Source organism: Myroides sp. C4067, assembly GCF_038039665.1.
Classification (GTDB): Bacteria; Bacteroidota; Bacteroidia; order Flavobacteriales; family Flavobacteriaceae; genus Flavobacterium; species Flavobacterium odoratimimum.
Genome location: NZ_JBBPHJ010000011.1, coordinates 57,672 through 115,342 on the forward strand (window position 1 = coordinate 57,672; position 57,671 = coordinate 115,342).

The following is a 57,671-nucleotide window of genomic DNA, read 5'->3' on the forward strand; positions in this document are numbered from 1 at the left end:
AGGGCTATACTATGATGCTACTTCTAAGTCATTCTGGGCACTACAGGACAGTGGCAATAAGAATGAATTATATCAAATCAAATCTGATGGTAAAATAAGCCATACTCTAAAAATAAAAGACCAAAAGAATATAGACTGGGAAGAATTAACTGCAGATAAAGAAGGCAATCTTTATATCGGAGACTTTGGAAATAATAAGAATACTAGAAAGGATCTACGTATCTTAAAGATAAATAAAGACGATTTGCAAAAAGATAAGACAGAGGTTGCTGCAGTAATTTCATTTGAATACCCTGAACAAAAAGCCTTCCCTCCTAAAGAGACTGAATTATTATATGACGCAGAAGCTTTTATCTTATACAATAATAACTTCTACATCTTCACTAAAAATAGAAGTAAAGGCTTCGATGGTACCTCTTTAGTATATAAAGTACCTAATCAAGCAGGGCATCACAAAGCTGAACACGTTCAAACATTCAATGGATGTAATATATACAAACACTGCGCTATCACAGGTGCTGCTATCAGTCCAGACGAGAAGACTTTTGTACTGCTATCTCATTCTAAACTTTGGATAATAGACGGTTTTAATCCCAACGCTATTATGGATGGAAAGATTAGTGAGCACAAACTACACCACGTCTCTCAAAAAGAGTCTGTGACTTTTGGAGATAACAACACTATCTATTTAGCTGACGAGGTAAAAGATAAAAAAGGTGGTAAAATTTATAAAGTGGATTTGGGTACATTAAAACCCAAACCCTAATCCAAATACAAAGCGACCTCCATCTACACTGTTAAAGAAAGAACAGTGTAGAGTCGCTTGTTCTACAGCACTTATCCACAGTCCTGCTCCATAAGAGTTATGCCATTTAGTAGAAGACTCACCTGGTTGCCATACTCTACCGTAATCGAAGCCTCCATAGAAACCATAACTCATAGGAAGAAACCCTGCTGTAAACTGACCTGCATTAAATCTTAAATCTGTTGTTTGCACAAAAGATGTCTTTCCTGTAAAGCGCTCTGGTCTAAAACCTCTTAAGTTAGCATTACCCCCTATAGTGGCTGCGTGATAAAAGTCATAGTTCTCATTAAACCTTGTTTGGTATGTAAAATTAGTCGCAAGTACTAATCTTTCACCTCTATCAATATAGTGTAAGAAACTCGCTTTAAGGTCTAAATACGCAAAGTTCTGCTTAGTCTCCTCTAAGTTCATTTTCCACCCAAGTTTTGAATTAAAACCAAAACCAACTGTTGGATTAGCAGGATAATTATACTGCTCATAGTTATACTCTACCTTAAGACTTCCATACTGTTGAAAATCAAAAACCTTAGCATCTACACCATTTACATCATCGGTGATATATCTATCCGTTTGATGTTTTACCTTTAAGGCATCATATTCTAAGTTTGCTTCAAAACTAGCTCCCTGTTTTCCTTCATATCTATACCCAGGAGAAACAGAATAGCTCTCAATGCGTACTCTCTTATAATCTTTGCCTTTTTCTTTATCAAAATAATACGTTTCATTCCCCAGTCCGTAGTAATTAACTGCAAAGTTAGGACTAGTCGCTCTACCGCCTATCGTAAACATCCAGTCATTAGTCGCATTAGGGAAATACCCTTTATACTCTGCCTCTAACCCCTTTGTATTAAAAGAGTAGAAACCTTTCAACACATGCTTTGCTGTATAAGGATCTTGAATAAACTTAGAACGTGTAGAACTGTATAAAAAGCCAAGCTTAACACCATCTTCCGGATTAAAACCAATATTTGGCAATAACATATTCAAGTTAAGAGGTACTCGCTCATAATTAAAGTTATTAATGTCATACTTATTAGTCAGTATTGTTCTTCCATTAGAACCTTCCATCTTTACTTCATTCTTCTTATCCGCATAATCATACACGATTACTTTAGAAGCATTATCTACTAAGAAAGTGTCTTGATTCTTACCACCTATTAATCTAATCTTAATCTTCGCTTTCTCATCTCCACTTACTTTAAAAGTATCCTCATCGTTCAGTCCATATACCCAAATCTCTTTAGTCTCAGTAGCATTATATACCTTATCGAATACTAGTTCTTCTCCAGTCTTTTTAGCTCTATATTGTTTTACACGAACATTCCCTTCAGCCAATCTCTCAATATCAAACATCTCTTTCTTATCAGTTCCTGATAAGATGACATACTCGCGTAACTGTTTATAATATTTCGGCAAGAAAGCATCTATCTTACTACGTCTTGCTTTGAATATTCTTTTGATTTCTTCTACCTCTTTTGTTAGTACTTCTTGAGGCAATTTACTAAACGCCTCGTCTAAAGCCTCATCGTCTAACTTCTCTACAACATCCTTAGCCTCTCTCAACCAATCTTCTAAAGAATTACCTTTTAACAAGTATTGATCTAATGGAAAAGCTGTTTTATTAATCCATCTAGGATTAGCGAAGTCTTCTGTATAATTCTGCATATGTCTAAGTGGTGGTAGCTTCTTTATCAATGATAACAAAGCACCATCTATCTTAGCAAAAGCCTGATCTCTATCTCTAGGTACTGGTCTATAGATAACTTTATCTCCTTCTGTAAACTCTGACCATCTCCACTGGTCACCATGTCTATCCCAATCCCCGATAAGCATATCAAAGATTCTAGCACGCATATAAGCCGTCTGATCTACCTCATACTTCTCATCTTTTCTCAACTTCGCAATAACATCAGTTGTACTAATAATATTACTAACATTCCCAAAACTTACTTCATCCTCATATCCTGACGAAGGTCTCTCCTCAATCATATACAATTCGTCCCCATAGTTATCATTAAACCTACCTAAGACAGACTGCTTAGGTACATAATACAACTCTGGATTAGTGTGATACATCCCTATCTTATCAGCTAATCCATCAAGTATAAATGGTGTATATGGATGTGAAGTCGTATAGAAGTCATATATAAATCGCTCTGTCCAAGTATTGTCAAAAGCATTCATCACATAGTGATCCTTAAACACAGCAGTCTGTGCAAAACGAGATACACTCTTACGCACACCACGCATCACATACTCTTTACCCTCTTTATCTACTAGTCTTAAAGACATAGACTGATTACCTCCTCCAGATATAGTAGGTGTAAGTCCTCCTTTTAGAGTAGTCAAATCTGCTACAGACGCCGTTATCGGTGTACCGTATACATTGCGATAATGCTCCCCCCATAAGAATCGATAGAACTTACTCTTTTCTGTCCATTGTTTAGGATATACACTAGCTTGTGCTGTTTGTTGTTCAAGCTCTTTATTATCTACATCTCGGTTTTCTTTTCCACCTCCAAAGTTATCTAACATCACAGTGCTATATAAAGCTGTATATCCCCCATCTTTATAACCATAGAAAGAAAGCTTAGCACTCTTATCTTCTCTAATCTCTAACTTAGAATACCCAAACACACCAGCAGAGAAATCTCCTTCTACAACCGCTCTAGCAGGTGTAAGATTACTCATCGCTCCACTTATTATCTGCTTTACACCACCTCTGTCTATATACTGTAGATTGTGCTCATGTCCTGATGCTATCACTACATTTGTATACATTTGCGCGATTGTTCTTATGCGCTTATTTAGTTCATTGTATTTTTTGCTTTGAAGATCTTGAGGATTGATTCCAGACATCTGTCTAGTATAGTTATATATACTGCCTATAACTGGTAGAGGCACACTCCCTCCTAAAGGAAACAAATGATCATTTACAGAAAACTTCCCTCCGTGATTACCATTGCTATATACAGGGTGATACATCGCTAATACCACTACCTTATTCTGATTCTTATTAATTTCTCCTCTTACTTCTTCGAAGAAATCTTCTCTCGTCTTTATATCACAGTCTTCATTGATATTCGGATGGTTATCCCAATTCTCAATGTACCACTGACTATCAATCACGATTAGCACAGTCTCATCATTTACCTTAAGCCTTTCTAGCCCACATACTTTACGAGGAAGTAGAGCTTTCTTATTCCCTGTTCTTTCGACTAAATATTTATCTAGATTCTTAATTCCTTCATAACTACCTTGCCAATCTGATTCACCGTTAATGAATACTGTCGTTCCCTTATTACTCTCCAATAACCCCAAGTGACTCGCTAAGCCATCTTCTGCTTTCTTTCTTTTTTTAGAAGAAGTACCTGGCATTCCTTTCTTGGTATTATTCCCTAATAATACTAATGTTGAGTTCTTATCACTCTCTTGACTCAACATCTGCTTAAAAGCTTCTAAATGCTCTTGTTCCTCCGTATTATTTGCTTGGCTTAAGTTTCCAACCAAATAATAAGTATGCACAATTTTTTGATTGCTATTGCGTTCTTGAGAAAACGCCCCGCTTTTAGTACCGTACTGAGGCTCTAATGTTGCACAAGATACTAGACCTACTAAAGAGGTTAAAGAAAGTACAACAGCGATTTTTGAAAGCTTTAACGGTGTTTCAGAAAATATTTTCATATTTTAGGGGTTATAAAGGTTATGACTATGACGATTCTACAAAAGATTGAAGAACACATCTTTCAGATACACAAAGATACACTATCACATCAATATACGTACCACAATTTTAACCATACAGTACGTGTTGTTAATGGTTTAGAAGAAATTTTAAATCATTTAACAGTAGATAGTCATAATGCTAATTTATTGAGATATGCAGCGTGGTTTCACGATATAGGTTATATTAATTCTTGGGAAGGACATGAAGAACGAGGTGCACAGATGGCACAAACTTACCTATTAGAGAACGGAGTACCTCATGATGACGTATTAACCGTTATGCAATTAATACGTGCTACTAAGCTAGACTATGTTCCAGATAATGACTTAGAGTGTATTATTAAAGATGCAGACTTCGCACACTTCTCAGACGAGAATTATGTAGAGACTAGTAATCTGCTAAAGAAAGAAATAGAAAACTTATGTTCTAAAACATTTACTAAACTTGAATGGTTAGAGCAGAATAGAGATGTGATGCTGTATAGACATCGCTATTACACCAACTATGCTCAACAAAATTGGCAACCTACTAAACAAAAGAACCTCCTAGATGTACTGTCTAAAATAGATAAAATAAACTCTAACAAAAAGAAAAAAGAGAAGATAGAATCGAATAGAACGATTGATACCCTATTCAGAACTACTCTGCGCAACCATACTCAACTTAGTGCCATAGCAGATAGAAAGGCGAATATCTTATTATCTGTCAATGCGATTATTATCTCTATCTGTCTATCGACATTAATACCTAAACTAGACAGTCCGAGCAATGCTCATTTGATTGTGCCTACATTTGTATTATTAATATTTAGTGTGGCGACTATCATCTTTGCAATACAATCTACTAGACCCAAATTAACGTCAGGTAAATTCACTAAAGAACAAGTAGAAAACAGAGAAGTAAACCTATTATTCTTTGGTACTTTCCATCAGATGCCTTTTGAAGAATATGAAGAATCTCTAAGTGAAATCATGAAAGACAAACAATACCTACACCACGCCCTAACAAAGGACCTATATAGTTTAGGTATTGTCTTAAACAAGAAGTATAAGTTCTTGCGTATCACTTATGCTATTTTTACATTAGGTATTATTCTATCTGTTATCACCTTTACATTAGCATTTAGAGGTATTGGTTTTTAAGGTAATTATGCATCAGTGTATCATAATCTAATGATTCTATATCAAAGTCTAGATTCACACCTACGCGCAGTCCTATAAGACCAGACACACTCTGCATATCTTCGATTAGAAACTGCTCTAGATTGTGATCTAGAAGGCCTACCTTTTGTCCAAACTCAATGTATCCTAGATATTCTTCTAAGTCATAAGTAGAAGCAAAGGCGATTGTAATCTTTTTGGGTTGTACGATGCGTTCAGTCGAGTCTTTTATATTCGCTTTATCTAATCTCTTTTTGATAATCTCATATCGGGTATTATATGCCCCATCGATATCGAAGCGCTTCTCATCCATTCTGAACTGAATACCAAGAGAAGAATCATATACTAAGATTAGTACAGTCACATCCATCTTTAATGGTTCATGTACATTATTGCGATAGTGTATACACATCTGTTCACACATCACCTGTAATTGCCACAAACGGAGATTGTGTAGATAAGTAAAGTCAAAAGACTTCATCGGGCTGATAGAACTACCTATATAAATATTGTGTTCTACCCCATCTGTCTTAAATCGTTCATAATAATGAGGAAAAACTTTCTGTACAGACTCTTGTCTCTGATCTAATAGATCAGTGAAAGTCTTATTCATCTTACCCACCTGAGTATCATATATCTTTCTATATCTATAATAGATACCTAGCTCTTCATCTATATAAGAAAAGTACTCGTCTAATCGAGGTCTATAGAATAAGTGTTCATCCTTTAATAAATAAGGGTGTACCTCATTGGTCACATAGTTCTGAATGCGCTGTTCTAACCCTGTCACGAAGTCCTCTTCTAAGTGTCTTAAATAGGCTTTTAACTTTAGAATATGTCTTTCTAAGATTAACGCATTCTCGCTAAAAGTACAATTGCGAAACACAGCGATTAACTTCTCTAGCTGCTCTCTTAGGTCACCTAGAATAGCCTCGTTGCGGAGTGCTCCAGATCCTTTTATATCTATCTCTCCATATAAAGGATATACATTCTGAAATGCAATAGGATTAATAAAGTAATCTTTATCTGCTACACTATCGATATAGTTGCGTCGAGCTTCTTCTAAGAACTTCCAATAAACACTAGGGTGTATCGTTGTAAACTCTCGTTGGATAATAGCCTCTACCTGATTAAGCATATCTGACTTCACTCGCTGAAAAGTCTCTGAGATAATCGGCATCAAGGCATTTAGCTTCTGTGCATTCACACTATTCAGTACTCTAGGTTCTTCTGAGACTATCTCGAAGACACCTTCTACACCACTAGACAGCACTACAGGGCTAAACAGTCCACTGAGTACCCCATGCCTTTTAAGGTGTAAGCACATCACGCACTCCTTATCATTAGCTAATACTACATCCACATCAGAGATACTATAATATCCTTTTTGATCAACCACAGTCGCATACGCCTTCTCTGATAAGAGAATAGAAGAGTTCTCCTCATCTAGTAAAAAACTAGGCATAGCCATCATCTCATTAGTCTCCTTCTGTATCAATGTATCTACTACTAAGGGCGTGTACCCTATACGCAGATTAGGCACTCTGAATATAGAGCTGAATAGTTGCCCTAAGATAGTTCCTATTGGTTCGCGTTGTAACTCTGCTTTTAAGAAATTCTCTTTTAATAAAGACATCGCATTCTCTATTGTGGCATCTACTAGACTGATAATACCAAACCCTTTCAGCACCCAACTCTTCTGAGGAAATTTTTCTTTCCACAACTCTAGATTATCAAAGTTATCTTCTAGTAGCTCGATATCTTCCTTAGTCAGCATCACCGCATCTTCTGTAGGCACTACCTCTACGAAGTCTGCATTATACAGTACTCTATAGTGATGGATAATCCCCTTAGCGTCTGGCAAGTCTACAAACAAAGGACGAGTTAAGTCAAATGTCGCCTTAAAATAATGGTTCATGATAATACAACAGCACGCTATATAATACTGCTGTTGATTAAAATCTCTAATCTCGATATTATAGTTTCCACCACTCTCCTCGATAATCTTTCTAAACCTTCTACTGTGATTAAACATTAGCTTCTGAAGAGGCATCCCCACTGCCTTAATCTCATTATCCGTCAAGGCTATCGGAAATAATATCTCTAGTAGTTCCCCTATCAATGCCTCATGTTCTACTAATAGATTATAATCTTCTATGATCTCAAGCAAACATGGCACTTCATTGATGCGACCTAATAAGTCTCTAAAATACGTCTTCTTCATTTCATTCTTCTCAGGGTCATCGATAAAAGCTTGCATAGCTTCCACCAGACGGTGAAAAGAAAATTTGATATCAAACGGGGTATAATCAAAAGTGGCGAGTCTCATAATATGTTAGGTGCTTTAGGAGATAAAGATACGAAATTCTCACTTTTACATTACACTTATCGCATCCTCTAATTTTCCTATTTCACAACAAAATCAAAACTAAAAACCTAAAATCTAAAAAAATTGTACTTTTGCCTCAAATTTCTAGAACGAATATGATTAAAATAGGCAATATAGAACTACCAGATCATCCATTGTTATTAGCTCCAATGGAGGATGTTAGTGACCCACCTTTTCGCCGTCTGTGTAAGAAGCACGGTGCAGATCTAATGTACTCAGAGTTTATCTCTTCTGAAGGACTGATTAGAGATGCGATGAAAAGTAAAATGAAATTAGACATCTTCGACTATGAACGCCCTGTAGGGATACAGATATTCGGTGGTGATGAAGAAGCGATGGCAGAATCTGCTCGAATCGTAGAGACTGTACAGCCAGATTTAGTTGATATTAACTTTGGTTGTCCTGTAAAGAAAGTGGTATCTAAAGGAGCAGGTGCGGGTGTACTAAAAGATATTGACTTGATGATTCGCCTGACCAAGGCAGTAGTACAGAGTACTCACTTACCTGTGACAGTGAAGACACGTCTAGGATGGGATGAAGAATCTATCAATATTGACGAAGTAGCAGAACGCTTACAAGATGTAGGGGTTCAGGCATTGACTATACATGCACGTACTAGAGCGCAGATGTATAAAGGTCATTCTGACTGGACACATATAGAGCGCATTAAGAACAACCCACGCATCCAGATTCCTATCTTCGGGAATGGAGATATAGACAGCCCACAAAAAGCCTTAGAGTACAAAGAGACTTTTGGGTTAGATGGTATGATGATCGGTCGTGCTGCTATTGGTTATCCGTGGATATTCGATGAGATCAAGCACTTTTTTAACACAGGAGAGATATTACCTCCTCCTACTATCAAGGATAGATTAGAAGCTGCTAAAAATCATTTGATCTGGTCTATGGAATGGAAAGGAGAGCGATTAGGTATCGTAGAGATGAGACGTCACTACACTAATTACTTTAAAGGAATACACGGTTTTAAACCACATCGTTTAAAATTAGTGACTACTGATGACCCTATCGAGTTATTATCCCTATTCGATAGAATAGCAGAAGAATATAAAGACTACGTAATAGAGTAAATCTTATACATAAAAAAATCCACCGTATAGGTGGATTTTCTTTTTCAAAGCACTTATATTGATATAATCAATATTAGTATTCTAACTCTTACTAACTAAATCATTGTTCCAATAATCTTAGACCAAAGATTTACCATAAAACGCATAAAACAATAGAATAGTATATTGACTCCTTTATAATTATTATAATATCCAAACATCTCCCTATAATTCAATCACTTAATGACACCTATTTTTATCTAGGTATATCCTATATCATTTAGAATAGAGAACTATAATCTATTCCTATCTACTTTAAGCAGCTGGAAAGATACCATGTTTAAACAGCTGAAACCATCTATCTATATATTCACTATTAAAGCCAAGTTCTTTCATAACCTCCTTCGTAAATTCTAACGGAGCTATTCCTGAAGCTGTAATTATATTCGCATCTGATATGGCTAGTTCGTTACTATAATTAGGCTCTCCAGCATAAGTAGAAACCAATCCTTTTAAATAAAATAATGCGTTACTAGTATGTTTTATCTGATCTAGCATTCCTCTTTGTGCTAGATACACTGTCGCTCCACAGATAGCAGCTATTGGTAATTTCTGTGTATATGCACCATAGACTACTCTATCTAGGTGGTTCAAATCACTCTTATTATCCTCCCACATCTGCCCTCCAGGAATAATGAACAATCTAAGTCTATCTAATAGCACTTCTTCTAGGCTAGTATCTACACATACTCTCAAGCCTCCTTTAGAAACAACATCAGCACCTGTATCTGACACTGTTATTATAGTATATCTACTGTCCTCTTTTAACTCTGGTAAAAGATAACCTAGTTCCCAATCTGAATATCCATCAAATAAGTAAATATAAATATGATTTGCTTCCATCTTCTTCTTTTTCTCAAAGATATAGCAATATTGTATCAACTTAAATAAAACAGTCGCTACAAATCATAGCAAAAAAACTCCTTTCGATTTGAAAGGAGTTTTCTACTACTCTTATTTATTTTATTTCTTTATCTGAGATAACATGTATATCTCTCTGTGGAAATGGAATCTCGATATTAGCATCATCTAAAGCATTCTTCACTATCTGCTGAATCACGAATACTGTATCCCAGTAATTAGCTTTATCCATCCATACACGTACATTTAAGTTTACAGAGCTATCTGCTAAACTATTCACAAAAATGATTGGCTTCGGATCTTGCTTCACCTCTTTGTGCTTCGCTAATGCTTCTTGGATAACATTCTGTGCTGTCTTAATATTAGTATCATATGAGATACCTACTACGAAGTCATATCTACGTGCTGTAATATCACTATAATTAGTTATCACAGAATTGGCTAAAGGTCCGTTAGGACAATAGATTTTTAATCCTGTAGCTCCTGTTATTGTAGTATACAGTAAGTCTATTTTATCTACTGTACCTTCTACTCCTCCAGTATTAGAGATATACTCCCCTACCTTAAACGGCTTAAACAACAAGATCAATACCCCTCCTGCGAAGTTAGATAAACTCCCCTGAAGTGCTAAACCAATAGCTAAACCTGCAGAAGCAAACATTGCCAAGAAAGACGATGTCTGAATTCCCATAGTAGAGGCTGCAGTTAATATTAAAAGAATATATAAAATAACTTTAATAATACTTAGCAAGAAACCTCTAAGAGACTTCTCCATATCGCGCTTTTCAAATCGGCGACGCAAACCACCTAAAATAGCTCTAACTATAAATCCTCCGATGACTAATATTAAAACACCTACTCCAATCTTAGGTAGAGCTCCTATAATATTAGTTATCATATTTTCTATTCCTCCAGCAAATTTTTCCATAACATTTTTTTTATTTTTATTTACAATTTCATTTTCTTAGCGATTCCCTTTGGGATACCATCTTTATGGATCATGATATCCGTTGTTTTATACTTCACGAACTCTTTACTCATATACATATATCCTTTATAGTCATTCGTAGTTCCCCAAGAGTTCTTGATGATATAGTACTCTCTACCTTTTTGATCTTTAGCGATACCTACGATGTGCATCCCGTGATCATCTGTAGTCGTATAGTTATCGAATGCCTCTTGACGCATCTCAGGAGTTACTTTTCTCTCTGGTTTTGGTCCGTTAAACATTTCTTCTTTCTCTTCAGCAGACATATCCTCCCAATCCTTCTCAGGAACGAAAGCTACACCATTTTTCCAGCTAAAGTATTTCTCACTCACATCACCAGCCCATGCTACAGTAAATCCGTTATTTACAGCGTGATCGATGATCTCAGTTAGCTCCTGCATTGGTACATTATACACTTGATTAAAAGCCCAGTTATCAGGTACTAATAATACAAACTTCTCGTACATAGGGTAGTTTAGGTCTGATCCTATCTCTACATAATCATCAGCGTTAATCCCTACTACTTCTTTTGCGAAGCTCTGTGGAGTATATTTTTTACCTTCCCATGTAAACTCCTTAGGAGCCTCTCCTAAATAAGCATCGATAGCCGCTGTATACGCTTTCTCCCAGTTTGGAGTCAGTTTTTTATTAGGGTTAGACACTACCGCCTTTAAGATACCTTCTTGTACCGCAGCCATCTCTCCAAATTTATTAGTAGCCGTACCATAGTTCAGTCCATCATATACAGACTGAGGCACTGCCCCATACATTCTATACATATTCATCACATCGTGGAACGCACCTCCATCACCTAGCGTTACCGCACCATGCATTCTTACATACATTTTCCCTTTTTCGATATATGCATTACGAGCAGAGAATATCTGAGATATCTCTACAGGACGTTTTCCCATTCTCATCATTTCTGACTCGATAAATGAGTTCGCTGAGTAAGACCAACATGTTCCAGAAGAACCTTGATTTTTCACAGAAGTGTTTTCAATATTCACTACATCTGTAAACGTGTAAAGCTCTTTACTCTTTGCACTTGCATTTAATTTTAATGAGTTTACTAAGTTATCTTGCGCTACTGTAGTAACAGAATATCCAGCCGACAACATAAGGGCTAAAACCCATGCTTTTAATTGATTTTTATACATATCGTTAGGTTTGTTAGAATCGTAAAGATAAAAAAAGTGATTTAAACAGCCTTACCTTCTACCACAAAACTACATTTCTTTAGCATATTCATACAAAATCGTCTGAATAACTACTTCATTAACACTCTTTCACTCCATCTCACTCCCCATTAACTCATTTTCGTTACATCCTACTATTACACTCCTCTAGATTTAGCTATAGTTACTATGATTACAATATGCTCACCATATGTTCGGGTAGTGATAGGCTATTTTTGGTACTTTTAAGCCGACCAAATGCCCATCACAAGCCGACCACAAGCCGACCACCCCTCAAAAAGTGGTAAAAAACACCCTATAATCATTCTTTGATTAACCTATATAAGAAAGGTAAATATCACTTTTATAAACGAAAAGTCGTATAATAAAAAAACAGTGTATCTATATTCTAGAATACACTGTCTTAACATACTAACTGAATAGTATAAAGTCTCTTTTCAATTAATAGAAAGAGTACATATATTTTATTTTGAATAACTATAAGTAGTTACAACTTCTATGTCATTAGACAACCAATCCGGAACATATTTACCATCAACATAATCACCAAAATCCATTTGTCTAGTTCCTTTTAAAACTGTTTTAGTAGGATAATTATTCTCGTCATAAGAGTAAGTTATTTTTAAGTCATCCAGTACAATTCCATCTTTATTCGTATAAGTATAAGCAATAGGATTATTATTAGGCAACAATTCTTTAGCCATTTTTAACTCTGCTGGTACGCTTGGACTAGCAAGATTTAATTCAACACCATCTAATAAATCAATAACTCCTGCAGCTCTTAATGTGTGGAATCCAAAGAAAGGTTTGTCGTCATACGTAATTTTAATTACATACTCTTCCATCTCCTTATTATAAGCAAGGATTTCAGATGGATTCTTTTTGTTGTCATACTTAAGTACTTTACCATATTTATAAGCCGAGTTTTGGTATACCAATAAATCTTTTATCAATATCACCTCTTTAGGAGTAGTGATTTTCTCTACTTTCTTATTACTTCCGTATGCTATATCTCCTTTACTATTTTCAAAGATACTACCACCCTTCTTACGTTTAATATATTCAATAGAAGTAAGTTTACCATCTGCTGCATAACTCAGGTTAAACGTTTTGTCTTCTTCCTTATCTCCATCTTCATAAACAACTACATCTATCTTCTCAATGTTCTTAATGACTTTATTAGGTTCTGTTGTCGTAGGTGTACTATTATCATCTGAACTACATGATGATACTCCAACAAATGCAAGTGCTGCTAAAGCACTAAAAATAATCTTTTTCATAGCTAATTTATTTTTATGCAAATTTAAGTTAACAAGCATATACTTTGTACAGATGAATTAATTATTCCATTTTTACTATCGAAATAACCACACTTTTATACTAATCACATATTTAAAAGTGGTTTTTAACATAAATCAAATAATTATACCGAAACGATAAAATAAAAATATTGACATAAAAAAACAGTGTACCTCTGATATCAGAGATACACTGTTCTTAACTATTAATATACTATATATTACAACGTTTCTTTCAACCAACGGAAGAATTCACCTTGCCATACTTGTGCGTTTTGTGGTCTTACTACCCAGTGATTTTCATCTGGTAAATATAAGAATCTACTTTTCACACCTCTTAATTGAGCAGCTTGGAATGCTTCTTGTCCTTGTCCAATAGGCACACGGTAGTCTTTACCACCTTGGATAATTAGGATAGGCGTATTCCACTTATCTACATTATTAATAGGGTTAAAGTTAGTGTATGCATTCTGAGCATCCTTATTATCTTTTTCCCAGTATGCTCCACCTGTATCAAAGTTAGGGAAGAATACCTCTTCTGTAGTACCATACATACTTACTAAATCAAATACTCCACAGTGTGAAATAAACGATTTGAAACGGTTCTCATGGATACCTGCTAAGTAGAATACTGAATATCCTCCATAACTAGCTCCTACAGCTCCTAATCTATCTCTATCTACATACTTCTCTTTCGCTACGTCATCAATAGCTGCTAAGTAGTCTTGCATTGGTTTTCCAGCCCAGTCTTTAGAGATTGCTTCATTCCACTCTACTCCATGTCCTGGCATTCCTCTACGGTTAGGAGCTACTATAATGTATCCCTCTGCTGCCATTAATTGGAAGTTCCAACGGAAAGAATAGAACTGAGACAATGCTGACTGTGGTCCTCCTTGTGCATATAACAATGTTGGATATTTTTTGTTTGGATCAAAGTTAGGTGGATATACTACCCAAGTAACCATATCTTTACCGTCTACAGTCTTCACGATTCTCTTCTCACTCTTGCTCAATGCAATCTTAGAATAAGCGTCATTATTCACTTTAGTCACTTGATTCCAAGTCTTCTTAGCCATATTATAAGCATATACCTCAGAAGCATGGTTAAAGTCTGTACGAGTAACTAGTGCTACATCTCCTGTCACATCTACGATACTCGTCACGTCAAAGTTACCATCAGTGATTTGTCTTACGTTGATAGCGATACGTGTTCTACCAGGGAAGTTCACTTCGAACAACTGCACAGTACCTCCTACAGCTGCGATAAAGTAAATCTTCTTACCATCTTTACTCCATCTGTAACTATCTACAGTACCATCCCATCCTGCAGTAAGGTTCATTTTGATTCCATTGTAGTCTACAATGATATCATTCTTATCAGCCTCATACCCATCACGCTTCATCTGTAACCAAGTTAGGTGTCCTTCTGGAGAGTAAGTAGGATGTGTATCATATCCTTTATTTTCTTCTGTTAAGTTCTTAGTCTGTTTAGTCGCTAAGTCGTATAAGTATAAGTCAGTATTCGTACTTGTAGCATACTCCGTACCGAATTTCTTCTTAGACACATACACAATACCTTTACCATCAGGAGTCCATACATAATCTTCGTCTCCACCGAATGGTTTCTGTGGTGCATCATAAGGTTCGTTACCTAAGATATCTATCTTCGCTTCTTTATTATCTGTAGGTGCATATAACACGTGGTTATGTGTACCATCATTCCACGTATCCCAATGTCTATAGTCTAATCCGTCATATACATATGCATCAGACTTCTCCATCGTAGGATATAGGTCTTTACCTAATACTTTATTGATTTTTACAGCCTCATCGAATAAAACTAATTTTCCATCAGGAGAAATGTTTTTATCATTAAGTAAGTGTTTGTATTCCTTAATTTCAACAGGAGTACCTCCAGTTACAGGAATTTGATAAGTCTTAGAATCAAACTTATCTTCTGTCATATTAGCGTGGCTTACTTTGTAGATTAAGTTTTTACCATCTTTAGTAACTCCTACTGGACTTACTCTACCTAATTTCCACAGAAGCTCTTTAGTCATTACTTCTTGAGAAAAAGCAGATAAACTCGCTAAGCTTAAAGCAAATAAGAATATTTTTTTCATTGTTAGGGTTTTATTAAAGCGTAAAAATAGGCTTTTCTTTTGATTTTGCTCGAAAGTTAACTAATTCTCTTAGTCTAGACATTCTTTCTTATACAAACGACAACAAATAGTGTACTCTAATAAATAATGCACTTCTATAATACTGAGCGTAGATTTAATTAATAGTATTATTGATAATAAAAAAGTAAAAAAACAACCTAAACGATAATAATTGAATTTCACACCATTATAGTACGTTATTTTTTTTTAAAATCGTCTTGATTTGAAAAAAAAAGAGGTATTTTCACGCTCAAATTTGATTTACATGAAAAACAATAAACTTTTTATAGCGATCATCATTGCGCTAGTACTTGGTGTAATCGTTGGAAGTATTTATCACTATTCATTCCCAGAATACAAATTAGGATTTGCAGAAAACATTAAATTATTAGGTACTATCTTCATCCGTTTAGTACAGATGATTATTGCTCCACTAGTATTCTGTACCCTAGTAGTAGGTATCGCCAAAATGGGAGATATGAGTATGGTAGGAAGAGTAGGTGCTAAAGCAATGGGATGGTTCATCACTGCTTCACTAGTCTCTCTAACGATAGGTTTAGTATTAGTGAACTGGTTCAAGCCAGGTATCGGAGCTAACTTTGATTTAAACAATGTCTCAGGAGCTAGTGACTTACTAACTAAAACTGATTCATTAAGCTTACAATCATTCGTAGAACACTTAATTCCAAAAAGTATATTCGAAGCCTTTGCCCATAATGAAATTCTTCAGATAGTAGTGTTCTCAGTATTCTTTGGAATCGCGCTATCTACATTAGGTAAAAAAGGAAAATCAGTAATCAAATTATTTGACAAAATATCAGAGGTAGTCTTAAAGATGGTAACTTATATCATGTGGACTGCACCTCTAGGGGTATTAGGAGCTATCGCAAGTGCAGTAGCACTATACGGTCTTTCTATTTTCTTAACGTATGGTAAGTATCTATTAGCCTTCGCATCAGGATTGGCTGTTTTATGGGCAGTCTTAATCTTAGTTGGTTACTTGATCATCGGTAAAGATGTATGGAGACTGTTAAAAGCAATCAAAGAGCCTCTACTAATCGCCTTCTCTACAACTAGTAGCGAGGCAGTATTCCCAAAATTAGTAGAGCAATTAAAAGCTTACGGATGTTCTCCAAAAATCGTATCATTTACCTTACCTTTGGGGTACTCATTTAATCTAGATGGAAGTATGATGTATCTAACATTCGCTTCTATCTTCATTGCTCAGATATATGATGTACATATGAGCCTAGCAGATCAAATCTTGATGCTGTTAGTCCTAATGGTAACAAGTAAAGGTGTAGCAGGAGTACCTCGTGCTTCACTAATCGTTATCGTAGCTACATGTGCTATGTTTAATATCCCGCCAGAAGGAATTGCGTTTATTTTACCGATCGATCACTTCTGTGATATGGGAAGAAGTATGACTAATGTATTAGGAAATGCTTTATCAACTGCTGCGATAGATAAATTTGAAACAAACAATGAACAAACTAAACAATTAAGTTAGATTACAGAACATAAAAGCACTATGGACGAATTTTCAATAGCACAACTTATAAACCCTGAATTCTATATAAACTTACAGATAGCAGGACATTCAATAGGTATATATGTCGTATTATTTATTGTATTTGCAGAGACAGGCTTATTCGCAGGTTTCTTTTTACCAGGAGATAGTTTACTTTTCTTATCAGGGATATACAGTACAGCTCTAATGGCTGAAGTAGTACCGATAGAAAGTGACTTCTTAAATGTAGCCTTATTATCTACTCTAGTCGCCTTGGCAGGTATCCTCGGTAACAGTTTTGGGTATTGGTTCGGTAAAAAGAGTGGAAACTATCTCTACAATGTCAAAGACAACTTTATCTACAAGAAGAAATACTTATACGAATCTAAGGTATTCTTCGAAAGACATGGAGGAAGAGCAATTATATTCGCTCGTTTCTTACCAGTAGTAAGAACATTCGCTCCTATTATAGCAGGTATTGTACACATGGACATCAAGAGGTTCATGCTATACAATGTGATCAGTTCTTTCTTATGGGCTACTACATTAATCTTTGCAGGTCACTACCTACAAGTATGGTTATTAGACAGCTATGATATAGACTTAAAACACTACATCGAATACATTATCTTATTCTTAGTATTAGTGACTACATTACCTATCGTAATGAAAGTGATTAAAAGCAAGAAGAAGGATAAAGAAGAAAGCGAAGAGATATAATATATAAAGGAAGTAAAGTCTGTTGTACTTTACTTCCTTTTTTTAATCCTTTACAGCTACTTTTAATAAGAAAAGGTCTCTTACATGAAACCATAAAATAAGGCTTGTATCGTACGATACAAGCCTTATTTTATTAAGATATATTAAATCTCTATTTATCCTATCGGTGCGATTTCGAAGACTAATCCTTCTACCTTCTCATCTACAGGTATCTGACAACTTAGTCTACTAGTAGGTTTAACATTACGAGCATCTGAATCTAACAGTGCGTCTTCTTCATCACCCTTCTCTGGTAATTCTACTTCATCTCCATTAATCATATAGCATTGACAAGAAGCACACATCAACATACCTCCGCATATACCGAATGTACCGTCTTCTGCTAGTTCATAAGCACGAACAACTTCCATCATATTCATCCCCATATCTGTTGGGGCATCTATAACGTGAGTCTCACCTTCGCGATCGATAATGGTTACTTTAATATCCTCAGCCATAACTAGTCTATAGATTTCACTACTGCTTTTTCTGCTTCTTTACGTGTACCATCGAATCCGTTGATACCTGATACAGTAGTATATTTTAATACAAATTTCTTACCTGGATTCAACATATTGAACACACTCTGACACATCAAAGTAGCTTCATGGAATCCACATAGAATTAATTTTAACTTACCTGGGTAAGTATTGATATCACCAATCGCGTAAATACCAGGTATGTTTGTTTGATAATCTAATGCATTATTAACCTTAATAGCATTCTTTTCAATCTCTAATCCCCAATCTGCAATAGGTCCTAACTTAGGTGTTAAACCAAATAATGGAATAAAATAATCACAAGCTATCTCGCGTTTCTCTCCTTCGATTTCCACAACGACTGCTTCTAATTTATCTGCTCCTTTTAACTCAACAACTTCGCCTGGAGTTAACATATTAATCTTTCCTTGGTCTTTAAGCACCTGTACTTTTTCTACAGAGTCTAATGCTCCACGGAATTCATTACGTCTGTGTACCAGACTTACTTCAGCGGCTACATCTGCTAAGAAAATACTCCAGTCTAGAGCAGAGTCACCTCCACCAGCAATAACTATTTTCTTACCAGCGAACATTTCTGGTTTTTTAACGAAGTATTCTACTCCTTTATCTTCATAGAATGCAAGATTCTCTATCTCTGGTTTACGAGGTTCGAAAGATCCTAAACCACCAGCGATAGCAACTGCTTTACCATGATGTTTTGTCCCCTTGTTAGTTGTCACGATAAACGTACCATCTTCTAACTTCTCAATATTCTCCGCTACTTCATTTAATGTAAAGCCAGGTTGAAACTGCTTTATTTGTTCCATTAAATTATCTACTAGCTCACCAGCTCCAACGCTAGGATATCCTGGAATATCAAAGATTGGTTTCTTAGGATACAATTCTGTTAACTGTCCTCCTGGTTGTGGAAGTCCATCGATAAGATGGCATTTTAGTTTTAATAATCCTGCTTCGAATACAGCGAACAGACCAGTAGGGCCCGCTCCAATAATTATTATATCGGTCTCAATCATGATGTAGTTCTTTAGTGCAAAGGTATCCTTTGCGAAATTTATTAAAAATGATAAAAGTCAATCTTAAGTAACTAATGCTAATAAAGCCTTAAATTACTCAAGATTGACTATGTTATTTTTATCCCACATTAACTACAGATTCGATCTCTGGAGCATACTTTTTAATCGTAGTCTCTACTCCAGCACTTAAGGTCATTTGATTAACACTACAAGCCGTGCAAGCGCCTTCTAGGCGAACTTGTACAACTTTGTCATCTTGAATATCAATAAGAGTGATATCTCCACCATCTGCTTGTAAAAATGGACGGATCTCATCTAACGCCTTTTCTACATTCTGTTTTATAGTTTGTGATGCCATATATTTTTCTTGTATTAAGTCTTATTTTTTAGCAACTGATGAACATCCTGCCATAGTTGTAATTTTGATAGCTTCAGTAGCAGGTAATGACTCATTTCTCAACACTACTTGTTCTACTACATTTCTGCTTAAATCTTCGAATACCTTTGCGATGATAGTATCGTTTTGTAACGCTGCTGGACGACCATAATCACCAGCCTCACGGATACTCTGTACGATAGGTACTTCTCCTAAGAAAGGAACATCTAAGTCTGCTGCTAAGTTCTTAGCACCATTCTCACCGAAGATATAGTATTTGTTATTTGGTAATTCTTCTGGAGTGAAGTATGCCATATTCTCAACGATACCTAATACAGGAACATTGATACTCTCTGACATAAACATTGATACTCCTTTTTTAGCATCAGCTAGCGCTACTGCCTGTGGTGTAGATACCACTACAGCCCCTGTAATAGGAAGAGACTGCATAATAGATAAGTGAATATCTCCTGTACCTGGAGGTAAGTCTAATAATAAGAAGTCTAGTTCTCCCCAGTCTGCATCAAAAATCATTTGATTTAATGCTTTTGCAGCCATAGGTCCTCTCCAGATGATAGCTTGGTCTCCTTTTGTAAAGAATCCGATAGAAAGGATCTCTACTCCATACGAAGATACAGGCTTCATCTTAGAGCGCCCTTCTACTTCTACTGAAATAGGTTTAGCTCCTTCTACGTCAAACATAATTGGCATAGATGGTCCATAGATATCTGCATCTAACACTCCTACTTTAAAGCCCATATTAGCCAAACTAGCAGCTAAATTAGCAGTAACTGTAGATTTACCTACTCCCCCCTTACCAGAAGAAATAGCAACAATGTTTTTTATACCAGGAATAGCTTTTCCCTTAATCTCAGGCTTCTCAGGAGCCTCTACTTTTATATTTACTTTTACTTTCGCCTTGTCATATACTTGATCGTGAATTACTTTCATCACGTCAACTTCTGCTCTTTTCTTAATGTGTAAAGCTGGCGTACTAAGTACTAAGTCCACTACTACTTCGTCTCCGAAAGTCATTACATTACTTACAGCTCCACTCTCCACCATATTCTTTCCTTCTCCAGCTAGAGAAATGCTCTCTAAAGCCTTAAGGATTTCTTTTCTATCTAATTTCATTATATGCGATTCGTTTTCAACAATTTAATATAAATTCTGACTAACGCAAATATAGTGGGAATATTTGAACTTTTAATGTTAATATATTCTAAATACAAATAATGTTATAACTAATATTTATAGTGTATTTGTATTGAAAAGTTTAAGCTTGTTTTCCATAAAAGAACGATTATAAGCGTTCTTAATCAGAGCAAATTGAGAGCTCAATAATTGATTTTTTGCAGCATTAAATGAGAAAATATCAACCTTTCCATTCTCATACTTTGCTTGTGTTGTACTGAATGATTTCTCTGATAGCTCAATACTTTTTTGAAGCTGTTTTGCGATATTTTCTAACTGTGCAATTTCTGCTTTTAGCTCTGTAATTTGATTGTTTAGATTAACTTCATTCTCCTTTATTTGCAAGGTATTCAAACGTATTTCTTCATTTTTCACTCTTACTTGTCTACGTATATTTCCACCTTGAAATACCGGTATACTCAATCCAAAACTAACGTACTGACTCTTGTTATCTCCCATCTGTTTTGAGAAAGAATTAGTACGCAATTCTATATCACTATTAAAGGGTTTTGAATAGAAAGAACCATATTGATAATTCCCTACTAATCGAGGTAAACTCTTAGACCTAATCAGTTTCTTCTCTTGTTCTAAAACTTGTTGTTTCAGTCTAGTTTTTTCTAGTGTTGGATTAAACTCATATCCTTCTATTTGTGCTATAGATTCCTCCTTTTGTACCACACTAAACTCATTCACTCCTAAATCTTCTATATTTAATAAATGAAGTAGCTTTAGTTTCTGATTCAATAAAGTATTCTCTGTCTGCTCTATACTAATAGTCTCACTGTGATAGATGTATTCTATATCATAGAAATCACTTTTAGGTTTGGCACCAGCTTCTACTTCTTTCTGTACACGCTCTAAGTTAGCCTTACTGTTAATTAATTGTTGTTGTTGTATTTCTAAAAAAGACTGTGAACCTATAATCTCATAAAATAACTCAAGAATAGCAGTCTGATATTGAAATAAGACTTCTTCATTCTCTAATTTAGCATAATCAATAGCTAGGTTATCTTTCTTGTATTGTATAAAATTACTAAAGTCAAATAATGTAACTCCAGCATCTAATGAAGCTCTTGTAGACTGAATATTAGAACTCACACGACTATTCGTAACAGGATCAATAGCAGATCCAAAATTATAAGACTGTGCCCCGTTCACCCCTATGTCGGGCAAATAATAAGAAGCCACACTTTGCTTTCTACTTTCAGCAACTTTAGTCTCTAAAGCAGACACCATCAATCTTAAACTATTCTCTTTTCCTTTTTCTACACAGTCCTCCAAAGTCCACTGCTCTTGAGCTACTCCTGCAATACTAAACAAAATAGTCAATACTAAACACCAACTCTTACTCATACTTTATATATTTTAAAACATCAATACGTGTCGCTTTATAAGCCTTCCAAAACACTAACAACATTGAAAAAAGCATTAAGCTTACAAAAGCAATAACAAATGGTAACACGGTAATCGAAATACGATAAACAAAGTCCTCCAACCATATATTCATCACATAAATCACCGGGTAAATAGATAGGATAAATCCAATTAGACAATACATAATAAAACGCACAGATAATTTCAGAATCAAACTAATTGAGTTTGCTCCTAGCACTTTTCGAATAGCAATTTCTTTTAATTTACTTTCAATACTAAAGGACACGATTGCCATCAAACCGAACAAGGCTATAAATACTGATACCCCCATCAAACACACAAATAATGTACGTTGATATAACGTCTTTTGGTAACTTTTAGCAAAGTCTTCATTGACAAATTTGTATTGTATTGGATAGGTAGAATCAATTCTCTTATTCCAAAACTCTTCTAAAGCTTGTAAGGTTATTTGCGTATTGTTAGTATCTATTTTTACCGCTATATGATCTGTTAAATGATAAAACCAATCCACTGAATTAGGCATAAAATAAGTTACAGGATTAGTACTCTGACTAACCCCTTCTACCTTCATATCTTTTACAACACCAATAACTTCAAACTCTTTTCCATTCCATTTAATCTTTTTTCCTAGTATTCCATCTGAAAAATTAAAAGTTGATTTAAATGTTTCGTTAACAACAACTTTACTAATACTATCTGTCGCCAAACTACGATCAAAAAAACGTCCTTCTTTCAATTCTCCATCAAATACTTTCAAAAAATCATATCCTACAGGAACGTTGTTACTTTGTACAGAAGCTTCTCCTATTCTATTTCCTGAAGCACTATTATACCCACCTCCAATAATCATTGAATGAAGTGTTACTTCTTTTACTCCTTTAATCTTTTTTAAATCAGACTCAATATCATAGTAAAGATCATTTCGCCTCTGAATATCTTTAATTTTAAAATTAATATTAACAACCTGATCTCCATCAAAACCTAAATCCTCTTGAAGAATATGCTCTACCTGTTTATCTATAAAAACAGCCGTTGACAAAAAGAAAAAGGCGATTACAAATTGTAGAATCAGAAACATATTTCGAAGACTAACACCCGCTTTTCCTCTTAAATAATTTCCTTTCAACACTTTTAATGTATCAAACGACAATAAGAACAAGCTTGGTAATGTACCAGATAATAAAACAACTCCTAAGACAATTCCTAAAATAGGCAAAGTAAATACCCAAACATGGAAGGGCATAGTTCTATTAACCAACAAATTAAAATAGGGTAACAATATCTCAACAAGCACTAAGGCAATCACTAAAGCTAGTAATACGCAAATAATAGATTCGAAGATAAACTGTAGAAATAGTTGCCATCTTGTAACACCAATTGCCTTTCTTATACCAATTTCTTTTGCACGTTTAAAACTGTTTACTAAAGCTAAATTAACTGCATTTATAATACTCAACATTAGCAATAACACAGAAGATGTCATCATTATATTCAATACCTTAGAAGCTGCTGCTCCTCCTCCTAACCCTTTTGAAATTGGGTTTAAATGAATTGTATCTAATGAATTAAAATTAAGTATAGCATTAGCATTAAAGTTCTTCTTCACCTCTTCTAAAGTCATGGACTCCTTCTTCATATACATCTGGAAGACATCGTCATAAATCACATCTCTTATACGTTCTTGGACATCTTTAATCTGAACGCCTTCTTTTAACTTGAGTAATAGAGTGTAATTATGATCTCCCCAGTTATTCTCTTTATTATTGGCAATCTGATCTTCCGTAACGAATGAAGTCAACCCTTTAAAATTAACTGAACTATTTCCAGGAATACGATAAACAAAACGAATAGACAATACCTTTCCATTTTCCAATATAACTGTCTTTCCTATTGGATCAATACCTTTACCAAACAAACGCTCCGATTGGTCTATATCTATTGCTAAAGCATCTTTATAATTCGTCTTATATTCTTCTGCACTACCATAAATAGTCTCGAAAGGAAAGAATTCAAAAAAATTAGCTTGCTTTTCATCAATATCATAGAGAAATTCCTTACGTCCATCCACCTCAACACTTGAAATATCGTCAAATGTAAAGCTAAAATTATATGCCTCTACAATATCTGATAACTTGTCTAAATTGTTAGCTACAGGTGCAGGAAACCAATTCTTAAAGAAAGACTCTGATGTTCCTTCAACTTCATAAACTCTCTCTTTAAAAGGGTTCCAGTGATTATAACTATGCTCGTTATGCCAAAACAACAATACAAGTATAACAGCTGTCATACCAACAGCTAATCCTAAAATATTTAGAATTGAAACCACCTTATTCTTCCAGAAATGTTTCAGGTATAATTTAAACCAATTATTAATCATAAGTATTCGGATGAAGTATTACACTGCCCAATGCATATATCCTAAGATAAGTGATAGATAATCATTATAAACATATCTATCACTAGTCTAGAAGCTATAAGAATTAATCTATATTTTTTACTTGTCCTGAAGACGAAGTGTTTGAACTAACTATCTTAGCTCCTCCTGTATATTGAACACGTCCTGAAGAACTCGCTCTACCAGATACCTCCTCAGTTACATTAAACACCATAGAACCTGATGAGCTAGCTTTACCTTCTAGTGTTTTAGTTGTAAAGCTAGATCCTTTAATAGAACCACTACTAGAAGCAGAAGCGCTCACAGAATCAGCATTCCCAGATAAACTCAACCTAGCAGAGCTACTAGCTCCGAAGTCCCCAGTTTTAGTCTTTAATGAAATATCTACACTTGCTGAAGAACTAACACTTGCAGATGATTTCTTTGTCACCTCAAAACTACCTTCTATTTTAGAAGAAGAACTTGCCTCTATAGATAGGTTATCTGCTTGTACTAACTCTCCTCTAAACCTTGCTGAACTACTCGTTTTTACATCAAATGATTTAGCAACAGCTTTGTTCAATAAGTTAAACTTAGCAGAAGAAGACAACCTTACCTCTTCTAAACTAGGGTTATTTATAGTAACTACTACTTTTCCAAAATCTCTAATATTGATACCGTTCTTCCATTTTTTATTAGTTTTTTGATCAATGAAGATATCTAACCCTCCAGTAATTGTCGTTTCTGTCTTGACATCTTTCATATTCTCAGATTTCTCTACTTCCACTACTACACTCTTAGCTCCTCCATAAGTAAAGTTCACTTCTATTCCTTGAGAAGCTTTTACAGATTTAAAATCACTAACTTGACGCGTTTCTTTTGATTGTGCGAACACACTTCCTCCTACTAATAAGAAGAACATTACTATTTTTTTCATATTTAAATTTGTTTTATGGTTATTCATATTTTATATATTTCAGTACATTGATCTTTGTTGCTGACCATGCCTTTAAGAACACAACTACGCCTGTTAATATTAGTATCACAATCAAGCAAATGATAAATGGTTCTACACTAATATCGATTCTAAAAGCATAATCACTCAACCATTTGTTTAAGAAATAATAACTAGGGAATATAGCAATACCAAAACCTACTAGACACATCACTACATACTGTACAGACAATTGTTTTAATAAGCTAGAGGAACTAGCCCCCAGCACCTTGCGAATAGCTACTTCTTTTAGGCGGTTATTAATATTAAAAGAAGCCAAACTATACAATCCAAACAAAGCAATAAACACAACTATTCCATTTAGTGTTAAGAAAATATCTCTCTCTTTCTTTACATTATTAAATGTCTTTGCATATTGCTTATCTAAAAACTCATAACTAAAAGGCTCGTCAGAGATATCCCTGTTCGCCCATATCTTCGCTATTTCATTCATTGTCTTCTCAACATTATCACCTTTAACCTTGACTGTAATCTGTCTACTATTTAATCCCACCCAAGGAATTGTTTTTAAACTAAAGAAGACTAGAGGAGCATAGTTAGATTTAAGACCATATAGATTAAAGTCCTTTACCACACCTACTATTGTCAGCTTATTACCGTTCCACTCTATTGTTTTTCCTATAGGATGCTCTTCTTTCATTTCATAGGCAGTACGTTCATTAATCAATATATTAGAGATAGAGTCAGTCGCAAATTCAGGTGATAAACCTCTTCCCTCTTTCAGCTTTATATCTAAAGTATTTAGATAATTATAGTCCATTCCTACATTAATACCCTGTATTCTATTTCCATTATGTATAAAACCTGAAGAACTACCATAACTACTCCCTATACTGATCGAAGCGATAGACATATTCTCTACTCCATTGAGCCTTGTGATCTCCTCTTTCAGAGATTGATATATATTAATCTTCTCCTCATAAGGACCTTTACTAATGAAAGGAATGACCACCACCTGATCTCCTTTAAATCCAAGATCCTTATTTAACATATAAGTTACCTGCCCATATACTATATAACTTCCAACCATAAAGAAACAAGCCACCGTAAACTGTACTATTAACATGACGTTCTTTAATGTCTTACCTTTCTTACTCTTATTTACTTCTCCTTTCAGAACTTCTAACGTTTTAAAACTAGCAGTAAATAAAGCAGGAATAATACCTACTAATAAAACAATAATCACAATGAACAATAGCAACCATGGTAGTATATAAAATACTTCTATTTCCATCTGTGAATCTAAGAATACTTTTAACCATGGCATCGTAAACTCAATCAATACAAAAGCAATAATACAAGCTAGTATAGAGGTAACTAGAGTCTCAAATAACCCTTGTAATATCAAATTCTTCTTAGTCGCACCTAATGTCTTTCTAATTCCAACTTCTCGTGTACGACCTATCGCTTGGGCAGTGCTTAAGTTGATATAATTAAATACAGATAATACTAATATCAATAAAGAAAGGCCTATCATGATATTCAATCTCCCGACATTAGTTGCTCCCTCAGGAGTACCATTTAAGTCAGAGTTATTCTGCATTCTTTGTGTTGCTAAGACATGTAGTTTATATCCTTTATTTTTTAGATTCTTAAACTCCTCCAGTGTCACACCTTCTTCTTTTTTCATATACTCCTCAAGACTCAATCCTTCATCCTTCGCTAGCGATACATACACTTGCTTAATCAAGATATCCTTTATTAGCCCTTCCACTTCGGTAGTATACTTAGCATCGTCTAACTTTAACCAAATAGTTGAGTTATAATTACCCCATTGCTCTATTCCCTCTTTCTCATATTGATCAACTGCATTAACCAGTATATTTGCCATTATTGAATTCCTGTTCTTCCCTAGTTTATACACAGCACTTACTACATATGTATCCTTATTGTATTCAAAAGATTTACCTATCGGATCTTCTTCATTGAATAATTGCTTAGCATACTCATCAGTAATAACAGCAGTATTCGGCCCATTAAATGGCTTATTCTTATCTCCTTTTACAATCTCATAAGGAAAAAAGTCAAAGATGTTAGACTTTACATATCCTACCTTTTCTACACCTTTTTTCACCCCATCTACAGTCATTGTCCCACCTCCATAATAATTATCCAAATAAGTATAATCAATGATATGTGAAGACTCTTCTTTTAACTTAGAACCAAAAGGATATGGTAACTTCATCCAGCTCGTATCTGCATTCAGAATAGACTCTACTGTGAAAATATTATCCTTATTCGGATTCGCCTGATCATAAGATGACTCTTCTCTGTAATGCACGAATGACAAGATAACAGAGGCAAAACCCACTCCTAAACTTACTAATGTTAGAATAAAATAGACTTTATTCTTCAGCACATTAGACCAATATATTTTTAACCAGTTCTTTATCATACTATTCGTATTTGATATACTTTAATACATCTACTCTAGTGGCTTTAAAAGCACGACTTATAACAATTAGTAATGTCAATATTATAATGATGACAAAACAAAATATAAATGGCCATACACTCATCTCTATTCTAAAAGCATAATCACTTAACCATTTATTCAAGAAGTAATAACTGGGAAATACAGCTATTCCAAAACCTATTAAACAAAACACAATGTACTGCCCTGTTAACTTCTGTATCAGATCTTTAGGTCTCGCACCTAATACTTTGCGTATAGCAACTTCTTTTAACCTAGAGTTAATCGTAAATGATGCCAAACTATACAATCCAAAAAGAGCAATAAAAACAACCAATAAATTCAAGACTAAAAATACTTTGCGCTCTTGTAAAGACCGTTCAAAACTCTGTGCAAAACGCTTATCTACGAACTCATAAGTAAAAGGTGAATCAGAGATATTATGTTTTTTCCAAACCTGTTCTATAGCTTCCATCGTCTCTTTAACATTCTCCGTATTTATCTTAATAGACATCTCATTCATATTGCTCCCCCATCCTTGTTCAAAATCTAATGACATAAATATCATTGGACGATAATCTTCATGCAATCCAAACAAATTAAAATCCTTTACAACCCCAACAATAGTAACTTTCTTTTCATTCCATTCAAATTCTTTTCCTAAAGCATTGTCAGTAATACCCATCATTGTTATTGCCTTTTCATTTAGCAATACATTTTTTATACTATCAGAAGCAAAATCTTGAGACAGTGCTCTTCCTTCTTTTAATTTAATGTCAAATAGTTTTAAAAAATCATCATCCATCGCTGCTACACCTGCCTGTATTTGTTTGCCTTGATAAGAATATCCTACAGACGAATAATTTTTTCCGCCTATTGCCAATGACCACGCACTTGCCCCCTCAACACCTTTTATTTTAAGAATATCTGCTTTTAGCCTTTTATAGATAGGTAGAGTATTCTCTACAAGATCTCTTTTAAGGTTATACGGTACCCCTACTATCTGATTTGCATTATAACCTAAATCCTTGTTAAGCATATAATTCACTTGCTGATTGACAATCAAAGAACCGATGATAAAAAAACAAGCAACGATAAACTGAACTGTTAGTAATGTATTCTTAAACCAAACTCCTTTCTTACTTCTTTTTATATTTCCTTTTAAAACTTCTATTGTTTTAAAACTAGAAATATAGAACGCAGGCACTGTTCCCACTAAAAAAATTACAGTTATTAGAAACAATAAAACCTGAGGCACAAATTCCAAAACATTAAACAACAATTTAGCTTTAAAAAACATCCTCAGACTAGGAAGAGCATATTCAACTATAACTAAAGAAATGATAATAGATATAAGTACTGTTACAGCTGACTCAAAATAGTTTTGCAACATTGTACTTGCTTTATTAGCTCCTAATACTTTACGTACACCTAACTCTTTACCCCTATTCATTACTTGTACTGTAGTAATATTGATATAATTAAATACTGACAATAACATGATAAGACTTGAAAGACCTATAGCAATATAAATTCTATTTCTATTCGCTATCCCTTCTGGCAAAGCGTTTTTTTGATTCGAATTAATTAACCGTTGTCCTTTTAAATCATGTAAATAAAATGTCAATACATAATCTTTTTCTTTTTTTAGTTCCTCTATCGTGAGTCCTTTGCTTTTTGCTACAGGAGCAATCACTTTTTCGTCGTATATACTTAATAATTGTTTCTCTATCAACTCTTTTGAATCTGGACTTTTTAATTTAATCCAAAGTGCTGAACTATAATTTCCCCAACCATTACTACCTATAGCGTTTTCTACTCGTTCGTCCAAAACATTAAATACCATATTAGGATTTATAGAACTCAGTGTTTCTGCTTCCTTATAAACTCCTTTTACTGTAAATGTCTTTCCCCACAAAAGAATTACTTGCCCTACAGGTTCTTCATCTTTAAATAGATATTTCACATAAGTATCCTTGATAAATACCTGATTAGGTCCATCAAAAGGTTTTATTTTATTTCCTTGTACAATCTCAAAAGGGAATACGTCAAAAAACGCTGATTGCCCAAAACTAGCTTTTTCAAAAACTTTAGACTCTCCATTGATCAACACTACACCTCCCTGATAATGAGCATCTAAATAACTATAAGTTTCTACACGATCTGAAATATCCTTTAAAACCTCTCCATAAGGATAAGATAATGATGGCCAGCCTTCCTCTTCACTAAACTTAGTCTCTACCATAAATACACGATCACTATCCTTGTGCCAAGTATCATAAGACATCTCTTCAGTATAATATAAATACGAAATAATCACAGCTGATAATCCTATCGCCAACCCTATGACTGTCAACAAGAAATACATCTTGTGCTTCATCGTATTGTACCAATAAATCTTTAACCAGTTTTTTATCATACTACTCGTATTTAATATATTTTAATACATCCACTCTAGTCGCTTTATAAGCACGACTGATAACAATCAGTAATGTCAATATTATAATGATGACAAAACAAAATATAAATGGCCATACACTCATCTCTATTCTAAAAGCATAATCACTTAACCATTTATTCAAGAAGTAATAACTTGGAAACACAGCTATTCCAAAGCCTATTAAACAAAAGACAATGTACTGCCCTGTTAACTTCTGTATCAGATCTTTAGGTCTCGCACCTAATACTTTGCGTATAGCAACTTCTTTTAACCTAGAGTTAATCGTAAATGATGCCAAACTATACAGTCCAAAAAGAGCAATAAAAACAACTAAAGAATTCAATACTAAGAACACATTTCGTTCTTGTAAAGACCGTTCAAAACTCTGTGCAAAACGCTTATCTACAAACTCATAAGTAAAAGGTAAGTCAGATATATTATGCTTCTTCCATACCTCCTCAATAGCCTTCATTGTTTCCTCTGCCTTATTAGCTTTTATTTTAATAGACATCTCCTTCATACCTTTCCCCCATCCATTATTAGATAGAGCAACAAATAATAATGGTCTATAATCTGCTTTAAGTCCTATCAGATTAAAATTTTTCACAACCCCTACTATAGTATGCTCACCTCCATTCCATTTGATATTTTGTCCTATTGGCTCTAATTCTCCCATTAAGGACATTGCTTTCTCATTAATCAAAACATTCCGGATACTATCACTAGCTAAATCCTTTGATAACATCCTCCCTTCTTTCATTTCAATCTGGTATAATTCCAAGAAATCATAATCTATAGCTGCTATACCAGGTTGCACATCTTTTTCTTTATAACTAAAGCCTGAAGACACATACCTATATCCACCAATATCTAATAAGCAAGCACTTACACCTTCTATATTTTTCAACTTTAGTACATCCTTTTTTAGCCGTTCATACACATCTAGCCGATTAGTCACCTCCTTTTTAAAGTTGTATTTCACTGCTACTATTTGATCTGCATTATATCCTAGATCTTTTTTCAACATATAACTCACTTGCTGATAAATAATGAAAGAGCCTATAATAAAAAAACAAGCAACAATAAACTGAACTGTTAACAATATGTTCTTAAACCACATACCTTTCTTACTCCTCTTCATATTCCCTTTTAAAACATCTATTGTTTTAAAACTAGAAATATAGAATGCTGGAAGAGTCCCCACTAAGACTACTACTAATACTAAGAATACGATTAGTTGAAATATAAAATCTAGTATATTAAAACTCAACTGTGCTTCAAAAAACACTCTTAAACTAGGTAGAGAGAATTCTACTATTACAAAAGACAACACTATAGAGATTAGCACCGTTATAGTTGATTCAAAATAATTTTGATACATGAGAATGAAACGATTCGCACCAAAAGTCTTACGCATCCCTACTTCCTTACCTCTATTCATCACTTGTACTGTAGTAATATTGATATAATTAAATACAGATAATAATATGATTAACACGGATAAACCTATGGCAATATATATTCTATCAACATTAGCTTTTCCTTCTGGAAGTGCATTTATATCATCAATTTTAACAAAGCGTTGTCCCTTTAAATCATGTAAATAAAAACCAAAAGAATGCTCCCCTCTACTTCTTTTATACTCGTCTACAGATATACCTTTTTTATTAGCCTCAGGCAACATGACATACTTATCATATATATCGAGTAACCTTTTTTCTATAATCTCTTTTGATTGAGCTTCCTTTACTTTTATCCATAAAGCAGAGTTGTAGTTTCCCCAATACTCTTTTTCAACAGCTTCTTTCTCCCTTTCATCTAAATCATTCATTACGATATTAGGATTGATAGAACTTAATGTATTTGCTTCTTTAAATATTCCTTTTACTACATAAGAGACATCCCATATTACTATAGTCTGCCCTATAGGATCTTTATCTTTAAATAAGTATTCTACATATGTATCTTTTATATATGCTTGATTTGGAGCATCAAAAGGTTGTAGTTGACTTCCACTTACTATTTCAAAAGGAAATACAGTAAAGAAATTAGACTGTACACTAATAGCCTTGGTATAAGCAAGCAGTTCTCCATTATGCACTAACATTCCATCGTCATAACTATCATCTACATAAGAATATGCTTCGACTTCTGGTGACATTTCTTTTAATTTAGAGCCAAATGGATAAGATAACATTGGCCAGCTTTCCTCTTCACTAAACTTAGTCTCTACCATAAATACACGATCACTATCCTTGTGCCAAGTATCATAAGACATTTCTTCAGTATAATATAAATACGAAATAATCACAGCTGATAATCCTATCGCCAACCCTACTACTGTCAACAAGAAATACATCTTGTACTTCATCGTATTGTACCAATAAATCTTTAACCAGTTCTTTAACATCTCTATTCGTATTTGATATACTTTAATACATCAACTCTAGTCGCCTTATAAGCACGACTGATAACAATCAGTAATGTCAATCCTAAAATCAACAATAAGCTATACACATACACACTCCATCCTATCTCTATGCGATACGCATAATTCTCCAACCACTTATTTAAAAAGTAATAACTAGGGAACACTGCTATACCGAATCCAACCAAGCAATAGATTACATACTGAAATGACAACTGTCTTAACAGCCCAAAAGTATCTGCTCCTAATACCTTGCGGATAGCTATTTCTCTTAACTTTGTTCCTATCGTAAAAGACGATACAGCAAACAGTCCAAATAAAGCAATGAATACAACTGTATAATTTAATACTCTAAATACTTTTCTCTCTAATAAAACACGGTCAAAAGTTTTCGCATAACGTTGATCTACAAATTCATAAACAAAAGGAATTTTACTATCTATATTATATTTCTTCCATGTTTTTTCAACAGCTTCTAGAGTAGGTTCTATCTTATCTTTACTTAATTTAATAGAGACATACAGAAAATTATTTCTTATCCTTTGATTAGTATGAAAGTGGTAGTAAATCTTAGGTTTTACTTCGTTTGCTAATCTTTCATTATTATAGTCATCTACCACACCTATGATTCTGTACTTAAAACCTTTGCCTTCTATAAACTTCCCTAGTGGTTCTTTCTCTTTCATTTCTCTAACGAAGGCCTCATTGACAATAATGTTATTAATACTATCTGAAGCGAACTGAGAAGATATATTCCTCCCTTGTTTCATCTTTATATCATATAGATCAAAGTAGTTATAATCCATTCCTATTTGTTCTACTAAAAACTCTTCTGATTGATATGAATGATAAGTAAACGTATTAGATAATGCATTACTTCCAAAGTGTGAAGAAGCTGTTGACACATCCTCCACTCCTTTTATTTGTAGAAGTTCCTCTTTAAAATTATAGTATTGATTTAATCGATCAGAAGTCCCATCGTATTCTCTATTTTCCTTAAATAATACACCTATTACCTGATCCCCCTTAAAGCCGAGATCTTTATGAAGCATATAATTAACCTGTTGATGTATCAATATCCCACTTGTGATAAAAAAACTAGCAATAACAAACTGTAGAACTAAAAAACTATTCTTTATTACTCTTCCACTAGTGCTTTTATAGATAAAACCTTTAAGTGCTGATAACGTATCCATCTTATCGAGATATAGTGCTGGTAAGATACCTACCAAGAGAGTGACAACTATTAATACACTCGATAATAAGCCTATAAACTTAAAAAACGAGAACTCAATCGTTGTACCCACAAATACATTTATGAACGGCACTAATAATTCTAAAATAATAACACTTAATAATAAAGCTATTCCAGTTGTTATAAAGGATTCTAAAAGCCCTTGACTAATAATTAAACTTCTATTTGCGCCTAAAACCTTTCTCACCCCAACTTCTTTAGTTCGATTCAGAGATTGAGATAGTGCTAGATTGATAAAATTAAATGTGGACAACAATAGAATCATAACAGAAAGTCCCACTATAATTTTCAACATCAATAAATTAGTATTCCCTTCAGGAAAAAAATAACCAATTGCATTCATCCTAGCGCCATTTAAGGGTAATAAATAACTCTTAGCATAGAAGCTTTTAAAAGTAGTCTCTACAAATTCTTCTACAGAAACTCCTTTAGACTCTGCTAAAACAGAATAAAAATGTTTATAGAATAAATTATCAATAGCGACTCTAGTCTGTTCTTTATCTTTGGTTTTAACTACTAAATTATAATTACTTGTAAACCAATCTCCTCTAGACGCTATCTCTTCAGTACTTAACTTATCTATTACAATATTAGGACTCATAGAACTTCTTATATCATGTCCTATCCTATAGACAGCAGATACACTATACTTAACATCCTTTATCTCAATTTCTTCTCCTAATGGATTAACATTCTTTCCGAATAATAATTCAGCTAATTCTAGTTCTATAGCAATATCATTTGGATTATTAAACGCTGTTTTCTCATTGCCATAAACAAACTCAAAAGGAAAAAAAGAAAAGAAATTCTTCTGAGCATATATTACTTTCTCAATAGCATATTCCTTCTCATCTATTTTTACATTTCCTCTAAAATACACCCCATTATAGTACATATAATCTTCCACTATAGGGTAATTCTCTTTTAAGAAATACCCTAGTGCAAAGGGCTGACTATTACTAGAGATCTGATCACTTTTAGACTCTAAGACAAAAACCTCATCCTTATAAGGATTCCATTGATCATAACTAGACTCTTCTAGATAATATAACGATGCTAATGTAACTGACGCAATACCTATCGCCAATCCTACTACTGTCAACAAGAAATACATCTTGTGTTTCATCGTATTGTACCAATAAATCTTTAACCAGTTCTTTAACATCTCTATTCGTATTTGATATACTTTAATACATCTACTCTAGTCGCCTTATAAGCACGACTAATAACAATCAACAATGTCAATCCTAAAATCAACAACAAACTATACACATACACACTCCATCCGATCTCTATGCGATACGCATAGTTCGCTAACCACTTATTTAAAAAATAATAACTAGGGAATACTGCTATACCGAATCCAACCAAGCAATAGATTATATACTGAAATGTCAATTGTCTTAACAGTCCGAAAGTCTCAGCTCCTAATACCTTGCGGATAGCTACTTCTCTTAGCTTTGTTCCTATTGTAAAAGACGATACAGCAAACAGTCCAAATAAAGCAATGAATACAACTACAGTACTTAGAATATTAAATATTCTCTTCTCCATCTGTACTTTATGGAAAGTCTCTGCAAACTGCTTATCTACAAACTTGTATTGAAACACATCCCTTTCTTCTATATTGTACTTCTTCCACAGCTTCTCGATATCAACAATAGTCTTACTAAAATATTCTGGAACAACCTTTATGTATATGACAGAATACATCCCATAGCTATGCTTAGTCTCTGGCATATAAGAATATACTGATGGTAATATTTTATCTTCTAGTCCATCGATATTAAAGTCTTTAATTATTCCCACTATTTTTTTATTCGTACCTAGCAGTTCTACTGAAGTATCAAGAGGCTTAGTCAAATTCATCCTACGAACAAAAGTCTCATTCACCACCACATTATCTAAACTATCAGAAGATAATTGAGCAGATAACATCCTACCTTCTTTTAATTCAATCTTTAATACATCGAAGAAATCATAGTCTATCATAACATTACTAATCATCAAATTCTCTTTCCCGTTGTTGTGATAGGTACCAAATACACCATTTGAAGCATTTCCAAAACCTATGGTACTAGTAGATACCGACTCTATTCCTCTAATCTTTTCTAGTTCGGCTTTGAAGCTTGCATATTTAGCAGCGCGCTTTCCTGTATAACTATTATGATTAAGAAACTCTATATTAATAACTTGATCTCCTTTAAAACCCAGACTTTTATTGAGCATATAACTTACTTGCTCATTGACGATGATAGAACCAATAATAAAGAAACAAGCTATTGTAAATTGAAGAACTAAAAAACCATTACTAAGCCACTTACCTCCTTTAGTCCCTATTACATTTCCTTTTAATAATTTGACAGTCTCAAATCTTGAAACAAAAAAAGCAGGAATACCACCGCATATCAGAATCACTAAAGTGGCAATAACGATAAGAACAGCTAAATCATTGATAAACGAAAATGTGATATTCGCCTCTAAATAGACATTGATATAAGGCAGAATGAGCTCAATAATACAAATAGCTAATACTAAAGAAAGAATAACCACAATAGCAGTTTCAAAAATACTCTGCTGATAAAAACTTCTCTTACCTCCACCAGCTACTCTTCTCATTCCTATTTCTTTTCCTCTACTCACTACTTGCGTTAATGATAGATTGACATAATTAAAAATAGAAAGTAAGAGTATCGTCATAGATAAGAAGATACTAATGTTTAGCATTTGCACATTTGCGCTACCTGCTGGGAATAATAACCTTTTATTCGGTAACATACGAGCATCTGCAAGTTTATTTAATACGATATCTCCTGTATAGTATTTAAAAGGCTCCTCTTCTTTATATTGCTCTAATGTTAGACCATCCTTCTCTGCCTTAGGAATGGCAACATATTTATCTCTAAGCTCCACTATAGCCTTTTTAATTCTATCAGGCTGTTTAGTCTTCACACATAGATTTAATCCAAATTCCTTCGTCCAGTCATCATTTTCACTAGGCTTTTCAGGCAAATTATTCATAACTGCATTAGGAGCAAAAGAACTGCGTAGGTCTCCTATTTTGTATACACCAGAGATTATAAACCTAGTGTTACCCTGACTATCATAGTTTGGATTAACAGCTTCTATTGTCTTACCTATTGGGTTTACTCCTTCCCCAAATAGTGCTTCAGAGATCTTAATATCTATCGCTACATCATTAGGATTAACTAACGCTTTTTCAGCATTACCATATACAAACTCGAATGGAAAAAACTCAAAGTAGTTATCTTGTACAGCATATGTATCCTTTACATCTATTGTCTTCTCATTATAAATAAAATTTAAAGAACCATTATATCCAAAGTACATATAATCATCTAGTTCCTTATAATTATCCTTTAGATACCTTCCCATAGGACGGAACTGATCTGTCATAGAGAAATTCGGAGCTACAGTCTCTACGAGATACACCTCATCCTTATAAGGATTCCACTGATCATAACTAGACTCTTCTAGATAGTACAACGATGCTAATACAACTGACGCAATACCTAGTGTCAATCCTACTACTGTCAACAAGAAATACATCTTGTGCTTCATCGTATTGTACCAATATATTTTCAACCAGTTCTTTAACATTTTATTCGTATTTGATATAATTAATAATATTGATTTTAACAGCCTTATACAGCTTACTTGCTAAAACCACAAAGACTAAAACAGAGAGTAGCACTAAAGAAAGTACAAATGGGTAAACCGAAATATCTGTATGATCTACAAACCTATCTAACCATTTACTCATCAACCAATATGTAGGATATAGTACTAATACATAAGTAATCCCCAGAGCATATATAAAAGGCTTCAGTAACTTCAGATAGAGTTCTTTCTCACTAGCCCCTAATACTTTTCTGATCACGATTTCCTTTAATTGTTGTTCTATTGCAAAGGACATCACCGCGTAGAGTCCGAACAGAGCGATCAACACTACTGCACCATTCCACAGCATAAACATATTGCGCTGTGATAATGTTTTCTGATAAGTCTGAGCAAACTGTTTCTTCACAGCCATCACCTCAAACGGATACTCATAATCGACATTCACTATCCAGAATGCTTGTAGACGTTCTAGAGTTTCTTCCTTTATCTCTGGATCTATCTGCACAGATAGAGACTCTATACCATAAGGCAAAAACTCTATATCTCTCCAGTGAAACAGAAGCATTGGCTTTATACTCTCTTCAAATCCGTCTCGATTAAAGTCTCCTATTACCCCTTTTATGATAAATGTATTACTGTCATATGCTATGACCTCTCCTACTACATCACTAGGTTGTTTACCTAGTTGAGTAACAAATTTCTCATTGACATATACGGTTGGGAGATCTTCATCTATATCCTCCTGAAGCGCCAGCATATTGAATCCCATCATCTGTATATACCCTTCATCTACACCATCCATGATGAAGTCCGTTATTTTCTGTTGTTGGTAATAAACCGTATGATTCGTATTCATACTATTTCCTTTAAAAGAGATCGTAGACAGCCCTACACCTTTCACCCCTTTTATATCCGCTATTTGCTCTATGACTTTAGATGATCTATACATCTTACGTCTGATCTGTTGTGTATATAGCTTGACTTGATATACCTGCTCTCCCTTAAATCCTAATTCTTTGCTTTGCATATAATCCACCTGATTATACACTAGCCATCCAGCGATTAAGAAAAAGAAAGCAATCACCAACTGTATTCCCACGAATGCCATTCTCCACTTAGAGATACTTAAATGAAGCTGTACTTGCCCTCCCTTAGTGTGTTGTCTAGCGATAATACTACCGTATAAAGCAGGTAACAAACCTCCTAGACAAATAATTCCTCCACCTATCAGTAAAATCACAATCCCCATAGCTTCCCAAGAGAATACTAAGTGTTGATGTAAAAAACTGTTGTAGATAGGTAAACTCAATTCTACTAAAACCAAAGAAATACTTAACGCAACTAAGACATTCAGTACCGTCTCAAAAAGTAACTGTAATACCAACTGTCCTTTTGAAGCTCCTATAATTCTTCTAAGAGACAACTCCTTTGCTCTACTTAAGACATTAGACTGATTCAGACTGATATAGTTCACTACAGTCAGTAAAAAGATTAAGAACGAACACCCACTGATTAACCCTATTGTTTCTCTCTTTGTATTTCCTTCTAATAGAGTACTCTGCTTAGATTCAAATCGAGCTTCTGCTAATGGAACTAACTTAGAAGTAACCTCATCTCCTCTATCATCAAAGTATTTATTCTTCTTTTTCTTATTGTAGTAAACTTCTTCTAGTTCTTTTAATAACTTAACCTGGTCTACTCCTTCTGCTTTTTTAAACACGAGTCCACCTACATTCTCTTGCCATAACTCATACTCTTCTATTTCATCAAAGTCTATAGAAGCAAGTACTACCTCAGGCATTATCGTAGCACGTTGATTTAATTCATACACCCCTCTTACAACATACTTCTGATGCGCTAACGACAGTGTATCACCCACGGGATTTGTGTCTCCAAAAAAACGAGTAGCTAGATTAGAAGATATTGCTATAGAATAGTCATCTATGAACAGTCTATCTTTATCGCCATACTTAAATTCAAAAGGAAAAAAGTGAAAGAATGACTCCTGTGTATTCAATATCTTACTTACAACTCCCTGTTCTGTTTTACTCTCCCCATAGAAATCTAAATACTCTAACGCGTAGTAACAGTAGTCTTCAGCTAATCGATTCTCTAATAAATAAGGTCCTACCCCTGCAGGGATATAGATAGAATTGGATTGTTTTCCCATCTCTAGGTTTACTTCATACATATTACCTACCTTAGGTATCCATCTATTATAGCTATACTCACTCTTATAGTAAGTCACTGCTAGGATAACAGAAGCCATACCAATAGCTAACCCTATGATATTCCACAAAAAGAACAATCTAGAGTTGCTGATATTTTTAATATATATTTTAAACCAATTCTTTAGCATAACACTAATTACCTGCCTTAACTGATCCCATAGAATCTGTATATTTCTTTAATTCTTTTGGTGTATTATAGTACACCACTTTACCCATAGAGTCTGCATAAGCATTTAGACTTTCTGTAGGATACACTTCTGCCTTCCCCATAGAGTCTACCTCAGCTTTTACTGTTTTTGCTTTTAAGCCTTTGCCTGCGAATGTCGCTGCACTATCCACATTGACTACAAGGGATTCGACATCTCCTGTCACTTCCACACGACCTGCTGAGTCTACATTAGCCTTCATTGTCTTCGCTGTTACATTACCAACATACTTAGAGGCTGAGTCTACATTAATACTGATTGTATTCACAGAGAAATTAGCATTTATAGATCCAGCCCCATCAACAGATATCTTAGCGCTATCACCAGATACTCTACCAGACACCACTATTCTAGCCATAGCACTAGCGTAATAAGTAAGTACTGACTTCTGAGAAACATTCACTGTAATCTTTCCTATACTTTTATATCTTCTGTTTGGAGATTTGGATTCAATAGACAATTTAGTTCCTACCTGTCTGATTTGTACTAACTCTTCTGGGCTCTCCATATCAGTGACTATTTCTACTGTATTAGAATCCCTAGTTGCATCAACATTAACTATCACTATAGAAGATACTTCTATACTTTGTACTCCTCCAGCGATAGTAACCATTTGCTTACCTTGTCCATGCATGATAAAGGACAATAGCGCGGCTACAAGTGTTAATAAAAAACGTATCATAATTCTGTGTTTTTATTCTGCAAAAACATCTACGATTTTAGTATTCATTTTCTCTGATAAGATCATTCCATCTTTCATTAAAATCGTGCGTTCTGAGTACGAAGCATCGTGATTCGAGTGAGTCACCATGATGATTGTAGCTCCTTGTTGGTGCAGTTCTGTTAATAATTCCATTACTTCGTTACCATTCTTACTATCTAAGTTACCTGTAGGCTCATCGGCTAGGATAATCTTAGGGTTCGTTACTAAAGCACGCCCTACAGCCACACGTTGTTGTTGTCCTCCTGATAGCTGTTGTGGATAATGTTTTAATCTATGTACTATGTTCAAGCGTTCTGCTATCTCCATTACCCTCTTCTTGCGCTCACTACTAGGCACTTTATTATAGATTAGAGGAAGTTCTATATTATCATACACTGTCAACTCATCGATTAGATTAAAATTCTGGAAGATAAATCCGATGTTTTCTTTTCTAATCTGTGCTCGCTGACTTTCTGTTAATCCCACCATCTCCTTGTCTAATAATAGGTAGCTTCCACTACTCGCATTATCTAATAGTCCGATGATATTTAACAGTGTTGACTTTCCACATCCTGAAGGTCCCATAACAGAGATAAACTCTCCTTTTTTCACATTTAAAGAAACCTGATTTAAAGCTGTTGTCTCTATTTCTTCTGTCTGAAATACACGAGACATTTGATTAATAGTTATTACCATAATTATTCTTCTATGTTTAAATGTTCTACTCTTAAATAATCTTTATAACTTGATACGATCACTTCCTCCCCTACTTCTAAGCCTGATATGACTTCATAGTAAGCAGGATTCTCGCGTCCTATCTCTACATTCCTTCTTGTAGCCTTATTATTTTTCACTACATATACCCATTCTCCTTTTGTGTCTTGAAAGAAATTACCTTTAGGTAATAAGAGCGCTTTCTCTTTTCCTGACAAGAATAACTTCACTCCAAAGGTCGTCCCTTCCTGTAGTTTTAGCTCCTTTTCTGTATCGAAAGCTAGGTGTACTTCGAATCTACCACTCTTTACCTCAGGCAACACTTTGATCACTTCTACATTCGTGATTTGCCCTTTCATATCAATCTGCCCTCTCTGCTTAAGCATTATTTTATCGAGATAGAACTCATCTACCTGTGCGACTAGCTTATATCCTTCCATCACATCTATCTTACCGATACTCTCTCCTCCGTTATACGTCTTTCCTAATATAGCCTCGAACGATGACAGCCTCCCCGATACAGGTGCTTTTAATAAGAAATTCTGTTTATTCTCTCTTAGCTGCTCTAAGCTTCTATTGATGACAGCTATCGATTGATCTATTTGTTTTACTTGTAACGCATTACTTTGTTTCTCTTTTTGGATACTCTCTTCCATCAGCGCCTTACGCTTTTTTTGATATGTTAGAGCCTCTCTTGTTTTGTTCCAATCACTCTCTGACAATATCTCTTGATCATATAATTTCTTATTCAGATCATACTGTAGCTCTGCATTCTTATAATCGTACTCGATACTTATCAAATCTTTCGTTAAATTTAACTCTTGATTACGAATATTCATCTTATTCACATTCAAATTATTCATTTGATCGATCAGAGAAGCTTCTTGAGACATAAAGTTAAACTCAGAACTCGGGTTATACAGTCTTACTAAAGGTTGTCCCTGTACTACCATACTCCCATTCTCTACTAATCTCTCCATCACCGCTCCTCCTTCTGTGATATTGACTAACAAAGAATGCAATGGTTCTACCTGAGACTGAAAAGAAATATACTCTTCGAAGAAGTTCTCTTCTACGGGACGAATACGTATCTCTTTCTTAGCAACGTTTAAAGCGATATGCTGAAAAAAAGTGATATAACTGATTAATAGCAAAGCGATAATACCAACTGAAGCAAGTATTATCTTAACTTTTTTTCTATTTTTACGAGGAATAGTACGATCCATTATTAATTGTTTTATAGATATAATAACAATAATGTGCCAATCATTAATGAACACATTAATCATTACAAATCAACAACTTAATATTTGATCAAAAAATAAACTGTTCAGTTTCGGACACTAAAACGTTCGCTTTTGAAATAAACCTTTACACCATGAGAAAAACTAACGCTACAATTCTTGTATTAGACGACAATTCTGAAGTTCTTATCGCAGCAAAAATGTTGCTAAAAAGACACTTTGAAACCATATTGACGAATAATAACCCAAAAAAAATAGCAGAAATACTTTCTCAACAAGAAGTAGATGTGATTATTCTAGACATGAATTATCGCGTAGGCTTCGAAGATGGTAAAGAAGGGATATTTTGGTTTAAAGAGATTAAGAATATTGCACCGAATACACAGATTATACTGATGACTTCTTATGGTAATGTAGAGACTGCGGTAGAGGGAATCAAACTCGGAGCGGTAGATTATATCCTAAAACCATGGAATAACGAAGCACTTATAGAAACCGTAAAAGGAGTAGTCAAGCAACTGCGCAAAAAAGAAACAGTAGTAGACAAACCACAAAAAGAAGATAACGTATTTATAGGCCAGGCTCCTAGCATTCAGAAAGTATATACGATGGCTAGTCGTGTAGCTAAAACGGATGTTAATGCACTAATATTAGGAGAGAATGGTACAGGTAAATACGTATTGGCAAAACATATACATGACAATTCTCCTCGAAAAGAGCAACCATTCATCCATGTAGACTTGGGGTCTTTAAACGAAAATCTTTTTGAGAGTGAGCTATTTGGTTATGCTAAAGGAGCTTTTACAGATGCTAAACAAGATACGGAAGGTCGCTTCGAAGCCGCAAATGGTGGTACTATATTCTTAGACGAAATCGGCAATGTACCTCTTCACTTACAAGCCAAACTTCTTCAAGTCATCCAATCTAAAAGCGTGATTCGACTAGGGGAGTCTAAAGCTCGTCCTGTAGACATCCGCATCATCACAGCTACGAATGCTAATATAGAACAAGAGGTCAATGAGAAGTCATTCAGAGAAGACTTATATTACCGTATTAACACCGTGACACTACAGCTACCGCCATTAAGAGATCGCCTAGAAGATATCTTACCTCTACTACAATTCTTTGTGGAAGAGTATGCACATAAATATAGCCGTACTGTACCAAGTATTAGCGAATCTACTCAGCAAGCCTTAACTTACTACGACTGGAAAGGAAATATACGCGAAATGCAAAACCGTGTAGAGCGCGCATTAATTCTAACAGAAGAGGATGAGCTAAACCTTCATGATTTCGGTATTTCGCCAACTATGATTAACGATACCTCTACAGAAGAGAATACCTTACAAGATATGGAGCGTATCTCTATCCTTAAAGCACTAGAGAAGTACGATGGCAATATCTCTCAGACGGCTGAAGAACTAGGGTTATCTAGAGCCGCGTTATACAGAAGACTAGAAAAATACAATATCAAAAACTAAGTTTAATCCTATGCAATCATTCCACTTTAAAGCCTTCTTGCGCATTATAGTCATCCTTCTATTAGGATTGTTAGGCATGTATTTGTTCACTAAGGACCTTGTGTATTCCTTTGTCTTGGTATGTATACTGATAGTCGCTTTATTCGTTGAACTTTTCTTTTTTCAGAAGAAATATTACACAGCCATAGACCGTATCGTACTAGCGATGATGTATGATGACTATTCGCTTAAGACAACAAAAGAGCAACCTAATGAGACACTAAACAACTTACAGAAGCTCTACCATAAACTGCAAACACAACAACAGCAAAACGAAATACGCGAGCTCGTCTATCTAAATATTTTAAACAATATAGAAACAGGTATTCTAATTCTAGAGAAGAAGAACGATAAGTGGGACATATTCCTTATTAATGATTACTTCTCTTCCCTATTCGATATACCGAAGATTAGGTCTTGGACAAACCTAGAACGACTACTCCCTACACTAACCCATCATCTACAACAGCTAAACTTTAAAGAGTCTAAAGAGTCTATCGATATCAAAATAGAGCATGAGGAGAAACAAACCTTTATGCTCCAAACTTCTAATACAATAAGTCAAAATCAAGAGTACTTCATCGTTTTATTAGATTCTATTCAGAAAGTGTTAGAGAAAAAAGAAAAAGATACTTGGGAGAATCTAATGAAGATTATCTCTCATGAGATCATGAACTCTCTTACACCTATCCACTCACTTGCTCATAATACTCAAGAAATACTAGAAGAGGAAGAGTTGTCAGAAGAAGATATGGATGATATCAAAGTAAGTATCAATACGATCGTTAATCGTACTAATCACTTACAGCAATTCATAGACAACTATAGAAAGCTAACCATGCTGACCTCTCCTAAAAAGCAATCAGCCCCTGTTAATCGCATCATACAGATGAGTATAGAAACTCTGATGCCTCTATTTAAGAATAACGGTATCAAAGTACAAACAAACTTAAATCTGCAGATCAATCTAGAGTGGGACATTAAACAGATGGAGCAAGTATTTATCAACTTATTGACGAATGCAATACACGCCACTGCCAAACAAGAGGTAAAAGAAATCCATATTAACTTATACGAAAAGAACAATCGTATCTACATAGATATAGAAGACAGTGGACTAGGAATCATCCCTGAGATTAAAGAAAAGATATTCATCCCTTTCTACACCACCCGTGAAGAAGGAGCAGGTATTGGATTACCTCTATCTAAGAATATCGTAGAGATGCACAATGGATACCTAACGTACCACAGACGAGAAGACAGAACAGTCTTCAGTCTTAACTTCCCACTGTATTAAATTAATTAGGAATTAGAAATTGCACCTATGGCATAATATCCAGTATCTTGTCATTCCGACGATAGGAGGAATCACACTAGCATATCCACTAAGCCACAAACGCATTTAGTCCACACGCCTACTGATTATGTCAAAGTACAGACGCATTATCATGCGTGTCACACAATGGACATCACTAAAAATGTCTATTAGATATTTTCTTAATACCCGACCTTTTTGACCACATCTCTATATATGATCTCTAAAAGCTATCAAAAAGAGGGACACTATAAATAACAAAACTCCACCTAATCAAGTGGAGTTTCTTTATTGTCTATGCTACATCATACGAAGTGGATAACTTCACCTCGATATTTAGTCCTGTCTTATCTCTTAAAATATCATTCTGTACACCATAGTTCTGTGGGACTCTATATGTACTGTAATTCTTATTACTAATAATAGGATTGCGTATTAAATCACTTTTATCAGAGTGATGCTCTTTAAAACTCAGTATAGTTTCTTCAAACTTTCTACAAGCATCTGTAAACCATCCTTTTCCCAATCCAGTTTTTATCTCAAAAAACACAACAAACTGTTCTGCTCTAAAGAGAAATCCTTCACATCGCTTGATTAACTCCTCACCTGTCGAAGCACTACTAAAAGTGTTATCACCAACCAATCTGAAAATATCTATACAGTAATCTATTGCTCTGTACTCTACCTCATGCCTATTCGGATTATGAATCGTAAAATCCCAAACATCTTCTTCTTCAAACTTCACAACTGCAGGCGTATTACTATCCGAATTCGCATCACTAATCCCTACCTTACTAGTAGAAAAAACAGTCAAACAAGAAGTATCAAAAAAATCTACTTGCATAAATCCTCTATTTGAAATAATTCTGAGAACTGTATATTAATATCTTCTAAACTATCATTTAAATAGTTCTCATCAGAAGGCAATCCTTTATACATTTCTAACTGTTCAATACTTCCTCTTTCTTCATCTAATTGGTACACCACTAGATCATCTATTCCTAATACTGCTTCTAGAGGAACTACATTAGCCACCCTATTTAGAGCCTCAGTATTATCTGCTGCTAACTGTGCTACACGACCAGCCTTCACTGCTAGTGTTAAATAATTAATCAAATAAGGACTATGCGTCGTTAAGACTAACTGGTTATACTCATTCTCATTATTATAAGCAACTAACTTATTCAGTACCTTACGTTGAGACTTAGGGAATAAGTTCTGCTCTAACTCTTCTACAATATTGATTACACTACGGCAGATGTATTTGTTATCTACATTTCTCTGTTTTTCATCTAAATATACAGTAGAATCTAATCTATAATCATCAACATGGTCTCCATCCTGTATTGCTCTAGACATGACTATCTCAACATTTCTCCGGATCTGCTGATCTGCACTAAGTGAATTAATCAATTTCTGCTCATCTTGTTTAATAAACTGAGAAAGATAATCCGTTACTAAATACAAAGGTACTACAGAGTGAAACCCACTAGAAGCTTCCGTTACTTTTAGTCGCTTATTATTCGTTACCACATAGCTATTATCAGAAGATGAATCGTATAAGAAGCTCGCTTTATTAATAGGTAAGATTACTTCCTTATCCTTATTCGTTAACTGAGCATATCTGTACTCTATCAAGTAGGTCTGTAGGCTACCAGCAACTAAACTAGAAACATGAGTAAGATTCTCTATCGAACTCAACACATTGCGCTCGGCAGGCACATACATGACCTTAGGTTGTACGATATTCTGCTCATTGAATAACGTTGCCTCTACATTATACTTACCTTCGCTTTCAACAACTCTTAAATGGTAATAATTTCCTTTATACTCCAGTACAGAAGTAGGCTCTATATAATTCTGTAAACGATGATACGTTAATAACTCAATAAAAGCATTCTCTTTAAGAGGTAAAGTTTTATCTCCTCTAATCAAAGCTTTCTCTAACCAAACAAAAGTAGCTATCAATTTAGCAACAGTACTCTTACCAGAACCTTGATCACCTATAAACACAGTAACCTTGTGGATATCTATCCATCCATCATTACCTGTATATCCCTCTCTTACTGGTCCGAAGTTCTTAACTTTAATTTGTCTCTGCATTGTATTAACTATATTATACTCCCAAAGATAAAACCATTTTATGTATTTATATAAATCATGGTACACATTTATACAACATCCATAAACGTAATACACTTATTATCTGAGATAAAGGTAAAATGTACTAGCGCAGACTTCTAGTCTGTACTCTATCACATCTTCAACACTGCACCAACACTTCTTCAAGACTTCTTCAAGAAATAAGTGCTCTAATAGAGTAATCTTGGGGAAATGTTGAAGAACTCTTGAAGGAGCTCACTCTAAAGCGTACTATATCTAGGATTACAGGCTATTCTGGTTTTTAACCCCTAAAAACAAAAACAACCACAAACAACTAATGATCAATGATTTGAATCATTAAAATCTCAATATGAATGCAAAAAACTACGCTTATTTTTTAAAAAAAGACACAAAAAAAGGCTTAAATAGCCTAAATATGCAAAAAAACAGTAAATAAAAAGTCTTCTAAAACTCTTAAAAAGGAAATAACAGCTATTTATTAGAGAAAAACAGACCTCTTTCTGTAAAAATAAGAAGTAAACAAACTAATTCAAAATATGAACTAATAACATCTAAATAATTGGATTAAAATACACTACTAGAGAAAATAAGTGATTTATACGGTTAATTATTCTCCTTCGTACACAGTAGGTTCCCAAAGGAGTTCTTTAAAATTGACCACTTTATTATCTACTACCTCAACCCCTTCATTCTCTAATAACTGTTGCATCAGATTAGTTCCATCAAAATGAAACTTACCTGTCAATAATCCATTGCGATTCACTACACGATGTGCAGGTACTGTATCATCATCATGAGACGCATTCATCGCATAACCTACCATACGCGCCGAACGCGCTGCTCCGATAGCTCTAGCTATAGCACCGTAAGTAGTCACTCTACCTACTGGTATCTGTCTCGCAACAGTGAAAACTCGTTCAAAGAAACTATCCTGCTTGTCCATTATTTCAATAACTTATATATCGTGATCAAGCAGATAATACCTGTAATAGTCCCGATTACGTAATTAATATTGCGCAGAATAAAAGCATCCTCTCTAGAGGGTTTCTTAAAAAAGGAGATATAGAGATAAAACATCATCGCTGATCCTATCACTACCCCTAATGAGAAGAATATAGTACATATCAAGTCAAAGATATGATAGTCATAAGTAGCTAAAGTGATACTTAAAAAAACGTAGTAGGGAATTAAGAATACATTGATCGAAGCTAAGAAAAGCCCGTAAACAAAAGGTGACTTGCTCTTCTTAGGATTATTCTTTTTCTTCATCTCTTTTTTCTTTGCAAAAAAGAAGAAGTAAATCGTCAATATTGCAAAAATAACTAAACCGATTTCGTGTAATGCCTCAGTAATACTCGGGCTAGAATCAATAAGCTTAGAAAAGAATATGGCGATAAAGGTCTGAATAAAAATAACGGTCGAAGCTCCTAAGACATACGAGAAAGCATTGCGCCCTCCTTCTTCCTTAGCGATCTTGACAGCTGTCATATTAAGCAACCCTGGAAGAGAAACTCCCAAGGTAGCTGCTAAAAAACCGAAAAATAAAAGTGTGACAACTTCTACTCCCATCTTACTTAATTCTAAATTGAATGTAAGTTATAGGTTTATTTTGTTCTAAATACTGTGATTCGTAAAAAGTTTGAATTTCTGTTACTACTGAAGGTGCACCTTCATTTTTATAAATGTGGTGATTAGCGTAGATAACTTCATGTCCTTCTCCATGTAGAAGTCCTAATGTATACCCATGCATGAACTCACTGTCCGTCTTTAAGTTCATAATACCATCCTCTGATAAAATATTCTTATAACGCTTAAGGAATTCACTATTCGTTAGACGGTGTTTAGTACGTTTATACTTGATCTGAGGGTCTGGGAAAGTAATCCAGATTTCGCTCACCTCACCTGATGCAAATGCATACTCGATAAGTTCGATTTGTGTACGTAAGAAAGCTACATTAGTCATTCCTGACTCTACAGCTGTCTTAGCACCACGCCAAAAACGAGCACCTTTAATATCAATACCAATAAAGTTTTTCTCAGGAAAACGCTTCGCTAGCTCTACTGTATATTCTCCTTTTCCACATCCTAGTTCTAATACGATAGGATTGTCATTCTTAAAAACGTCTTTATTCCAATTACCTTTTTGTGGTAACTCTCCTATCATGTCTTCTCTAGTCGGCTGATATACAATATCAAAAGTTTCGTTCTCTCTGAATCGCTTTAGTTTATTTTTACTTCCCACGTGATATACTTCATTATAAATTTGCGCAAAATTAAGTAATTATAGTGAAACTATCCTATTTTAATTTTATCTGCCACAAATTGATACCCTATTGGCACATAATTAATTATCAGTAGGGTCTACGAAAGCTTTCTCTAAAGTGAAAGAGAACTCTGATCCATAGCCAAAACTACTCTCTACATAAATATGTTCTTCATGTGCCTCTACAATATGCTTCACGATAGACAATCCTAATCCAGAACCACCCACTGCTCTAGCTCCGCTCTTATCTATACGATAGAAGCGCTCGAATAGACGAGACACATTCTCCTTCTTTATCCCTAAGCCATTATCTGTAACACGGATAATTAATTTATTATTCACTAAGTCTTCAATAGTTACTTCCGTAGTCCCTTTTTCCTTACCATATTTAATAGAGTTATCTATTAGATTCGTAATGACTTGTCCTATGCGTTCCTTATCACCTACTACATAAATAGGTTTGTTATAATTCAGATCGAAGATTAGAGATATATTTCTTTTTTTGGCTTTATAATCTAAAAAGTCAAAAGCATGTCGAATCGTCTCTACAATATCAAAAGTCACGATATTAAGGTGTAGATCACCAGACTCAAGCTTAGTAATCATATCTAAGTCATTAACGATATAGATAAGACGATCTACACTCTGAGCTGCCCGCTCTATATAACGGTCCCTGACTTTAAGATCATTAATCGCACCATCCTGTAAAGTCTCTAAATAACTCTGTATCGTGAATAGAGGAGTCTTTAGTTCATGAGATATATTCCCTAAGAACTCTCTTCTATATTCTTCTCTCACTTGAAGAGACTCAATCTCAATTTTCTTGTTTTTAGCAAATTTCTGGATTTCTTCTGTCAAGGTCTGCATATCAGTCGTCACGGCTTTACTTCTCAGCTCAGCATGTTCTAACAGAGAGACATTGTCATATATTTTTTTAATTCTTCTGTAGATAAAGTGCTCTACACGATACTGAAGAATAAAAAAGGACATCGTAAATAAGATTAAAAGATATCCTAACACTATCCAAACTGGGATGTTTAGATAAAATACACCTATGGGAAAGGTTACAATAAAGCTTATCAAGGTAATAGAAGATGAAGACTTTATTGCAAACTTATAAGAGTTTTTAAACTTTGTAGCCATTAACTATTCTGCGTGGTCAAATTTATATCCTACTCCTTTTATAGTCTTAAAGTAACTATCTCCGATTTTTTCTCTTAGTTTTCGGATATGTACATCGATAGTTCTTCCGCCTACTACCACTTCATTACCCCATACTGCATCTAAGATCTCGTCACGAGTAAACACTTTACCTGGCTTAGCCATTAATAAATAAAGTAGTTCAAATTCTTTTCTAGGGAATACAATTTCTTCTTTGCGAACAAATACTCTGTATTCATCCCTATCTATTCTAATATCTCCTACTTCTATAGTATTACTAGAAGTATCGTCACTGAAGCGTGCACGTCTAAGTAATGCCTTTACCTTACTCATTAGTACCTTAGGTTTGACAGGCTTAGTAATATAATCATCCGCCCCTGCTTCAAAACCTGCTACTTGTGAATAATCTTCCCCACGTGCTGTTAGAAAGGTGATTACACTATTAGATAGACCACTGTTTTTTCTAATCAACTCACATGCTTCTATACCGTCCATCTCAGGCATCATTACATCTAATATAATAAGGTGTGGTTTGTTTTGAGTTGCAGACTCCACTGCTAGCTTACCGTTTGTTGCAGTAAATACTTGATACCCCTCTTGCTCTAAATTATATCCAATGATATCGATAATATCTTGCTCATCATCAGCTAAAAGGATCTTAATTTCAGAATTTTTCATACTTGTGTTGCGTGTTTTAGTAGGTCAAATATAGAGCATAATACATTACTAAATATAGACTTTACAATAATTTAATATGTTAACGATTTGATAACCTAATATACGCAAAAAATTAAACTTTGATTAACATTCACTATACATTCATCTAGGTTCTTTGCACCAATAATACAACACACTTATTTATATGAAAAATTTCTTAGTGATCTTAACCTTAATGGTATCAGCCACTTTTTATGGGCAAAAGGCCGAAATTAAAGGAAAAATAACAGATGACTCTACGCATGAACCACTAGCCTATGCTACCGTGGCAATTAAAAATACTTCTGAAGGAGTAAACACAGAATTAGATGGAAGTTACAGTATCTCGATAGAAGCAGGTACTTATATATTACAGTTTCAATATATGGGATATGTAACTCAAGAAAAATCAATCACAGTTGCAAAAAAAGAATCAAAAACATTAAATATAGCATTAGCCTCTGAACACGTAGAACTAGAAGGAGTGATAGTGGAAGCTACACGTTCTAAATCTAGAGAATCAGCTCTACTTATAGAACAACAGAGATCTAGTGAGATCAAACAACATATAGGTTCACAAGAATTATCTCGTAAAGGGGTAAGTGATGTAGCTTCTGCAGTAGCTAAAACAACAGGTGTAGCCAAGCAAGAAGGTACAGGAACAATATTCGTACGTGGACTAGGAGATAGATATAACAGTACTTCTCTAAATGGATTGCCACTAGCCTCAAATGACCCAGAGAAAAAGAATATTGATTTAAACTTATTCTCTACTGATATCGTAGAATACATCTCAATAGATAAAACATATAGTGCAAGAAACTCTGGAGACTTCGCAGGAGGTAATATAGACATTATTTCTAAAAAACACAGTGGAGAGGGATTCTTCAACATTAGTTTAGGATCAAACATTAATTCTAATGCTGTAGGAGAAGATAAGTTTAGATCTCTATCAGACAGAAACTTTTTAGGATTCTCTAATACAAAACAACCTAGTAATGCGCTTCAAAGTTTTAGTTTTAAAAACTCTGCACAAACAAAAAACAAATCTCCTTATGGAATGAGTTTAGGACTGAATGGTGGTAAATCATTCTACTTCGGAGCAGAGTCTTCATTAAACATCTTTGCTACTGTATCATTTGACAATAATTACAAATTCAAAGAAGGAATTAATCGTACTGCTCAAGCTCAAAACAGTTTTACAAAAGATTTATACATGAAGTCTTATGAGTACAATACGAATACTACTGCGATGTTAAATGCTGAGTATAATATCAACTCTAGAAATAGTATTAAATACAATTCTCTTTTAATCAATGGTACTCAAGAAAAACTAGATGAATACACTGGTTTTATCAGAGATATTACAGATAGAAAAGACTATTATGAAAATACGCTTCTATCAAGACAAAACTACAGACAAGATCGTCTATTCGTAAACCAATTATTAGGAGATCATAAATTAAATGATCAAATAGACCTAAACTGGGGGTTAGCTCTTAATAATATTTCTGCTCAAACTCCTGACAGACAGATGTACACTTTAAACAAAGTTAAAGGAGAGGATAACTACGAATTCTCAACTAACTCTAGATCTGATAATAACAGATACTTCGAGGATCTAATCGAAAACGAAGTAGGTGCAAATATCGCTGCATCTTATAAATTCGGTAAAAACAGTGAGAATCTATACAACGGAAAGTTAACGGTAGGGTATAACTTACGTCAAAAGAACAGAGAGTTTAAGGCTACACAGTACGTATTTCAAATCAATGCTGATTACAACAACAATATAAATCCGTATGCACTAGATAACTTCTTTAATCAACAAAACTTCAATAACGGATACTTCCAAACATACACTTTCAGAGGAGGTGCGAATACACCTAATGCGTTATTACCTCAAACGTATGATGGAGATATGACAGTACATGCAGGTTTTGCAAATGTAGAATACAAATTATCAGATAGATTATCAGGTACTATCGGAGCTAGATTTGAGACAATCACTCAAAAAGTAACTTGGCAAACACAGTTAGACGCAGATAAGAGCTCTAATACATTAGATAAAAATGCATTCTTACCAAGCTTATCTTTAAAGTATGCTGTTGATGATAGAAATAACCTTCGTTTTGCTGCATCTAAAACATATACTTTACCTCAATTCAAAGAGAGAGCTAGATTTATCTATGAGGATGTAACTGAGATTAAAGTAGGTAACCCAGACTTATATGCATCTGATGATTATAACGTAGATCTTAAGTGGGAATTCTTCCCTACTAATGATGAAGTATTCTCTGCTTCTGTATTTGGTAAATATATTAAAAACCCAATCAACGAGATTGTTTCAGCTTCTTCTTCTAATGATATCACGTATGCGAATACAGGTGACTATGGATACGCAGCAGGAATAGAAATAGAAGTACGTAAAAACTTAATCAGCTTCGATGATGTAAATACTAATAAACTAACGGGAGGGTTAAACGCTTCTATAATGAAGACGTACCAAAAATTAGATAATGAAAAAGTGAATAGAGAGAATAAATATATCACTACCTCATTTACACATGACAATTCAGACTTCACAGGTGCATCAGATTTCTTATTAAATGCTGACTTATCTTATATCAAAGAATGGGGTGAGAAAAACTTAATGGCTACTGTATCTTATGCTCATTTCTCTGATAAATTATACTCTATTGGAACAGAGCAAAGTGGTAACCTAGTAGACAAAGCATTTGGTATGTTAGATTTTACTTTCAAAATGAAATTTAATAAAAGGTTTGGTATTGGTTTAAATGCTAAAAACTTATTAGACCCAAAAATTGAAAGAGAACAACAAAACAAGACTCAAGATGTCTTAGTAAGATCATATAAACTTGGAAGAAACTTTAGCTTAAGCCTAAACTATTCATTCTAGAATCTAAATATCATATAATACCCCAAAAGCAAAGCGAGAGTCTTCTAATAAGGCTCTCGCTTTATTTTTTACTAAAAAAAGTCAATTAAAATCATATTCAATATGATCTATTTTAAAAAATATTTCTCTCCTAATTACTTACAAAAGTACTCATTCCTCTTTCCTATTTACACTCGCTTAAACTACAAATCCATATACTATTATAATTAACCAACTTAACACCTATTTAATATTGAGGAAACAAACTATTAATCATTCAATGATAATGAGTTAACATACTTTTTCTGTTTTCTAGACATCTTTGTATCAAACAATATAAAAAACTATATTACACATGAAAAAATTATTAAGAGCAGGATTCAGTATTGCATTAGTTACATTAACATTAGCAAGTTGTTCATCAAGTGATGATAATAACGGAGGAGGAACGACAGATCCTGGAACAACTACTCCAGGTCTAAAAGGAGACATATTAGGTGGAGAACTTAAAAAAGGAGATAAACTAAGCTTAGAAGCAAACAAAACATATAAATTAACTTCTAAATTAATAGTAAACGATGGAGCTACTTTAAACATCCCAGAAGGAGTTAAAATTATTGGAGAAGGTGGTACTTCTGCATATATCGCAGTAGGACAAGGAGGAAAAATCTATGTAGAAGGAAAACAAAACAATCCTGTAATAATGACAGGTGTAGAGAAAAGTAGAGGAAACTGGGGAGGTCTAGTAATCTGTGGAAAAGCACCTATTAACAAAGCAGAAACAGCAACAGCTGAAGTATCAGACTTAACATACGGAGGTAAAGTAGCTAATGATAACTCAGGTTCTATTAAATATTTAAGAATCGAATACGCAGGAGCTAACTACAACGCTGAAAAAGAGTTCAATGGACTTTCTTTATTCGGAGTAGGAAGTGGGACTGTAATCCAATATGTACAAGCACACGAAGGGTCTGATGACGGATTTGAGTGGTTCGGAGGAACAGTTAGTGCACAATATTTAGTGTCTACTAATAATGATGATGATCAGTTTGACTGGACAGAAGGATGGTCAGGGAAAGAAAACAAATTCTGGTATTCAAAACAATCAGGTACAGCAGATAAAGGATTCGAAGCAGATAACAATTCTAAAAACAGAGCTGCAAACCCTTACTCTAATCCAACTATCGTAGGAGTAACATTATTACCTGCAGTAGACGGAAAAGGAACAGCAATGAAATTACGTGAAGGAACAAAAGGAAATATTTCTGATGTAGTAATCGGAGCTTATGCAACTGCATTCGACGTGGAACACGATGAGACTATTGCTAACGTTAAAGATGGTTCTTTAATCTTAAGCAATGTAAAACTTATCAATGTAGGTAAAGCTACATCTGGTAAAAATACTAAAGGAGATGCAGTAGATGTATCTAAAGTATTCACTGCTGGAGAGGCTAAAGGAGCAGGAAATGGAGTTGGTGTTCCAGAGTGGACTAAAGGTTGGACAGTAGGTCTATAGTAATACTAAGATAAAAATGTTAAAAAAAAGTGCTTATTTAAAAAAATAGGCACTTTTTTGTTTTTTTATGTCATTTTAAATAATTACTTTTATACCATAATTTTAGTTAGATGGCAAAAAAATACTTTTATATCATAATGTTCATTGCAATGCTAGGCGGAAGCACAGCATTTGCGCAAAGTGGTTTGCGCTATAATAATGAACCTCGATACGCTAATCAGAATATCGAAGGGCTATCTATTTACCCTAACCCAGCGGTTTCAAATGGTAAATTGTACATTGAGTCTACTAAAAATGAACCAAAAGAAGTAGAGCTTTACAATGTTGTAGGAAAAAAAGTATTTACAACTACTGTTAATAACAGAGAGTTGAACTTACCTTATAGTGTAAATGCTGGTATTTACATCATGAAGATAAAGGAAAGTAATGCTACTGCTACTAGAAAAATAGTAGTAAAATAAGAAATACATTTTAATGATTTTATATTCTTAAAAGAGTATCACTAAAGTGATGCTCTTTTTTTATTTGTATTTTTGTACTTAAATATAATAGACCGTGTTTAAACCTGAAGAAATCATCCAAATACAAACAAAAAAAGATTTTCATAGAGTAGCTATGAAAGTCTTTAGATTCCAGTATGAACATAATCCTGTTTATCAACAGTTCTGTAATCTTCTAAATAAAACTCCTGAGCAAGTCAAGACATTAACCGATGTACCTTTTCTACCTATCGAGTTCTTTAAAAGCAAAGATGTTTTATCTTCAATAGATCCCATAAAAATAACATTCACTAGTAGTGGTACTACCGGAATGATAACTAGTAAGCATCATGTGACTGATTTAGACTATTACGAATATAGCTTTAGAGCAGCATTCTCACACTTCTATGGAAATATCGAAGACTATGTTGTTTTAGCTCTTTTACCTGCTTATTTAGAAAGAGAAGGTTCTTCTCTAATCTATATGGTAGAAGATCTTATAGAAGGCTCTAATCAGCCTGAAAGTGGGTTTTATTTACACAACTATGAAGAATTAGCTAAAATGCTAAT

General features: G+C 34.3%; 41 protein-coding genes (2 of these 41 cut by a window edge). 11 read left to right on the top strand and 30 right to left on the bottom strand.

Going from position 1 to position 57,671, the window contains the following annotated elements; genetic code table 11:
* On the top strand, positions 1-766 hold the 3' portion of the coding sequence (locus AABL87_RS09805; RefSeq protein ID WP_006264579.1) for a hypothetical protein. 116 nt of this gene lie to the left of the window's left edge; 766 of the gene's 882 nt are visible here — the last part of the coding sequence; the start codon falls outside the window, past its left edge; its stop codon occupies positions 764-766.
* Here AABL87_RS09805 and AABL87_RS09810 read toward each other — a convergent pair.
* Complete coding sequence (locus AABL87_RS09810; RefSeq protein ID WP_341277270.1) at positions 749-4,489, bottom strand: BamA/TamA family outer membrane protein; 3,741 nt, start codon at positions 4,487-4,489, stop codon at positions 749-751. The genes AABL87_RS09805 and AABL87_RS09810 overlap by 18 nt on opposite strands.
* Before the next feature lie 27 nt (positions 4,490-4,516).
* On the opposite strand from AABL87_RS09810, the gene AABL87_RS09815 reads away from it, so the two are divergent.
* Positions 4,517-5,674: a Pycsar system effector family protein gene (locus AABL87_RS09815; RefSeq protein ID WP_341277271.1), complete on the top strand. Its 1,158-nt coding sequence runs from the start codon at positions 4,517-4,519 to the stop codon at positions 5,672-5,674.
* Here the strand turns inward: AABL87_RS09815 and AABL87_RS09820 are convergent.
* A complete protein-coding gene (locus tag AABL87_RS09820) occupies positions 5,655-8,021 on the bottom strand; it encodes a hypothetical protein (protein WP_016650292.1) in 2,367 nt (788 codons plus the stop codon). The genes AABL87_RS09815 and AABL87_RS09820 overlap by 20 nt on opposite strands.
* A 155-nt stretch (positions 8,022-8,176) precedes the next feature.
* Between AABL87_RS09820 and dusB the strand changes: the two genes are divergently transcribed.
* Complete coding sequence (dusB, locus tag AABL87_RS09825; protein WP_006266762.1) at positions 8,177-9,169, top strand: tRNA dihydrouridine synthase DusB; 993 nt, start codon at positions 8,177-8,179, stop codon at positions 9,167-9,169.
* Between the two features lie 294 nt (positions 9,170-9,463).
* Here dusB and AABL87_RS09830 read toward each other — a convergent pair whose 3' ends face one another.
* The 5 genes from AABL87_RS09830 to AABL87_RS09850 all read right to left on the bottom strand — a co-directional run bounded on the left by AABL87_RS09830 (position 9,464) and on the right by AABL87_RS09850 (position 15,677).
* Positions 9,464-10,051 (bottom strand): DJ-1/PfpI family protein, encoded by a 588-nt coding sequence (locus AABL87_RS09830; protein ID WP_341277272.1) that lies wholly within the window; start codon positions 10,049-10,051, stop codon positions 9,464-9,466.
* Between the two features lie 115 nt (positions 10,052-10,166).
* Complete coding sequence (locus AABL87_RS09835; RefSeq protein WP_341277273.1) at positions 10,167-10,997, bottom strand: mechanosensitive ion channel family protein; 831 nt, start codon at positions 10,995-10,997, stop codon at positions 10,167-10,169.
* 20 nt (positions 10,998-11,017) lie between these two features.
* Positions 11,018-12,217 (bottom strand): aminopeptidase C, encoded by a 1,200-nt coding sequence (locus AABL87_RS09840; RefSeq protein WP_341277274.1) that lies wholly within the window; start codon positions 12,215-12,217, stop codon positions 11,018-11,020.
* A 503-nt stretch (positions 12,218-12,720) separates the two neighbouring features.
* A complete protein-coding gene (locus AABL87_RS09845) occupies positions 12,721-13,536 on the bottom strand; it encodes a hypothetical protein (RefSeq protein WP_006259782.1) in 816 nt (271 codons plus the stop codon).
* 239 nt (positions 13,537-13,775) lie between these two features.
* Positions 13,776-15,677: a S9 family peptidase gene (locus tag AABL87_RS09850; RefSeq protein WP_006259783.1), complete on the bottom strand. Its 1,902-nt coding sequence runs from the start codon at positions 15,675-15,677 to the stop codon at positions 13,776-13,778.
* Positions 15,678-15,981: 304 nt separating this feature from the next.
* On the opposite strand from AABL87_RS09850, the gene AABL87_RS09855 reads away from it, so the two are divergent.
* Both AABL87_RS09855 and AABL87_RS09860 read left to right on the top strand, forming a co-directional pair.
* Positions 15,982-17,226 (top strand): dicarboxylate/amino acid:cation symporter, encoded by a 1,245-nt coding sequence (locus AABL87_RS09855; RefSeq protein ID WP_036494238.1) that lies wholly within the window; start codon positions 15,982-15,984, stop codon positions 17,224-17,226.
* A gap of 21 nt (positions 17,227-17,247) precedes the next feature.
* Positions 17,248-17,946 (top strand): DedA family protein, encoded by a 699-nt coding sequence (locus tag AABL87_RS09860; RefSeq protein WP_006259785.1) that lies wholly within the window; start codon positions 17,248-17,250, stop codon positions 17,944-17,946.
* A gap of 155 nt (positions 17,947-18,101) precedes the next feature.
* Here AABL87_RS09860 and AABL87_RS09865 read toward each other — a convergent pair whose 3' ends face one another.
* The 16 genes from AABL87_RS09865 to AABL87_RS09940 all read right to left on the bottom strand — a co-directional run bounded on the left by AABL87_RS09865 (position 18,102) and on the right by AABL87_RS09940 (position 43,110).
* A complete protein-coding gene (locus tag AABL87_RS09865) occupies positions 18,102-18,443 on the bottom strand; it encodes a 2Fe-2S iron-sulfur cluster-binding protein (RefSeq protein WP_006259786.1) in 342 nt (113 codons plus the stop codon).
* 2 nt (positions 18,444-18,445) lie between these two features.
* Complete coding sequence (locus AABL87_RS09870) at positions 18,446-19,498, bottom strand: NAD(P)/FAD-dependent oxidoreductase (protein ID WP_341277275.1); 1,053 nt, start codon at positions 19,496-19,498, stop codon at positions 18,446-18,448.
* 118 nt (positions 19,499-19,616) lie between these two features.
* Positions 19,617-19,856, bottom strand: a complete 240-nt coding sequence (locus AABL87_RS09875; protein ID WP_006259788.1) for a NifU family protein — start codon at positions 19,854-19,856, stop codon at positions 19,617-19,619.
* A 21-nt stretch (positions 19,857-19,877) separates the two neighbouring features.
* Positions 19,878-21,008 carry an Mrp/NBP35 family ATP-binding protein gene (locus AABL87_RS09880; RefSeq protein ID WP_006259789.1) on the bottom strand — a complete coding sequence of 377 codons (1,131 nt, stop codon included), beginning with the start codon at positions 21,006-21,008 and terminating at the stop codon, positions 19,878-19,880.
* 117 nt (positions 21,009-21,125) lie between these two features.
* Complete coding sequence (locus tag AABL87_RS09885; protein WP_341277276.1) at positions 21,126-22,421, bottom strand: TolC family protein; 1,296 nt, start codon at positions 22,419-22,421, stop codon at positions 21,126-21,128.
* Positions 22,414-24,840, bottom strand: coding sequence for an ABC transporter permease (locus AABL87_RS09890; RefSeq protein ID WP_341277277.1), 2,427 nt, complete (start codon positions 24,838-24,840; stop codon positions 22,414-22,416). Before AABL87_RS09890 ends, AABL87_RS09885 begins: the two co-directional genes overlap by 8 nt.
* A 103-nt stretch (positions 24,841-24,943) precedes the next feature.
* Positions 24,944-25,774 carry a GIN domain-containing protein gene (locus AABL87_RS09895; protein WP_006259792.1) on the bottom strand — a complete coding sequence of 277 codons (831 nt, stop codon included), beginning with the start codon at positions 25,772-25,774 and terminating at the stop codon, positions 24,944-24,946.
* 19 nt (positions 25,775-25,793) lie between these two features.
* Complete coding sequence (locus AABL87_RS09900) at positions 25,794-28,247, bottom strand: ABC transporter permease (protein WP_016650286.1); 2,454 nt, start codon at positions 28,245-28,247, stop codon at positions 25,794-25,796.
* A 1-nt stretch (position 28,248) separates the two neighbouring features.
* Complete coding sequence (locus AABL87_RS09905; protein WP_286384761.1) at positions 28,249-30,684, bottom strand: ABC transporter permease; 2,436 nt, start codon at positions 30,682-30,684, stop codon at positions 28,249-28,251.
* Position 30,685: 1 nt separating this feature from the next.
* The gene (locus tag AABL87_RS09910; RefSeq protein WP_341277278.1) at positions 30,686-33,115 is read right to left on the bottom strand and encodes an ABC transporter permease; all 2,430 of its coding nucleotides are present in this window, start codon (positions 33,113-33,115) and stop codon (positions 30,686-30,688) included.
* Between the two features lie 2 nt (positions 33,116-33,117).
* The gene (locus AABL87_RS09915; RefSeq protein WP_341277279.1) at positions 33,118-35,553 is read right to left on the bottom strand and encodes an ABC transporter permease; all 2,436 of its coding nucleotides are present in this window, start codon (positions 35,551-35,553) and stop codon (positions 33,118-33,120) included.
* Positions 35,554-35,555: 2 nt separating this feature from the next.
* Positions 35,556-38,009, bottom strand: a complete 2,454-nt coding sequence (locus AABL87_RS09920) for an ABC transporter permease (RefSeq protein WP_006262320.1) — start codon at positions 38,007-38,009, stop codon at positions 35,556-35,558.
* Between the two features lies 1 nt (position 38,010).
* Positions 38,011-40,389 (bottom strand): ABC transporter permease, encoded by a 2,379-nt coding sequence (locus AABL87_RS09925; RefSeq protein WP_341277280.1) that lies wholly within the window; start codon positions 40,387-40,389, stop codon positions 38,011-38,013.
* A gap of 4 nt (positions 40,390-40,393) precedes the next feature.
* Positions 40,394-41,149 carry a GIN domain-containing protein gene (locus tag AABL87_RS09930; RefSeq protein ID WP_131540315.1) on the bottom strand — a complete coding sequence of 252 codons (756 nt, stop codon included), beginning with the start codon at positions 41,147-41,149 and terminating at the stop codon, positions 40,394-40,396.
* A gap of 12 nt (positions 41,150-41,161) precedes the next feature.
* Positions 41,162-41,845: an ABC transporter ATP-binding protein gene (locus AABL87_RS09935; protein WP_006262323.1), complete on the bottom strand. Its 684-nt coding sequence runs from the start codon at positions 41,843-41,845 to the stop codon at positions 41,162-41,164.
* Positions 41,846-41,868: 23 nt separating this feature from the next.
* Positions 41,869-43,110 (bottom strand): efflux RND transporter periplasmic adaptor subunit, encoded by a 1,242-nt coding sequence (locus AABL87_RS09940; protein WP_341277281.1) that lies wholly within the window; start codon positions 43,108-43,110, stop codon positions 41,869-41,871.
* A gap of 152 nt (positions 43,111-43,262) precedes the next feature.
* On the opposite strand from AABL87_RS09940, the gene AABL87_RS09945 reads away from it, so the two are divergent.
* A complete protein-coding gene (locus AABL87_RS09945; RefSeq protein ID WP_006262324.1) occupies positions 43,263-44,609 on the top strand; it encodes a sigma-54-dependent transcriptional regulator in 1,347 nt (448 codons plus the stop codon).
* 10 nt (positions 44,610-44,619) lie between these two features.
* Entirely contained in the window at positions 44,620-45,945 is a 1,326-nt protein-coding gene (locus tag AABL87_RS09950) for a sensor histidine kinase (RefSeq protein WP_006264558.1), read from the top strand.
* Between the two features lie 313 nt (positions 45,946-46,258).
* On the opposite strand, the gene AABL87_RS09955 is transcribed toward AABL87_RS09950, so the two are convergent.
* The 7 genes from AABL87_RS09955 to AABL87_RS09985 all read right to left on the bottom strand — a co-directional run bounded on the left by AABL87_RS09955 (position 46,259) and on the right by AABL87_RS09985 (position 52,189).
* The gene (locus AABL87_RS09955) at positions 46,259-46,807 is read right to left on the bottom strand and encodes a hypothetical protein (RefSeq protein ID WP_058699175.1); all 549 of its coding nucleotides are present in this window, start codon (positions 46,805-46,807) and stop codon (positions 46,259-46,261) included.
* Positions 46,798-48,066, bottom strand: a complete 1,269-nt coding sequence (locus AABL87_RS09960) for an AAA family ATPase (protein ID WP_058699176.1) — start codon at positions 48,064-48,066, stop codon at positions 46,798-46,800. The genes AABL87_RS09955 and AABL87_RS09960 overlap by 10 nt, the downstream gene beginning before the upstream one ends.
* 628 nt (positions 48,067-48,694) lie before the next feature.
* Positions 48,695-49,030, bottom strand: a complete 336-nt coding sequence (locus AABL87_RS09965) for an MGMT family protein (protein WP_071306949.1) — start codon at positions 49,028-49,030, stop codon at positions 48,695-48,697.
* Complete coding sequence (locus AABL87_RS09970; RefSeq protein ID WP_006259807.1) at positions 49,030-49,656, bottom strand: hypothetical protein; 627 nt, start codon at positions 49,654-49,656, stop codon at positions 49,030-49,032. Before AABL87_RS09970 ends, AABL87_RS09965 begins: the two co-directional genes overlap by 1 nt.
* Before the next feature lies 1 nt (position 49,657).
* The gene (trmB, locus tag AABL87_RS09975; RefSeq protein WP_006259808.1) at positions 49,658-50,329 is read right to left on the bottom strand and encodes a tRNA (guanosine(46)-N7)-methyltransferase TrmB; all 672 of its coding nucleotides are present in this window, start codon (positions 50,327-50,329) and stop codon (positions 49,658-49,660) included.
* Between the two features lie 102 nt (positions 50,330-50,431).
* Positions 50,432-51,493 (bottom strand): sensor histidine kinase, encoded by a 1,062-nt coding sequence (locus AABL87_RS09980; protein WP_006259809.1) that lies wholly within the window; start codon positions 51,491-51,493, stop codon positions 50,432-50,434.
* Between the two features lie 3 nt (positions 51,494-51,496).
* Positions 51,497-52,189 carry a response regulator transcription factor gene (locus AABL87_RS09985; RefSeq protein WP_006259810.1) on the bottom strand — a complete coding sequence of 231 codons (693 nt, stop codon included), beginning with the start codon at positions 52,187-52,189 and terminating at the stop codon, positions 51,497-51,499.
* A 184-nt stretch (positions 52,190-52,373) separates the two neighbouring features.
* Here AABL87_RS09985 and AABL87_RS09990 point away from each other — a divergent pair, with 184 nt between their 5' ends.
* From AABL87_RS09990 to AABL87_RS10005, 4 genes are all read left to right on the top strand, one after another.
* Positions 52,374-55,127 carry a TonB-dependent receptor gene (locus tag AABL87_RS09990; protein ID WP_341277282.1) on the top strand — a complete coding sequence of 918 codons (2,754 nt, stop codon included), beginning with the start codon at positions 52,374-52,376 and terminating at the stop codon, positions 55,125-55,127.
* A gap of 334 nt (positions 55,128-55,461) precedes the next feature.
* On the top strand, positions 55,462-56,622 hold the full coding sequence (locus tag AABL87_RS09995) for a hypothetical protein (RefSeq protein WP_006262330.1): 1,161 nt from the start codon (positions 55,462-55,464) through the stop codon (positions 56,620-56,622).
* A gap of 149 nt (positions 56,623-56,771) precedes the next feature.
* The gene (locus tag AABL87_RS10000; protein WP_006259813.1) at positions 56,772-57,083 is read left to right on the top strand and encodes a T9SS type A sorting domain-containing protein; all 312 of its coding nucleotides are present in this window, start codon (positions 56,772-56,774) and stop codon (positions 57,081-57,083) included.
* 94 nt (positions 57,084-57,177) lie between these two features.
* Positions 57,178-57,671, top strand: partial view of a LuxE/PaaK family acyltransferase gene (locus tag AABL87_RS10005; protein WP_006259814.1) — the 5' portion only. Its footprint extends 487 nt past the window's final position; 494 of the gene's 981 nt are visible here — the first part of the coding sequence; it begins with the start codon at positions 57,178-57,180; its stop codon lies off the right edge, out of view.

Bases quoted from the DNA above. Each gene is read 5' to 3' on its own strand.
- AABL87_RS09880 (WP_006259789.1), bottom strand. From the start codon at position 21,008: ATGAAATTAGATAGAAAAGAAATCCTTAAGGCTTTAGAGAGCATTTCT.
- AABL87_RS09925 (WP_341277280.1), bottom strand. From the start codon at position 40,389: ATGCTAAAGAATTGGTTTAAAATATATATTAAAAATATCAGCAACTCT.
- dusB (WP_006266762.1), top strand. From the start codon at position 8,177: ATGATTAAAATAGGCAATATAGAACTACCAGATCATCCATTGTTATTA.
- AABL87_RS09920 (WP_006262320.1), bottom strand. From the start codon at position 38,009: ATGTTAAAGAACTGGTTGAAAATATATTGGTACAATACGATGAAGCAC.
- AABL87_RS09820 (WP_016650292.1), bottom strand. From the start codon at position 8,021: ATGAGACTCGCCACTTTTGATTATACCCCGTTTGATATCAAATTTTCT.
- AABL87_RS09960 (WP_058699176.1), bottom strand. From the start codon at position 48,066: ATGCAGAGACAAATTAAAGTTAAGAACTTCGGACCAGTAAGAGAGGGA.
- AABL87_RS09875 (WP_006259788.1), bottom strand. From the start codon at position 19,856: ATGGCATCACAAACTATAAAACAGAATGTAGAAAAGGCGTTAGATGAG.
- AABL87_RS09910 (WP_341277278.1), bottom strand. From the start codon at position 33,115: ATGTTAAAGAACTGGTTAAAGATTTATTGGTACAATACGATGAAGTAC.
- AABL87_RS09950 (WP_006264558.1), top strand. From the start codon at position 44,620: ATGCAATCATTCCACTTTAAAGCCTTCTTGCGCATTATAGTCATCCTT.
- AABL87_RS09935 (WP_006262323.1), bottom strand. From the start codon at position 41,845: ATGTCTCGTGTATTTCAGACAGAAGAAATAGAGACAACAGCTTTAAAT.
- AABL87_RS09970 (WP_006259807.1), bottom strand. From the start codon at position 49,656: ATGGGAGTAGAAGTTGTCACACTTTTATTTTTCGGTTTTTTAGCAGCT.
- AABL87_RS09890 (WP_341277277.1), bottom strand. From the start codon at position 24,840: ATGATTAATAATTGGTTTAAATTATACCTGAAACATTTCTGGAAGAAT.
- AABL87_RS09860 (WP_006259785.1), top strand. From the start codon at position 17,248: ATGGACGAATTTTCAATAGCACAACTTATAAACCCTGAATTCTATATA.
- AABL87_RS09915 (WP_341277279.1), bottom strand. From the start codon at position 35,553: ATGTTAAAGAACTGGTTAAAGATTTATTGGTACAATACGATGAAACAC.
- AABL87_RS09845 (WP_006259782.1), bottom strand. From the start codon at position 13,536: ATGAAAAAGATTATTTTTAGTGCTTTAGCAGCACTTGCATTTGTTGGA.
- AABL87_RS09885 (WP_341277276.1), bottom strand. From the start codon at position 22,421: ATGAGTAAGAGTTGGTGTTTAGTATTGACTATTTTGTTTAGTATTGCA.
- AABL87_RS09940 (WP_341277281.1), bottom strand. From the start codon at position 43,110: ATGGATCGTACTATTCCTCGTAAAAATAGAAAAAAAGTTAAGATAATA.
- AABL87_RS09985 (WP_006259810.1), bottom strand. From the start codon at position 52,189: ATGAAAAATTCTGAAATTAAGATCCTTTTAGCTGATGATGAGCAAGAT.
- AABL87_RS09865 (WP_006259786.1), bottom strand. From the start codon at position 18,443: ATGGCTGAGGATATTAAAGTAACCATTATCGATCGCGAAGGTGAGACT.
- AABL87_RS09835 (WP_341277273.1), bottom strand. From the start codon at position 10,997: ATGGAAAAATTTGCTGGAGGAATAGAAAATATGATAACTAATATTATA.
- AABL87_RS09995 (WP_006262330.1), top strand. From the start codon at position 55,462: ATGAAAAAATTATTAAGAGCAGGATTCAGTATTGCATTAGTTACATTA.
- AABL87_RS09870 (WP_341277275.1), bottom strand. From the start codon at position 19,498: ATGATTGAGACCGATATAATAATTATTGGAGCGGGCCCTACTGGTCTG.
- AABL87_RS09955 (WP_058699175.1), bottom strand. From the start codon at position 46,807: ATGCAAGTAGATTTTTTTGATACTTCTTGTTTGACTGTTTTTTCTACT.
- AABL87_RS09990 (WP_341277282.1), top strand. From the start codon at position 52,374: ATGAAAAATTTCTTAGTGATCTTAACCTTAATGGTATCAGCCACTTTT.
- AABL87_RS09855 (WP_036494238.1), top strand. From the start codon at position 15,982: ATGAAAAACAATAAACTTTTTATAGCGATCATCATTGCGCTAGTACTT.
- AABL87_RS10000 (WP_006259813.1), top strand. From the start codon at position 56,772: ATGCTAGGCGGAAGCACAGCATTTGCGCAAAGTGGTTTGCGCTATAAT.
- AABL87_RS09900 (WP_016650286.1), bottom strand. From the start codon at position 28,247: ATGATAAAGAACTGGTTAAAAATATATTGGTCTAATGTGCTGAAGAAT.
- AABL87_RS09850 (WP_006259783.1), bottom strand. From the start codon at position 15,677: ATGAAAAAAATATTCTTATTTGCTTTAAGCTTAGCGAGTTTATCTGCT.
- AABL87_RS09840 (WP_341277274.1), bottom strand. From the start codon at position 12,217: ATGTATAAAAATCAATTAAAAGCATGGGTTTTAGCCCTTATGTTGTCG.
- AABL87_RS09810 (WP_341277270.1), bottom strand. From the start codon at position 4,489: ATGAAAATATTTTCTGAAACACCGTTAAAGCTTTCAAAAATCGCTGTT.
- AABL87_RS09945 (WP_006262324.1), top strand. From the start codon at position 43,263: ATGAGAAAAACTAACGCTACAATTCTTGTATTAGACGACAATTCTGAA.
- AABL87_RS09895 (WP_006259792.1), bottom strand. From the start codon at position 25,774: ATGAAAAAAATAGTAATGTTCTTCTTATTAGTAGGAGGAAGTGTGTTC.
- AABL87_RS09815 (WP_341277271.1), top strand. From the start codon at position 4,517: ATGACGATTCTACAAAAGATTGAAGAACACATCTTTCAGATACACAAA.
- AABL87_RS09905 (WP_286384761.1), bottom strand. From the start codon at position 30,684: ATGATAAAAAACTGGTTAAAGATTTATTGGTACAATACGATGAAGCAC.
- AABL87_RS09980 (WP_006259809.1), bottom strand. From the start codon at position 51,493: ATGGCTACAAAGTTTAAAAACTCTTATAAGTTTGCAATAAAGTCTTCA.
- AABL87_RS09830 (WP_341277272.1), bottom strand. From the start codon at position 10,051: ATGGAAGCAAATCATATTTATATTTACTTATTTGATGGATATTCAGAT.
- AABL87_RS09930 (WP_131540315.1), bottom strand. From the start codon at position 41,149: ATGATACGTTTTTTATTAACACTTGTAGCCGCGCTATTGTCCTTTATC.
- AABL87_RS09965 (WP_071306949.1), bottom strand. From the start codon at position 49,030: ATGGACAAGCAGGATAGTTTCTTTGAACGAGTTTTCACTGTTGCGAGA.